Raw genomic sequence first — 57,671 nt, 5'->3', positions numbered from 1 at the left:
GCCTGGACGGCGTTGATCAGCAGGTTGCTCAGCACCTGGTCCACCTGCCCCCGATTGACTTCCACCAGGGGCAGAGCGGGGTCCACCTCGACCTCGCCCCGCACCCTCGACCCCGACAGGGCCAGGGGCATGATTTCGCGGACCAACGCGTCGAGACGAACCGGCTCCCTGAGGGGCTGCCCCCCCTTGGAGAAGGTCAGCAGCTGATCCGTCAACTCGCGAGCGACGCGGCAAGCACGCTCCGCGTCGGCAATCCCCTCGGCCAGCCGGGCATCTCCCACCTCTTGCCGGAGAACGCTGAGATTCCCGAGGATCACCGTCAGCAGGTTGTTGAAGTCGTGAGCGATGCCTCCCGCCAAAAGGCCGAGGCTCTCGAGTTTCTGGGTCCGGATCAACTCCTGTTCGGTACGCGCCCGCTCGGTCACGTCCCGGAAGGCGACCACCCGGGCCGACAGCCCCGACCCCGATCCGAGCCTCAGCGGCGTGATGGAACGTTCCACCAGGCGACGCTTGCCGTCAGGGCCGACGAACTCCACCGGACTCGCCTCCCCTTCCACCAACCAGCGCGGCGCCGGCCGGCCCACCAGTTCGGCCGCGGGACAGTCGAGGGTGTGTCCCGCCGCGGGATTGGCCAGGGCGATCAGACCTTCCGTATTGACCACGAGCACCCCGTCGGTGATCGCCGTCAGGGTCGCTGCCAGACGCTCTTTTTCCCGCTTGAGCGCCTCCCGCGAAGTCGCCAGGTCTTCCGTCCTGCGCTGCACCTCCCGCTCCATCTGCAGGTTGTAGCGGCGCTGTTGTACGAGGCTGACGAGTCCGACGAGAAAGAGCGCCCCGAAAACGATCCCGCCGACGATGAACAACGGCCGGCTCCAGAACGGCGGGCGGATGACGATCAACGGTGAAACCCGCTCTTCACTGGGAGTCCCGTCCGCGGCGATGGCCTGCACGTGGAGGCGATAACTCCCCGGTGGCAGGAAGGTATAGATCAGTTCCTGACGTGGAATCGAACGGGCCGGCAGCCAGTCCGGATCGAAGCCCTCGAGCCAGGTACGAAACCTGACCTTGCGCTCGTCGAGAAAGGACACCGCGCGAAAGCGGAAGACCAGTGCTCGCGCCGCCTGCTCGAGGCGGATCGTCCGATCTGCCGGCAGGGACCAGCTCCGGCCGCCGGCCTCGGCCTGGAGAAGATCCAGCAGCGGCGGAGTCCGCCGCGTCGAATCCAATTCGGGGCGGTAGATCGAAAGGCCGCGATCCGTCCCGATCCAGACCCGCCCGCCCGAATCGGCCCAACCCGCCGTGCGATTCGCCTCGCCTCCGATCACGCCGTCGTTGTTGCCGAAACGCTGGAGGCGGCCGTGGTGGAACCGGAAACAGCCGCTGTCGGTACCGATCCACAAACCGGAGTTCGTGTCTTCCAGCAACAGGTACACCGGTCGCTCGATCGTCCGACCGGCAAGAGGAGCCGCTTCGAGTTCCGCGGCCCCGGTCCGGTACAGCCCGCCCGCCGTGCCCACCAGCGCGTCACCGCCTCCCTGGTCCAGCACACAGAAGACGGAGTTCCCGCCGCTGTCCGCGGGATCCGCCCAGTGCCGCCGGGGAGCCCCCTGGCGGACCAGGTAGAGCCCTTTTCCCGTGGTCATCACCCACAAGCCGCTGGGACCCCGGTGCAGGGCGCGCACCCGCAGGTCAGCCCCCCCCAACTCGATACGCTGGAGATTCCGGCCACGCTTCCACCGGGCCAGCCCCCGTGACGTGGCGACCCAGAACCACCCATCGCCCGCCGACTCGACAGCGACCACCGCCTCGTCGCCCTTCCCCAGTTCCAGCCGCCGAAAATCCTCACCCGCGATCCGCACCAGGCCGAACCAGTTCGCGGCAGCCAGCACCGCCCCGTCATCCGCGAGGGCCAGGTCGAGCACGCGGCCATCGATCCCGAACCGTCCCAGAACGACCTTTCGTCCCGACGGCCAGTAGGTCAGGCCACCCATGTGCCCGAGGAGCACTTCCCCGCCGGGAAGCGGGAGGATCGACGTCACCTCGTCGGCCAGCAGCCCTTCGGAACTGTTGAAGTTGGCGAAACGCCGCGAGACGAGCTTGCTCACGCCTCGCAGGCTTCCGACCCAGAGCAGGCCCTCCCGGTCGATCAGCAGGCTCGACGCCCCGCCGGTGGTCAGCCCGGAGGATTCGCTGAATGTCTCCACCTCTCCATCCGCCGAGACATAGTGCAGGCGATGGAGATCGGCGACGTAGATCCCTCCCCGGTCGTCGGCGACGGCGGCCACCTGCGCACGGGCTTCCCGGGTTCCCAGTTCCAGGCCGCGGACCTTGATCTCGAAACGGCCTTCATCGAGTCGCCCGACCCAATCCTGGCCGACCAGCCACAGCCCTCCCGCCGGATCCGCCTCCACCGCGAGCAGAACTTCCCTCGGCGCGCCGGCCACGGGCCGCGCGGCCTCCACCCCTGCGAAGACCGCCTGCTGGAGGAGGCCGTTGGAGGTGGCATAGAACGCTCGGCCCCGGCGAAAGAGCACGTCGTGGATCCGGGTTTCGCCTTCTCCCAACCCGCCTCGCTCCCAGCGACGACCATTCCAGCGCAACAGGAGCCCGTTGCCCAGGGCCAACAGGACCTGTGCCCCATCGACGCCGTGCCGGACCCGCAGACCCACCACGCGCCCCCCTCCTCTCGCGTGGGAGCCGGCGGCGGGCAGCGCATGCCAGCGCTCACCGTCGAAAAAGGCGACTCTCCACGGCAGTGTTCCCCCCGCCGACCAGACGCCACCCCGCCCGTCGAGGGCCAGCTTGCCCTGCGCGGTCGAGGCGAGGCCCTCGGCCACGCCGTAGGCCCGCCACTCGGTACCGTCGAAGCTGGCTACGCCGCCCCGGGTGGCGAACCAGATGCGCCCCGCCGGATCCTGGAGCAGGTCGTAGACGATGGGGCTGGGCAACCCGTCCTCGACGGAGTAGGTCCGCACCTGGTAATGCTGGGCCCACGCCGGCTGAACACCGGCACCGATTCCCGGCAGGGCGAGCAGACAGAGCCGCACGGCCCAGACCCGAACGGGACCGACCCCGCCCCCCGACCGGCGCGCAAGACTCGAGAACGCAAGAACGCTCACCTGACCCTCGAATGGCAAATGCCCCCGATCTCACCGATATTATTATACGGAGACCTTCCGGGGCCGACGGCAGCCCCCCACCCCCCAAGGAACCCCGATCTCCGACCGGCCGCAGGAGCCATGATCGACGGCCGCCGCCGGCTGATATACTTCCGCGCTGGTCATCCGCCGACCGCCGGGAGGCATCGTGACACGACTGAGCCGTGAGGAAGCCTGGGAACTGCTCTGCGCCTGGACGCCGGGAGAAGCTCTTCGCCGCCACGCCCGCTCCGTGGAGATCGTCATGCGCGCCGCGGCGCAAACCTACGGACCGGGACCGGAGGTCGCCGACACCTGGGGGCTGGCGGGACTGCTCCACGACGCCGACTACGAGCAATGGCCCGACGAGCACCCGCGGCGCATCGTGGCCTGGCTCCGCGAGCGGGGCGAGGAAGAGATGGCCCACGCCATCAGCGCCCACTACACCCAGTGGGGCGTCTCCTACGACACGCTGCTGGACAAGGCCCTGCTGGCCTGCGACGAGCTGACAGGATTCGTCGGCGCCTGCTGCCTGGTCCGGCCGGGAGGCATCGACCGGATCCCCGTCAAGAGCGTGATGAAGAAACTCAAGGACAAGGCCTTCGCCGCGAAGGTGGACCGCGCCGAAATCCGGGCCGGTGCCGAGATGCTCGGCGTCGACCTGCGCGAACACGTGGGCTTCGTGATCGAGGCCCTCAAACCCCATGGTGAGGAACTGGGCCTGACCGGCCCCGGCTCCCGATGACCCACCCGGCGGAGACGATCATGCGTACGCCCCTGCTTGCCCTGTTGGCCGCACTGGTCGCGGTGCCGGCGCTCGCCGCCGGGCCTGCCCCCGGGCTTCCCCCTTTCGACCCCGACGCCGCCGGCGAGCGCAGCGCGATTCCCGATGTCTACAAGTGGGACCTCACGGCGCTCTACCCTTCCGAACAGGCCCTGACCGCCGCCATGGCGGCCCTGGACGAAAAAATCCCCAGCTTGGAATCCTGCCGGGGCCAACTGGGCGACCCCGTCACCCTGGAAAGCTGTCTGAAGCTCTACTTCGAACTGCATGACGGCATCAACCACGCCACGCTCTACGCCAACCTGGCCTTGGCCACGGCCCAGTCCGACGACCATCTGCGGGGGCTGCGGCAGCAGACCCTGGCCCTGCTCGACCGGCTGAACTCGAAGGCCGGCTTTCTGAGGGCGGAAATACTCGAGCTCGACGAGGCGAGCCTCGAGCGGGCCTGCGCCGCCCGCCCGGGGCTGGCGACCTTCCGTCCCTACCTCGACAATCTCCGGCGCCGGCGCAACCGTCGGCTCTCCGGGGAAGGCGAGCGCTTGCTGGCCCTGGCGGGGGACAACCTCTGGGCCGAGATCGACCTCAACGAGATCCCGTCAGCCCATGAGAAGACCTTCGGCGCCCTGCTGGCCGACATTCCCTGGCCGACAGTCCACGACGAACAGGGCCGACCGGTGCAACTCACCCTGGCCAACTACCCCCGCTATCGCGCCTCTTCCTCGCGCCAGGTCCGCCGGGAAGCCGTGACGGCCTTCCTCGGCACCCTGCGCCAGTACCAGCACGCCCTGGCGGGAACCCTGGCCGGACAGTACGCCTTCAGCGTCTTCCTCGCCCGGGCCCGGGGCTACGACACCGCTCTCGAAGCCTACCTGGACAAGGACGCGCTCGAGCCCCGGGTCTACAAAAACCTGATCGCCACGGTGGGCGCGCACCTGGCGCCCCTGCACCGTTACGTACGACTGCGGAAGAAGCTGCTGGGCCTGGACACGATCCACCTCTACGACCTCTACGTGCCCTTGCTCGCCGGCACCAGGACCCGGGTCCCCTTTCCCCAGGCCCGGGAAACCATCATCGAGGCCCTCGCGCCTCTCGGCGAAGCCTACCTGGACGTCCTCCGGGAAGGGACCGATCCGCGCAACGGCTGGATCGATCTCTACCCGAGCCGCGACAAGCAGTCCGGGGCTTTTTCGGCCAGCGCCTACGGCACCCATCCCTACGTGCTGATGAATGACCAGAACAGCGTGGACGACATGTTCACCCTGGCCCACGAATTCGGCCACGCCTTGCACAGCCACCTGGCCATGACCCACCAGCCCTATTCCAGCTTCCGCTATGCGCCCTTCCTGGCGGAGATCGCTTCGACCTGCAACGAGGCGCTGCTGGGGGACTACCTGATCGCCCACGCGAAGGACCGCCGGGAGAAGGCGGCGCTGCTGGTCGAGCGCCTGGAGGGCATCCGCACGACGATCTACCGCCAGGCCCTGTTCGCCGAATTCGAGTGGCGGGTCCATCGCCTGGTGGAACAGGGCGCACCGGTCACGGCCACACGGCTCGAGCAGGTCTACCGCGGCCTGGTCGAGCGCTACTACGGCCCGGACTACCGGCTCGACCCGGACGACGGCATGGAGTGGGCCTACATCCCCCACTTCTACTACAAGTACTACGTCTTCACCTACGCCACCGGGCTCTCCAGCGGCATCGCCCTGGCCCGCCACATCGTCGAGGGCGGCGAGAGCGCCGCTGACGATTACCTGGCCATGCTCAAGGGTGGCTCGTCGGCCCCGCCCCTCGATCTGCTGCGCCGAGCCGGCGTGGACCTGACCACTCCAGCCCCGGTGGTAGCCGCCCTCGAGTCCTTCGAAGACGCGATGGACGAGTTGGAGGCCTTGCTGGCCGCGGACGATTGAAGATCGAGGTGCCCGGTGGGTGAACTGCTTTCCCTGGGCGCGGCGGTCGTCTGGGCGCTGGCGGTGATTCTCTTCCGCCGCTCCGGGGAGAGCCTCTCGCCGTTCACCCTCAATGTCTTCCGGGTGACGGTCTCCAGCCTGCTCTTCCTGCTGACCCTGCTTCTGACCGGCCAAAGCCTGTTCGCTCCCCTGCCCCTGGTGGATTACGCCACCCTCGCCGCCAGCGGGATCATCGCCATCGCGATTTCCGACACCCTCTTCCACCACGCTCTGAACCGGATCGGGGCCGGACTGACCGCCATCGTCGACTGCCTCTACTCACCGATGGTGGTGGTACTGGCCTGGGCTCTGATCGACGAGCGGCTCTCCACCGCTCGCTACGCGGGCATGGGCCTGGTCGTGCTGGCGGTGTTCATCGCCGCCCGCCACGAGCCACCGCCCGGCCTCGACGGCCGCCGCCTGGCCCTGGGGGTGCTGTGGGGCGTGCTGGCCATGGGCACCCTGGCCTTCGGCATCGTCATCGCCAAACCCGTGCTCGAACGCAGCCCGGTGCTCTGGGCCACGACGGTGCGCCAGTTGGCCAGCCTGCTGGCCCTGGCCCCCCTCGCCCTGACCGGAAAAAGGCGCCACCAGGTGGCCGCCGCCTTCCGCCCCGGTCCGGGCTGGCGCTTCAGCCTCCCCGGTACTCTTCTCGGCTCCTACGCGGCCCTGCTGCTGTGGATCGGAGGCATGAAATACGCCCAGGCCGGCGCCGCGGCGGTGCTCAACCAGACCTCGACGATCTACACCCTTCTCTTCGCCGCCATCTTCCTGGGCGAAAAGCTCACGCCGCGCAAGGTCGCCGCCGGAGCGCTGGCCCTCGCCGGCATTCTGCTGGTCACCTTCGGATAGGCCGGCGGCGCGGCGATGGGCAGCGGGAGCGCTCCGGGGTCAGTGGTCCCAGCCGAGAGCTCGGGAGAGCGTCTCCAGCCAAAGGCTGGTGTCGGGGTGAATCGTGTCGCCGCCGACCTTCTCGAAAAAGAAGGGTTCGCGAGGCCGGGGATCCGGGTAGAGACGGTTCATCGTCTCGCTCTCCCAGACCCGGCCGCCCTGGATCACCCAGCGAACCTTCTCGCTCTGCCGGATGTCGGCCAGGACGTCTCCATCGATGATCGCCAGGTCCGCCAGCTTGCCCACCTCGATCGAGCCGATGGCGCCGTCGAGACCCAGGTAGCGGGCCCCGTCGATCGTGCCGGCACGCAGCGCCTGCCAGGGTGAAAAGCCCCCCTGGACCAGCATCCACAGCTCCCAGTGGGCCGCCAGGCCCTCCCTCTGCCCGTGGGCGCCGAGTTGGACCCGCACGCCCCTCTCCCGCAGCCGCAAGGCCTGGCGGGCGACGAGAATGTGGTTGTAGTGGTCGTCCGGCGCCCGGGTCCGACGCATGGAGCGGGGCTCGATCACCGAGCGGGGAGCCAGGCGCATCAGGTTCCGGTCCTTCCACACCTCGGTCCGGTCGTACCAGTAGTTCTCTCCGGAGATGCCGCCGTAGGCCACGCCGAGGGTCGGCGTGTAGCCCGTGGCCGAGGCCGCCCAGAGCTGGAGCACGTCGTCGTAGAGGCGGGCCAGGGGCAGCGCGTGCTCGATGCCCGTGTGACCGTCGACGATCTCGGTCAGATTGTGCTGGAACTTGGCGCCCCCCTCGGGAACCACCATCACCCCGAGGCGCGCCCCGGCTTCGATCACCTGCTGGCGCTGGTCGCGGCGGGGCTGCTGGTAGCTCTTGACGCTGATCGCCCCGGCCCGGGCCAACCGGCCCACGTGAAAAAGGGCGTCCTCGAGGGAATCGATCTTCGCGTGATAGGCCGGCGCGTGGGCACCGTAGAGAATCGTCCCCGTCGAAAAGACGCGGGGCCCGGTGATCCGCCCGGCCCGCTGCAGTTCGGCCGCCGCGAAGATGCTGCTGGTGTCGTTGGAGGGATCGTGGATCGTGGTCACTCCCAGCGAGAGGTTCGAGAACTGCTGCCAGTTCTGCAGGGGCGTGATCCCCGACCGGCTCATCGCTCCGTGGGCGTGCACGTCCACCAGGCCCGGGATCACGGTCATGCCGCGGGCGTCGAGCACCCAGGCATCTCCGGGCACCCTCACCGCGGCACGGGGTCCGACCGCTGCGATCCGCCCCTCTTCGATCACCACGACACCGTCTTCGATCACCTCTTCCCGCCTGTCCGCGTCGCGGAAAGTCACGATCCTGGCTCCCACCACCGCCACCGGCTTCCGGCCGCGGGCGGTTTCCACCTCGAAGCCCAACTCGCGACCCTCGGCCACCGGCTCGGGCAGCTCCCGGCCCCCGGCCAGGAAGGCGAAGGCGTCGGCCAGGCGACGGGTGAACAGGCGGGAGTCGTGGGACCAGTGCAGGGCGCGGCTGTCCGCCGACCAGTGGAGGAACTCCCCGGCCGTCTGCGACACCCGCCGCACGGGCAGCGCCTTCGACCGGGGCCCCAGCTCGACCGGCTTGCCGGTCAGCACGAAGGGCGCCACGTGCACCCGGTTCTGCTCGGTGAAGGCCACGTAGCGGCCGTCGGGGGAAACACGCCACGAAGTCACCGTCTTGCCGACGAGATGGATCCGTTCGTCATGGCCCAGCCGGTCGACACTGGCCAGGGCCAGGCGGGTCGTCTCCACGACCTTGGAAAAGAGGATCCGCTCCCCATCGGCGGAGAATTGCGCGTCGAATCCGTGGTCGACCAGGCGCCGGGGCGGACCGCCCCCCAGCTCGGCCACGTAGATTCCCGGCTCCAGCGACCCCACCGGCGAGAGCAGGTGCCCGCCGGTGATGCGGCGGAAGACCACCCGGCCGCCGTCGGGGGAGAAACGGGGTTCGATGTAGTGCCCGGCCCGGGGCGTGAGCACCCGCTCCCGGCCCGAATCCAGCTCTCGCACCACCACGGCGCCCAGTTCGGCGTCGTTCCAGGTGGTGAACACCACCCGCCTGGAGTCGGGAGCGAAGGAGGGATAGAACTCGAAACGGTTCTCCTTGCCGGGACACAGCGGTCGTCTTTCACCGCTGTCGAGATCCACGATCCACAGCCGGCCGAGAGCCTGGAAGAGGGCACGGCGGCCGTCGGGAGAGTATTGGGCCCAGCGCAGCATCCGGGTCGTGAAGCGTTCCGGCGCCACCTCCACGGGGAAACGCAGGGCCTGGCGGATCTTGCGCTGGTCACGCACGTGGATGGGCACCACCGTCGCCCGCCCCGAGGCCAGCTCCAGGTGCCGGATCCGGCCACCGGCCCAGAACACCAGGCCGGCACTGTCCGGGGTCCAGGCGAAGGCGGGCGTGTTGCCCTGGCTCCCGTTGGCCTCCTGGAGATCCCGGTCCATGGGCTGGTAGATCGGGCGCTGGAGGCCGGTCTGCAGGTCGAGCAGGTAGAGGGCGCTGACCAGCCCGGGAAGACGCTTGACGAAGGCCAGGTAACGGCCGTCGGGTGAAGGCGTGGGCCGGATCGCGCCACCGGGTCCGCCCGCCACCACCTCGCTCTTGCCCGTGGCGGGGTCGAGACGCTTGATGACGAAGATCTGGCCGGTGGAGTCCTTGTTGTACTGCCACACCCGGCCCGGCGTGACGTCCTGGGAGTAGTAGACATACCGCCCGTCGGGCGAGAAGGCCGGCTCGGCGATGTTCTTCTGGCTCTGGGGCCCGTCGGGACGTTCGACCAGTGGCAGGCCTTCGCCGCCATCCACGTGGAAGAGCCAGATCTCACCGGCGGGGATCGAGCGGGTGGAGGTGAAACCCTTGCGGGCGACGATGGACTCGCCGTCCGGACTCCAGGAGGGGTTGTGGACCAGGTGCTCCTTCTCCCGGCTCACCGCCCGCGGATCGCTGCCGTCCGCCTGCATGATCCAAACGTTGTCGGCGCCGTCACGGTCGCTGATGAAGGCGATGCGGGAGCCGTCGGGGGAGAAACGCGGCTGAAAGTTCCAGGGGATGCCGGAGGTCAACGGCCGGGCCTCGCCGCCGGCCAGGGGCACGGTGTAGATGTCACCGAGCATGTCGAAGACCAGGGTGCGGCCGTCGGGACTGACGTCCACGTTGGACCAGGTGGTCTCACGCGTGTCGATGGTCACGCTCGTCCACGATCCCGGAGGATCGGACACATCCCACTTGGATGCCGGGACATCCGGCTCGTCCACCGCGAGAGCCGGGAACAGAACGCACACCAGCAACACGAAGAGCGCCAACACGAAGAGCGCCGGGACCCGGCCGCGAGTCGAGGACATCATGAATCGTCACCTTTCCCGCGACGACCCCCTTCCCGCCGCCGCGACGGCCGACCATGCTAGCAGCCCGCGGGCGCCGCCGGTGAATCACGGTATCTTGGAGCCGACCCCCATGGCGGCCGGAAGCGGTCGCGGAGGCTACCCATGCGTTCGCTGCTGACGGCCGTCGCTCTGCTCGGCGTGCTCTCCCCTGCCCCCTGTTTCGCCACCGACGACGGTATCACCCTGCGCAGCGGCCACCTGGCCGGTCCCGACGACAGCGGAGGCCTGGACGCGGGCCTGCGCCGGGAACCGGCGGCGTTGACCGCCGGCGGGGGCGTGTTGTTGCGGCTGGCGGCGCCGCCCTCCCCGGCGGCGCGGACTCGTCTCGAAAACGCGGGAGCCCGGGTGGCCGCCTGGCTCGGCCCCCGCTCCCTGATCGCCACCCTGGCACCGGGACGCCTGGAGGCCGTGCGGGCCTTGCCGGAGGTGGCCTGGCTGGCGCCCTTCCACCCCGGCTTGCGCCTGGCCCCGGAGCTTGCCGCAGTGCAGGCGGACGATCCCCGGCGACGGATTCCGGTGGTGATCGAAATGTTCCCCGATCTCGACCCCGCCCCTCTCCTCCGGCGCCTCCGACGCCAGGGCATCGACGTGCCGGGGCTGGCGCCGCCCCGGTCGGGCAGCGCCCCCCGCGGGGCCCGGCTGGTCTTCCTCGCGACACCGGCACGTATCGCCGCACTGCGCTCCGAGTGGGCGAAATGGGAGGAGGTGCTGTGGATCGGTCGCCGGCCGAGCTACCGCCTGCTCAACGACGCCTCGGCGTGGGTCGGCCAGTCCGGTCTCGACGGCGGACAGGCGACGCCGATCCACGACGCGGGCCTGCTGGGCCAGGGCCAGGTGGTGGCCGTCTTCGACACGGGCCTCGACGCCGACATGTGCTTTTTTCGAGACGACCTGCTGGGCCTGCCTCCGGTGGCCCTGGGCACGGACCCCGGCGCCCCCGACCCGGCCCAGCGCAAAGTCCGCATCGTGGATTTCCTCTGGAACCAGGACGACCCGGCCAACCCCGCCGACTGGGACAGCCAGGGCCACGGCACCCACGTGGCCGGATCGGTGGCCGCCGACGACCTGGCCACGGTGGGCCTGCGGGACCCCGGGGACGGCATGGCGCCCCGGGCCAGCCTGGTGATCCAGGACGGGGGCTACCAGGTGGACGACTGCGCCGACCTTCCCGCCATCGGCTGCCCGGCCGCCGACCTGCAACCCTTCTTCCTCCAGGCCTACCGGCAGGGGGCGCGAATCCACACCAACTCCTGGGGCGACCGGGAGAACTTCTCGCCGCCGAACATCTATTCCGAAGGTTCCGCCGACGCCGACGCCTTCATGTGGGAACACCCCGACTTCCTGCTGCTCTTCGCCGCGGGCAACTCGGGCCCCGGACCGAACACCGTGGGGAGCCCCGCCACGGCCAAGAACGTGGTGGCGGTGGGGGCCACCGCTCACGGCGCGTCGGCCGGCGCCATGGCTTCGTTCTCTTCCCGGGGCCGGACCGAGGACGGACGCATCAAACCCGACGTGACGGCTCCCGGGGCCGGAGTGATCTCCGCCGACGCGGACGGCAGCGTCGAGACCGACAACTGCTCGACGATCTCCATGAGTGGCACATCGATGGCCACCCCGACCGCGGCGGGCCTCGCCGCCCTGGTACGCGAGTACTTCGAAAAGGGCTTCTACCCCACGGGCCGGGAGAGCCTGTCCGACGCCCTGTCGGCCAGCGCCGCTCTGCTCAAGGCGGCCCTGATCGCCTCGGCCAGGCCGATGGAAGAACTCAGCCCCCCCCCTCCCTCCGACGACCAGGGCTGGGGCAGGATCCTGCTCGACGACGTGCTCTACCTGGCCGACGACCCCCTCCGTCTGCACGTGACCGATGCGATCGACCGATTCAGCACGTCGGGGGAGAGCCCCGACGAGGCGGTGATCGAGGTGCTCGACGACCGCCGACCACTGAAGGTCGTGCTGAGCTGGACCGACTTCCCCTCCACTCCCGCCGCGGCCCTCAACCTGGTCAACGACCTCGACCTGGAGGTGCAGGCGCCTGACGGCACCCTCTACCGGGGCAACAACTTCAGCGGTGGTTTCTCGGTTCCCGGCGGAGTCGCCGACGCGCGGAACAACGTGGAAGTGGTGCGCATCGAAACGCCCCGGGCGGGAAACTGGATCCTGCGGGTCGTCCCGCGGGTGATCGCCGAAGCCGGCCAGGGCTACGCAATGGTGGTCACCGGGCGACTGCCCGCCTCCGGTGTGGTCCTCGAGCGGATGGAGCTGATCATCGATGACGCCGTTGGCGGAAACGGAGACGGCGTGCTGGAGCCCGGCGAATGGGCGGACCTCCCGTTGACCCTGCTCAACAGCGGCGACAGCCCGGCCACAGGCGTGACGGCCGAGTTGACCAGCCTGACCGCCACCGTGGACGTACCCCGGGCGACGACGGTTTTTCCGGACCTGGCCGGTGGCCGGCAGGCCCTCTCGAGCCCCCCTCACCTGAGAATCCACCTGGCCCTGGACCATCCCTGCACCGAACCGGTGACACTGCGCCTGACCTACCGCGCCGAGGGTTACCAGCGCCGGGAAGACCTGACCCTGCCGACGGGCCGCCGGGAGGTCTTCGCCACCGACGACTTCGAGGGGACCACGGGCTGGCGGCACGTGCCGGAAGAGAGCGACGCGGTGAGCGGCGACTGGGTGGTGGGCGATCCGGTGGGCACCGACTACCAACCGGAAGACGACGCCAGCCCGGACCCGGGGCTGCGCTGCCTGTACACCGCACCCAACCCCGGCGGCCAGGCGGGGGTCGATGACGTGGACGACGGCGTGGTCGTCGCCCGCTCGGCGCCTGTCGACCTGTCGGCCCACCCCGAAGCGCGGCTGACACTCGAGCGATGGTTCGCCAACCGGGACACGGGCGAGGACGCGGGAGATTACTTCGAGTTGTCGATTCGCAAGTCCTCCACGGCACCCGAGGTCCTCCTCGAGCGGCTCGGCACGAACGACTCGGCTCCCCGCTGGACCGAGGTGAGCTTCCGCGTGGCGGAGTTCATCGCGCCCAGCGCGGAAACCCAGCTCCGCGTCGCGGCCGCCGACGGGCCGGCCACGGGTAACATCATCGAGGCGGCCATCGACGCGTTGAGCTGGTGGGACCCCCTGTGCGAGACGTGGAATCCTCCGCCGGCACCGATCCGGACCCTCCGCCTCCAACGCCAGGCCGGCGACGTGGAACTGACCTGGCAACGCCCGGCGGCCGACCCCGGCCACGGGGAGGCGGAGAGTTACACGATCCACCGGTCCGAAACTCCCAGCGGCGGCTGGCAGCCCCGGGACGAGGTGGTCGACCCGGCCCCCGTGTTGTCCTGGATCGACGCCGGCGCCGCCGACCCGCAGCCACCGTTCCATGCCTGGCTGGTGCTGGCGACCAACGCCGCCGGCACCTCCGACACCCTGCCGTAGGAAATGGCCCCTGGGCGGCGGGCTACTCCGTGACCTGCAGGGCGATCACCGCGTCGTCCGTGAACAGCGGCACCAGCACGGCGCTGCGTGAGGCATCCCAGCCGATGTCGGCTGGCGCGGCCAGGCCCGAGACGAGGACTTCGCTGCGGCCGTTCGCGTCGATCCGGTAGAGCGCCCGCCCTTTCCAGCTCGAGACGATCAGGCTCCCGTCCCCCGCCGCCACCACGCCATCGAGACCCGCCGCGGGCAGGGAGGCCCACGGCACCAGCTCACCCCCGGCCGTCAGGCGGAAAGCCTGCTCTCCACCAAAGCTCAGCACCACCAGGCCCCCGGCCGTGTCGAGCAATCCATTGGGCTGGTTCAGGCGCGGATCCTCCACCACCAGCCGTACGGCGCCGTCGGCGTCCACCTGGTAGACGCGCCCGGTACCGCTGTCGCTGACATAGACCCCGCCTCGCCCATCGGGGCAGAGATCGTTGAGGAAGACGGAGTCCGCGATGGGAACGCTGCCTTGTGGAGCGCCGCTGACCCGGTCGAAACGCCGCACGGAATGGATGTCCGCCACCCACAGGCTGTCGCCCACCAGGGCCATCCCCTTGGGGGCGTCGAGTCGCACGCCCGCGCCGCGGGAGTCGATCCACCTGAGTGCGGCCACCTTGCCGTCGGGGGAGACCCGGGCGATGAAGGCGTCACCGTCCTCGTCCGAGGGCGAGCCGACGATGTTGCTCACCAGGTAGACGTCGGCCCGGGGATCCCAGAGCACCGATTCGGGAGTCGACAGGCCGGCATCGTCGAGCCGCCAGAGCTGCCGGACCTCACCCGCCGGCCGGCCGGCGCAAGCGGTGATCCCCCCCCAGGACAGACCCAGAAAAAGCGCACCCGCGATGATCCGCCGCACCGACATGCCTCCTCCCGCCACCGGCCGAGGGCCGACCGGGGAGCATTCTACCCTCTTCCCCGACCCTCCCGGCCGGCCGCGCCGGCGTCTCGATCGCCCTTCCCGGCGCGCCCCCCCTCCCCCCGCGCCCCCAGCGGGTCCGGGGGCTTTTCCTTGAACGGAGCCCGGAAAAGCCGTATAGCAGGGAGCAGAATCGGGGCGAAGAGGGTCCGTGGAGGCGCATCGCGAAAACTAGAAAGCGGGGGTCGCCCAGGACCTTCGCCGGGGCATCGAGGCATGCTGCGGCGGGAGGCGAGGGTTCGGCCTGCCTCGTTTTTGTTCGTTTTCGTCCGCGCCTTTTCGGCCATCGTAATTCGCCCGCAGTTCCGCTACGCCACACGCACCTTGGCCGGGATGCCGGCCGCCAAGGAGATCCGGTCGTGAGCAAGCCCCCCGTTCGCCGTGCCTCGTTCTGTGTTCCCCTCCTGCTGGCCTTGCTGCTGGGCCTCTCTTACGCGGCGGCAGCGACCGTGCGTCCGGAGGCCAGCGTCTTCGACGACCTGGCCCAACCGGATCCGGGAGCGGTGCTCTCGACCCGCACCCACCCGATCGGCACCCTGGGCGAGGCCGATCCCCTCCGACGCGCCTGGGAGGCCTTCCGCGCCCACGAAGGCGCCGGCTGGAGCCTGCGCTTCGACCCGCGTTCCGGCCTGCCGGCCCTGGCCCAGGGCCGGACGCCCTGGATCCCCGGACCGGGCAACGACCTGACCGGTGCCCCGGCCGCCGGGCTCGGCGATCTCGAAGCCCTGGCCCGCCGCCTGATCGAACGCTACCCCGACCTCCTCGGCCCCCTCGGCGACCAGCTCGTCCTCGACCCGGCAGCCAGCCGCTTCGATCCCCAGGGCGCCAGCCGCGTCACCTTCCGCCAGCGTGTCGGCGATCTGCAGGTGGATGGCGCCCACTACGACTTCCAGGTGGTACGGGGCAACCTGGTCAGTTTCGGAGCCAGCCGCCTGGCCCCGGTGCGGATCTCCCTGACCCCCACCCTCAGCGCCGACGAGGCCCGCGCGGTGCTCGAGGCCTACGTGGGCCCCGACCGGATGGGCCTGGCACACATGGTGGGAGGCGCACGCCTGGGCCTGATGCCCGTCAGCCCCGATCTCGCCGGCGCACAGGAGTGGACGGGAAACCGCGGTACGGGCATCACCCATCGCCTGTACTGGAGCTTCGTCCTCCAGGCGCCCGGTGAGCCCGCCCGCTGGGTGGCCAAGATCGACGCCCACAGCGGCGAGATGCTGGCCTTCTTCGACTCGACCCACTACGAAGCGGTGCGCGGCGCGATCTACCCGATCTCTCCCGACGGCGACTGCGCCAACGACGGCTGCGAGGTGGCCGGCTACCCGATGCCCTTCGTCGACGTGGCCGAAGACGGCGGCGCGGATGTCTACACCGGCGATTTCGGCGTCTACACCTGCGCCACCCTGGGCTCGGAGGTGCGGACCAACCTCAGCGGGCAGTACTACTACATCACCGATACCTGCGGCGCGATCGACGAGCCCGGCGTCTGCGACGACGACGTGGACCTCGGCCTGAGCGCGGGTCCCAACTGCACGGTGGCCCCCGGCGCCTCGGCGGGGAATACCGAAGCCTCCCGCACCATGTATCACTCGGTGAACCGGGTCGGCCAGAAGGCGCGCTTCTACCTGCCCGACAACTCCTGGCTCAACGGCCGCGTCAACTGCCGATCCAACGTCAGCGGTACCTGCAACGCCTTCTGGAACGGCACCATCAACATGTACAGGGAAGGTGGCGGCTGCAACAACACCAGCCTGATCAACGGCGTGGTGACCCACGAATGGGGTCACGGCTTCGACCAGAACGACGGGGGCGGTTACGACAACCCGTCGGAGGCCTACGCCGACGTGGTGGCGATCTTCGAGAGCCGCGAGTCCTGCGTCGGCCGCGGCTTCTACGCCGACGGCCGGACCTGCAGCGGCTACGGTGACAACTGCCTGACCTGCACCGGCATTCGCGACATGGACTGGGCGGCCCGCGAGGCGAACACCCCGGCGACTCCCACCAACTTCACCGGTGACCGCTGCGGCGGCGGCGGCGGCCCGTGCGGCAAGGAAGTCCACTGCGAGAGCTACGTCATCTCGGAGGCGATCTACGACCTGGCCACCCGCGACCTGCCCGCCGCCGGCTGGGACGAGGCCAGCGCCTGGCAGATCGCCGAATACCTGTGGTACTCCTCCCGGGACGGCTCCACCGGCGACGTGTACAACTGCTCGCTGCCCGACGCCGACAGTTGCGGCACCGGCACGTGGTACCACCGGATGCGGGTCGCCGACGACGACGACGGCGACCTGTCCAACGGCACTCCCAACGCGGCGGCCATCTTCGCCGCCTTCGACCGCCACGACATCGCCTGCGGCCTGGCCTCGGATCCCGAGAACCAGAGCCAATCCGCCTGCCCCACCCTGGCGCCCCCCGTGGTGACGGCCAACCCCACGACCAACGCGGTCGAGCTGACCTGGGACCCGGTACCCGACGCGGGCAGCTACGTGATCCACCGCACCGACATCGGCTGCAACCGCGGCCACACTCCGCTGGCGCGGATCGAAGCCCCCGCGACCACTTACACCGATGACGAAGTGATCAACGACTTCACGGTCTACTACCGGGTACAGGCCTTCGGCACCAATCCCCAGTGCGCCGGTCCCGTCTCCGCCTGCATCGAGACCGCGCCCCAGCCCTTCGCCGGCAAGGTGCGCTTCGACCAGGCCACCTACGGCTGCAGCAACCTGATCACCCTGCGCGTAACGGACGCCAACGTGGGCGCGGCGACGGTCTCGGTGACGGTCTGGTCCGACACGGAGCCCACTCCCGAGACGGTGATCCTCAACGAGACCGCCGCCGGCTCGGGCAAGTACGAGGGCACCATCACCACGACCTCTTCCGGTCCGGTCAACGGTGACGGCCTGCTCAGCACCACCGACGGCGATCTGCTGACCGCCGAGTACATCGACGCGGACGACGGCGCCGGCGGCACCAACGTCACCCGCCAGGACACCGCCGCCTCCGACTGCATCTTCCCCGTCATCAGCAACGTGGGCGAGTCGGGGATCACCGGCTCCCAGGCCACGGTGAGCTGGAACACCGACGAGATCTCCGACACGGTGCTGATCTGGGGTGAGGTCAAGCCGCCGAGCCAGACGGCCACCGGAGCCAACGGGGTGACCCAGCACGACGTGACCCTCACCGGCCTGGCGGAGTGCACGGTGTACTACTACGAAGTGCAGTCCACCGACCCGGCGGGCAACCTGGCCGCCGACGACAATTCCGGCGCCTACTACCACTTCGAAACCCTGGGGGACTTCGGCGACGGGCTCCAGCCCTGCCACGCCGGCCAGGCCCGCATCGACAACGCCGTCTACTCCTGCTCCGATTCGGTGACCTTCCGGGTCACCGACCTGGACCTCAACGCGGATCCCGAGGTGGTGGAGACCGCCGTCCTGAAGGTGACCTCCTCGACGGATACCACCGGTGAGCTGGTCACCGTCACCGAGACCGGCGTCAACACTTCCAAGTTCACCGGGAGCATCAGCACGGTCTCCGGCGCGGCGACACCGGGCGACGGCCTGCTGCAACTCTCCGACGGCGACGTGATCACGGTGACTTACGAGGATGCCGACGACGGCAGCGGCAGCCCGGCGATCAACTTCGACGTGGCCGATGCCGACTGTGGTGGTCCCCCGGTCAAGGACTTGCAGGTCGACACCATCACCGACCAGCGGGCGACGATTCGCTGGAACACCGACGAGCCGGGGGACACGGTGGTGGAGTGGGGCACGACCCCGTCGCTGGGCCAGACATCTTCTTCCAGCTCGCTGACCGGCGGGCACTCGGTGACCCTCAACCAGTTCAGCGACTGCCAGGAGGTCTACTTCCGGGTCTCGAGCACCGACGCCTACGGCAATACCACCACCATCGACGACAGTGGCCAGCCCTTGCGCTTCGCCCTGGGTAACATCCCCGGTCTGTACTACCGCGAGACCTTCGAGAACGGCACCAACGGCTGGACCCTCCAGGGCGAGTGGGAGGTCGACAGCCCCCAGGGCCTGGGCGGTGATCCCGCCGACGCCTACAACAACCAGGGCGTGCTGGGCGACGACCTCAGCGGCCTGGGCAGTGACGCCGGTCGCTACGAGCCCGGCGCGGCCACGGTGGCCTCCTCGCCGGTGCTCGACGCGACGAACTGGACCCACACCGAACTGCTCTACCGCAGACGCCTGCGGGTACACGGCTCCGACGACGCCTCCCTGTGGGTCTTCGCCGGACCGGGCTATCCCCTCTACCGCAACGACGGTGCGACCCTGCGGGAGTCCACCTACAGCCTGCAGCGCAACGACCTGACCAGCCTGGTGGACGGCAGGCCCCAAGTCCACCTGGAGTTCCGTCAGAGCGCCGACGGATCGGTCCAGGAAGGTGGCTGGACCATCGACGACGTGATCCTCAAGGACGGCAGCCTGCCGGACTTCGGAAGCTGCTCGGACTGCTCGTCGATCCCCTCCTTCCGCGGAGCCACCAGCGCCAAGGACAACGACGCCTGCGGCGCCAGCGGCGTGACGGTTTCCTGGGACAAGGCGGTTTCCTGGGGCACCGGCGGCGGCGGCAGCTACAACGTCTACCGCAGCACCGACCCCGCTTTCGTTCCCTCCGCTTCCACCCTGGTGGCCAGCGGTGTGACGACCCTTTCCTACGACGACACCGCAGCCCCCACCGACAGCACCCTCTACTACGTGGTCCGCGCGGAGACCGACGAGACCTGCGGCAGCGGCCCGGCCAACTCCGGCAACGAGGACGCCAACGACGTCCACGTGACCGTCTCGGAGACCACGAGCTGGCCCACGCCGCCGGCGGTGCAACAGGTGCGGGTAGACCTGGTGGGCAAGGCCCACGTGCGGCTGTCGTGGGACGCGGCTCCCGACGCGACGGTCTACAATGTCTACCGCTCCAGCACTCCGGACGGAAACTTCACCCTGCTGGGCACGACGACGACCCTGCACTACGAGGACCGCAACCAGGGTGACGTGGCAGACACCTGGTTCTACCTGGTGAAAGGATCCAACCCCTGCGACAACGAAGGTCCCTGATCACTCTCGACGCCGCCGGCAGCGCCCGCCTCGTGCTGGCCCTGCTGGCGGCTTGTTTGTTCCTGGCAGCCGCACCGGCGAGCGCTCCCTCCGGGCGTCCCGCGGGGATCGTACTGATCACCCTGGACACCACCCGGGCCGATCACCTGGGCTGCTACGGCCGCAGCCCCTCTCCCACCCCGAACCTCGACGTCCTGGCCGCCGCCGGAGTGCGCTTCGACCAGGCCCTCTCCCCCGCGCCCCTGACCCTGCCGGCCCACGCGAGCGTGATGACCGGCCTGCCGCCGCGCCTTCACGGCGCCCGGGACAACGGCGAGCGACTGCCCCCCGGGGTCAAGACCCTGGCAGAAGCTCTCGCCGATGCCGGCTGGCAGACCGCCGCCGTGGTGGGCTCGGCGGTGCTCGACCGGGCGACCGGCATCGACCGCGGATTCGCCGTCTTCGACGATCAGGTGCGGCAGGGCCCCCGGCGCTGGTTCGACTGGCGGGAGCGGGCCGCCAGCCAGGTGGTCGATCGGGCCCTCGAAGAAGTCGCAAGGCTCGAGTCCCCGTTCCTGCTCTGGGTCCACCTCTACGACCCCCACCTGCCCTGGGTCGCCCCCGAACCCTGGCGCAGCCGTTTCGAGGGCCACCCCTACCAGGCCGAGATCGCCTTCGCCGACGACCAGCTCGGGCGGCTGCTGGCGGCCGTGCGTCGCCGCTGGCCGGCGGTGCTGGTGGCGGTGGCGGGGGACCACGGCGAGAGCCTGGGCGAGCACGGGGAGAAGGACCACGGAGTGCTGCTCTTCCAGACCACCCAGCGAGTACCGTTGATCCTCGCCGGCCCCTCCGTCCCGGCCGGCCGGGTGGTCCGCACGCCGGTGGGCCTGGTGGACCTGGCGCCCACCCTGTTGCGCCTGGCCGGCGTGAAAGTGCCGAAGACGATGGAGGGGCGGCCCCTGATCGACGACGGCCGGGTCAGCGCACCTGCCGACCGCGCCTTCGAGATGGAAGCCCTGCACGGGGCCCGGGCCTACGGCTGGCGCCCCCTGGCCGGAGTGGTCAAGGGTCGATTCAAGCTCCTGAGTGCGGGCCGTCCCCACCTCTACGACCTGGCCGCCGACCCGGCCGAGCGGCGTGACCTGGCCACCACGCACCCTCGCGTCGTCGCCGCCCTCGTCGATCGGCTCCCCGCCCTGGACGGGGCGGCGGCCCCGGGAGAGGAGACGGCGGCCGATACCGAGCGGCTGGCCACCCTGCGCTCACTGGGCTACGCCGCCGGCGCCCCCCCCCTGCCCGGCGACCGGCGACCGGATCCCCTCGAAGCGGTGGCTTCCCTCCAGGTGCTGCATCACGCCCGGGAGGTCCTCGCCGCTCCCGACGCCGACCCCCGGGCCCTGGCCCAGGCCACCACCCGGCTCGAACACATGCTCGCCGACAACCCCGCCAACCTCCCCGCCCGACTCACCCTGGGCAACCTGTGGCTGGCCCGCGGGCAGGTCGCCCGGGCGATCACCGTCTACGAGCAGGCGCTCCGCCGCGCCGCCGACGACGACCGGGTCCATCAGCTCCTCGGCCGGGCCTGGCGCGCCCGGCGCCCGGTCACCGAGGAGTCCCTGGCCACCGCCGCGGCCGCCTTCCGCCGGGCCCTGGAACTGCGTCCCCGCAACCCCGAGGCCACCGGCGGCCTGGCCGAGACCCTGATCGATCTCGGCCGCGCCGATCAGGCTCTGGCCGTCCTCGACCAGGCAGCGGCCCGAGACGTGGAAGACCCGCGCCTGCTGCTGCTTCGCGGCTCGCTGCTCGCGGCGGCGGGCCGGGGCGAACCGGCCCTGCAGGCCTTCCGCCGGGCCCTCGAACTCGATCCCACGGACGCCGCGGTCCTCGAAGCGATGGGCAAGCTGTCCTGGACCCGGGGCCGGCCCGGGCAGGCCGCCGACTACTACCGGCAGGCCCTGGCCGCCGCGCCCCGCCCGGAACTGGCCCGGACCCTGGGCTCGATCTACCTGGCTCTCGAGAACATTCCCGCCGCCCGCCAGGCCTTCGAAACCGCCCTGCGCCTCGATCCCGACGGGCGGGAGGCCGGACGCATCCGCGAGATCCTTCGGGAACTGCCCCGCTGACCCGCCCCCTGGACGCAGCTCAGGCTGGAACGAGATCCATCCCCGGAAACAGGTAGCCGATCTCGAAAGCCGCCGTTTCGGGCGCGTCGGAACCGTGGAAACCGTTGCACTGGATGTTCGTCCCGAAACGCTGCCGCAGAGTGCCCTCGGCGGCTTCCGCCGGATTGGTGGCACCCAGCAGCTCCCGCCAGCGGCGGATGGCGTCTTCTCCCTCGAGAACCATCAACAGCGCCGGACCGCTGCTCATGAAGTCGGTCAGTTCACCGAAGAAGGGCCGCTGACGGTGGACCGCGTAAAAGCCCTCGGCCTGGCTCTTGCTCAGTTGGGCCCTCCGCAGGGCCACAGGCTGCAAGCCGGCCTCCTCGATCGCGGTGAAAACAGCTCCCAGTACGTTCTTCTTCACGACATCCGGCTTGATCATCGCCAGGGTTCGTTCACGAGCCATGAGGATTCCTCTCCCCGGCGCCGCAGCCGGTTGGCCGCGGCGCTCTCTCCAATTCGATACCTACGCCTTCGACGGGCTCAGCGGCCCAGGGCCTCGAGCACCCTCTTGCCGATTTCCGCCGGCGAGTCCGCCACGAGGATGCCCGCGTCCCGCAGGGCCTGCTTTTTCTCCGCCGCCGTACCCTTGCCGCCACTGATGATGGCGCCGGCATGCCCCATGCGCCGTCCGGGAGGCGCCGTGGCCCCAGCGATGAACGAGACCACCGGTTTGCTCATGTTGTCGCGGATCCAGGCCGCGGCCTCTTCCTCGGCGGTGCCGCCGATCTCTCCGATCAGCACGACGGCCTCCGTCTGGGGGTCCGCCTCGAACTCGGGCAGCAGCGAGGTGAACGGCGAGCCGATGATCGGATCACCACCGATGCCGATACAGGTGCTCTGGCCCAGGCCCGCCCGGCTGAGTTGGTCGACAGCCTCGTAAGTCAGCGTACCGGAGCGCGACAGCACGCCCACGGTCCCCGGCTGGTGAATCTGGGCCGGCATGATGCCGATCTTGCAGCGGCCCGGCGTGATGATGCCCGGGCAGTTGGGGCCGATCATCCGGGTCCGCGAGCCGGAGAGAGCCTGCGCCACCTTGACCATGTCCCTGACGGGAATCCCCTCGGTGATCGTCACCAGCAGCGGGATACCCGCGTCGATGGCTTCGAGGGCCGCGTCGGCGGCGAAGGCCGCGGGAACGAAGACCGCCGAGGCGTTGGCCCCGGTGGCCGCCATGGCTTCGGCGACGGTGTTGAACACCGGGATCCCCTCGTGGATCTGCCCGCCCTTGCCCGGCGTGACGCCCGCCACGACCCGGGTTCCCGATTCGACCATCTTCCTGGTGTGGAAGGAGCCTTCCGCACCCGTCATCCCCTGGACGACGACCTTGGTGCCCGCATCGATCAGAATACTCATGCCGCACCTCCACGGGTGGCTGCCACGACCTTCCGCGCGGCCTCGTCGAGGCCCTCGGCCACCTGGAGTTCGAGTCCCGAATCGGCCAGCATCTCGCGCGCCTGCTCCGCATGGGTTCCCTGCAGGCGGACGACCAGCGGTACCCCGATCTTCACCTCGCGGGCCGCGGCGATGATGCCGTCGGCCACCCGGTCACAGCGCACGATGCCGCCGAAGATGTTGACCAGCACGGCCCGCACGTCTGGGTCGGAAAGAAGGATCCGGAAAGCGTTGGTCACGGACTCCTTGTTCGCCGAGCCCCCCACATCGAGGAAGTTCGCCGGCCGCGCCCCCGCCATGTCGATGATGTCCATCGTCGCCATCGCCAGGCCGGCGCCGTTGACCATGCAGCCCACCGTGCCGTCCAGCTTGATGTAGTTCAGGTCGTAGCGCGAAGCCTCCACCTCGAGGGGATCCTCCTCGTCCAGGTCCCGCAGCTCGGCGATCTCCCGGTGACGGAAGAGAGCGTTGTCGTCGAAGTTGAGCTTGGCATCGAGAGCGTAGAGATCGCCCGCGGGCGTGGTCACCAGCGGATTGATCTCCACCAGCGAGGCATCACACTCGTCGAAGCAGCGGATCATCGCGCCGAGCATCCCGGTGAAGGCCTTGACCTGGGCCGGCGCAAACCCCAGGCCGAAACCGATCTTCCGGCCCACGAAGGGCAGATAGCCCACGGCGGGATCCACGTCCTGGCGCAAGATCTTCTCGGGCGTCTGTGCGGCGACCTTCTCGATCTCCACACCCCCCTCGGCCGAAGCCATGACCGTCAGGCGGGCCCTGGCGCGATCGATCAATACGCTCAGGTAGTACTCGTGCTCGATGTCGAGGGCCTCGGTGACGTACACCTTGCGCACCAGCTTGCCCTGGGGGCCGGTCTGGGGCGTGACCAGGGTCATACCGAGGATCCGGCCTCCCTGCTCGACGGCCTCGTCGATGGTCTTGCAGAACTTGATGCCCCCACCCTTGCCTCGCCCACCGGCATGGACCTGGGCTTTGACCATCACCGGCGCGCCGATCTCCGTGGCGGCGGCCCGGACGTCTTCGACGCTCTCGGCGATCTTGCCTCGGGGCACTTTCACCCCGAAACGGGCGAGGATGTCCTTCGCCTGGTACTCGTGCACGTTCAAGGCTGTTCCTCCTGGCCCTTTCGAGGCGAGCGGGCCCACCGGCTCGAGCGGCGGGGGTGGGATGCGGCCCGGCTCCGAAAAGGGAGAATGCAGAGCGAAGGGCATCCTAGTCGCCTGCAGCCCCGGGGGCAACAGATCCACCCCCCCGCGCCCCGCGATTCGGCCTAAAATCCCCCCGTGCCTGTCCTGCTGCCCCTGCTCCTCCTCGCCCCGGGCCCCGGCGTGCCGGTCCCGGCGCCCCCCGTGCCCATACGGCGGGTGATGGAACGCTGGCAGCTGGAGCCGGGCGAGCTGGGCCTCCTGGCGGTGGACGCCGACACCTTCCGCCCGGTCCTGGCCCACCGCCCCGACCAGCCCCTGCGCCCGGCCTCCACCATGAAACTCCTGACCACCGCCTGCGCCCTCGAGCGCCTGGGCCCGACCCGTCGCTTCGAGACCGTTTTCCGCGCCGACCGCCGGCCCGACGCCGAAGGCCGGATCGAGGGCTCCCTCTACGTGGTGGGGGGAGGCGATCCCCTCCTGCGGGGCGAGGACATGTGGGTCGCGCTGCGGGAGCTGGCCGCCCTCGGCACCCGCGAGATCTCCGGCGACCTGGTGGTCGACGGCCATCTCTTCGGCCCCCCCGCGCGACCGGCGTCCTGGCCGCCGGCCCGGCGCAGCCAGCCCTACGAAGCCGACCAGCAGGCCCTGGCCCTGGCCTGGAACAGCATCGAGGTGATCGTGCTCCCCGGCCCCGCGCCGGGAACCCCCGCCAGGATCGCCACCTTTCCCCTCGCCGCCGGCGTGGAACTCGCAGGCCGACCGCGGACGGGCACCTCCACCTCCATCACCGCCGGCTACCAGCCAGGCGAAAAGGGGCGGGCAGGCCGCATCCTGGTGCAGGGCACGGTGGCGGCGGGAGGCCCGCCCTACCGGCGCTGGCTTCACCTGGGCCAGCCCCTGATGGTGGCCGGGCGCGCCCTGTCCGAACTCCTGCCGGCGGCGGGCATTCACCTCCACGGCGGCCTGCGCCGGGGGCGGGCCCCCGACACGGCTCCCGTTCTGCTCCGCCGGACCTCCCCACCCCTGGCCGAGATCGTGGCGGCGACGAACAAGTTCTCGAGCAATTTCGCCGCCGAGATCCTGCTCCGCCTGCTCGCGGTTCGCCCCGGGGACCCCCCGGCCACCACCCGTGCCGGCCTGAAGGTTCTCGAAGGCTGCCTCGACCGCTGGGGCATCGACCGCAGCCGGCTGATCCTGGCCGACGGCTCCGGCCTGGCTCCCGTCGACCGCCTGACTCCGCGCAGCCTGGTCGCCGTACTCCAGCGTGCCGAACGGGCCGCCGACTGGGGCCCCGAACTGCTGACATCCCTGCCCCGGGCGGCCGAAGACGGCACCCTGCGCCGGCGCCTGGCCTCCTACCGGGGCCGGCTGCGCGCCAAGACCGGTTCCCTCACCGGTGTGTCGACGCTGGCAGGAAAGCTCGTGCTCGAAGACGGCCGACGGCTGCTCTTCGCCATCCTCGTCCAGCGCAAGCCGCCCCGACCGGCCCCGGCGGCCCTGGTCGACGAGTTGCTCGCCGCCGTCGAAGAGGCGCTCCCGGCGCCCGGTCCGGAGAACTCGCAGGCCGTCGACGATGCCTTGCCGGCGCCGGGGGACGCGCATCCGGCGGCGAGCCGCCCGGCGCCCGGAGGGCCGAGGCGTAGGGTGGGCTAGAAAGGCAGGCCGATGGAAAACTGGAAACTGTTGGTGCGGTCACCGGGCTGCTCACGCACGGGCCAGCCGTAGATCAGGCGGATCGGCGCCTGGAAGACCGGCAGGAAGACCCGGAATTCGAACCCGGCGGCCATGCGGGCGGTCGACAGGCTCCAGCTCTCGCCGTTGTCGTACACACCACCGGCGTCGAAGAAGGCCGCCATCGTCGCCGTGCGACCGATGGGGATGCCGAACTCGAGTTGCAGCAGGCCGAACTTGCTCCCCCCGACCAGCACCGGCCGCGGCACCGCGATGCCGGTGATCGGATCGGGGATCGGGTTGCCGCTCTGATCGACGGGCAGGATGAAGCGCACCGGCGAGAGCGAGCGGGTTTCGAAAACCCGCGGCCCGATGGTGTCACCCCCCATGAAAAAGCGGGTGAAGCGCGGCACGCCGGAGACGAAGCCCGCCTCCCGGTGGACGCCGCCGAAGGGCCGGACCCAGCCCACTTCGCCGTGGATCGCCAGGAAAAAGCGCCGGAAGACCGGCTTGTACCAACTGCTCTCGATCCGCGGTTTGAAGTAACTCGCCTCCGAGCCCAGCAGATCCGAGGTGATCTGCGGAAGGATCAGCAACTCGAAGCCCCGGGTCGGACGAAGGAAGTTATTGACGTTGCGGTAATTGAAAAGCGGCGTGATGGAGGCGATGCGGGTTTCGGTCTGGGCGAAGTCCTGGGAGAGGTCGAGGGTGTCGGCGCTGATGTTCTCGTAGCTGTAGCGCACCTGGAACGAACTGTAGTTGCCCAGTCGCTTGCCCACCATGATCGACCCGCCCGTGGAGGTCTGGGACAACCGCTGCAAGGCGCCGGCCGCGTCCCGGGCCCGCCCGAAGTCCAGCGAACGGCGGGAGATGGTGAAGCCGAAAGTATAGGGCTTGCCCATGAACCACGGTTCGACGAAGGAGATCGCCGCGCGGCTCGCACGGCCGCCCACCGAGGCATAGAAACTCAGTGATTCGCCCCGCCCCAGGAAATTCCGGGTCTGGTAGCTGGCGAGGAAGAAGCCGCCCTCCAGCTCACTGTAACCGCCGCCGACCTGGATCTCGTTACGGGATTGCTCTTCGCCGTCGATGATGACGTCGACTTCCGCGGCGTCCGGATCGGGCTCGAGGGTCGGTTCTTCTCCCGGCACCCAGAAGGCGAGCTGCCGCAACTTCTGCATCGAGACATCGAGGGCCTGGCGGTCGAGGACGCCGCCCTCGACCACGTTCAGCTCGCGGCGAAGAACCTCGTCGCGGGTGGTGGTGTTGCCGCGAAACTCGATGGTGTCGATGGTGTAGGCCTGGTCCTCGTCGATCTGCACCACCACGTCCGCGACGAACTCCCCCTCGTGACGCTCGAAGCGCCGCGAGGCCACCGCGTAGACGTAGCCCCGCCGGCCGTAGAACTGCTTGATCCTCTCCAGTCCCGCCTCGATGGCCCCGTCGGCCAGCACCGATCCTTCGCGCAGCGGGAACAGGGCGCGCAAGAACCGGTCGTCGAAAAGCTGGTTGCCCTCGAAGGTGATTTCGCCCAGCCGATAGACCTCCCCTTCCTCGACGGGAATGGTGAGGTAGACCCATTTCTTTTCCTTGACTTCGAGTTCAAGATCTGCGTCGGCTTCCGCCCCGGCGCGGTCGCCCCGGGCCAGCGGCAGGGGGGGAAGCTCGTCCTCGAGGTCAGCCGTCTTCGCCTGCTTCCGGCGCTCACGCTCAGCCTTCCGCCTCTTTTTGCGGGCCTCCCTCTCGGCGCGCCTGCGGGCCTTGTCCTCGGCCCGGCGACTGCGCACGGTCTTGATTTCGACGATCGGCGGCCGGACGTCCACGTCCAGGTACCCGTGATCGCGGTAGTATTGCAGGACGTGGGTCACGTCCTGCTGGTATTTCAAGGGGTGATAGAGCGCCTTGCGGGAGAACGGCCACCACCAGCGCCACTCGCGGGTCAGTTCCAGGCGATCCTTCAGCTTGCCGTCCTTGAAGGCCTTGTTGCCGACGAAATCCAGCTTGCGGATCTTCGTCTTGCCACCGGGCACGATGCGGAAGAACACCGAACGAGTGGAGGGTGAGCGCTCCTCCACCACCGCCTTCACCTTGGCGTCGAGATATCCCTTCTGGCCGAGCAGATCCCGGATCAGGGCCTCCGCCCGCCAGAGCTTCTTGCGGTCCAGCGGAGAACCCACGCCGAGGGTGAAATCCCGTTCCTCGTAGTAGTCCTCGATTTGCTGCTGGCTGACCGCCTTGACCTTCTGGTAGTCGACCTCGAGGATCGTGGGTCGCTCCTCGAGCTCCACGATCAGGACCGCCCCCTCGGGGTCGCAGCGCTTGAAAAAGCGCAGGTCGGAGAAGTAACCCCTCTCCCAGAACCGCCGGTACTCGCGCCGGATCTGCGCCTCGTTCCACGGATCGCCGGGTTTGATACCCAGATCGAAGCGCACGGCGTCGGCGCTCATCCGCCGGTTGCCCCGGACCTCGATGGCGTAGATCGTCGAGCAGTCCTGCCCCTCCCCTGTGCCTTGGGCGACGGCCCCGACAAGGGTCCCCAAAAGGACCCCCAGCATGGCCCATGCCCGCAGCGGGGCCCTCTGTTTTCCGGTCTCCAAGCTCATGTCCGCCACAGACTAGCCTGCATCGCAGGGGCTCGCTATCGCCTGGCCAGCCAGTCGCCCAGCATGTCCGAGATCTGTCGACGCAGGCGTTCCTGGCGGCCTCGGAACGACAGGACCTCGCGCTCCACCCCCTCGATGATGTAGAAGCGTTCGCTGCCGTCGGGATGGCGCACCAGCTTCCAGGGGCCGAAACGCACGGCGTAGAGCCGGTCCCCGCTCACGGGACCGGGCAGGGACTCGCTGAAAACGGGGCCGGACTGGGGATCGCGGGGAATCGAACGAGGATCGACGAGATAACGGGAGAGATCCTCCCCCTCGCAGCGGCGCCCGCTGGCCAGGCCGATCAGTCCCAGCACGGTGGGCGCCACGTCCACCAGGGAGGCCGGCCCCTGCACGCTGCCCCCGGGATCGACCCCCGGACCGGCGACGATCCAGGGGACGTGGAGCACCCCTTCGGGGAGGGCGGACCCCGCCTCGAACCACACCCCGCCCTCTCCCAGGCAAATACCGTGCTCGGCGACCAGCACCACGATCGTGCGGTGCAATTCCCCCCGCGCGCGCAGCAATTCCCACATTTCCCCCACGGCCCGGTCGGCCTCGAGCACCTGCTCCTGGTAGCCCCTCAGCCAGGCGTTGAGAGGCTGGCTCCGCTGGTCCGGGTCGGCCCAGCGGGGCGGCAGGGGAATCGGATCCACCTCGCCGGCCCGCCTCCCGCTCGCCGAAGGCCGGGGCGTCGGGCGGGCCGGACCCGCCAGTTCGACCCAGGCGCACCAGGGCCCCCCGCTCGATCGGCCGAGCCAGTGCCGAAAGCGCTCGACAGTCTCTCCCGCGGGCCGGATGCTCCGCCCGGGGACCCGGGAGAAGGACCGCCAGAAGCGGCCCAGCGTGGCCCGGGCCAGCCAGTCCTGCAGGCCGGTCAGGTCATCGTAGACATGGAAATAGTCGGCCAGTCCCGTGCGCTGCCCGTCCAGGCGCCGCCAGGAGACGAAGGCCGCGGTGGCGTAGCCGTGGGAGGCCAGCGCTCCGGGCAGGCTCGGCGGGCGCCAGCCGCGCACCGGCCCCTCCTGCCGGTGGGAGGAAGGGTAGAGCCCGGTGAGCAGGGAGGCGGCGGAGGAGACCACCGAGGTCGAAGGGGCCTGGGCCGCGCGGAAGTGCACGCCCCGATAGGCCAGGGCGTCGAAGTTCGGGGTGGGTTCGGCCCGGGACCGGTAGAGGCTGAGGACGTCCGCCCGCAAGCCGCTGACACTGACCAGCAACAGGTTGGGATGGGTGCCGGCGGGCCGGTTTCCGTCGCGCAGCGCAGGGCCCACCGCGCCGGTCGCCAGCAACCCGACGGCCAGGGCCAGGGCCCCACCGCTGGTGATCGCCAGCCCCCAGCTTCCCCGCCGCGCCCGCAGGACCACCGCCGGCAGGAGCAGGAAGACGGTCGCCGTCACCACCAGCGCCAGGGCGGCGAGAAAGAGCAGTCGGCCGGGGGGCGCGGTGCCGGATCCCCAGCGCAGGGGCAAGGGCGAGACGGCCAGCAGGAAGGCGACCGTCCAGCGACCCAGGGCATAGCGCCCGGGCCGAGCGCCGAACAGGCGGCCGACGCCCAGGGCGGTCATGGAGAAGGCCGCGCCCAGGCCGGCGCCCAGCAGCCACCCCGCCAGCACGGAGAGCAGCAGCAACGCGATGGCGTCGAGCCAGCGCGGTCCCGGGTGAAAACCCGCCGTCAGCACCCGCAGGGCGTCGACCAGGCCCAGTACGGTGCCGAACCCCGCCCCCAGCCAGACCCCGGAACGCAGCGCGGACGGCGGCCCGGCGGGCGCGTGGCGCGGCGCCATACCCTGGCGGGCGTAGAAACGAATCAGCCACCCCTCGAGGCCCGCGCCCCGGCGCGCGGTGAGCACCCTCAGCGCGGCGAAGAGGAACAGGCCCTGCAGCGGGTTGGTCAGGCGGAAGAGGCTGATGCCCAGGGTCCCCAGGTGCACGCGGGTCCCACCGGTGCCCAGCAGCACCACCACCGCCAGCCCGAAGACCACCAGCCCCAGGTTCGCAACCCGGGCACTCCAACGGCGCGGGTCGATCATCGGGGAGCGCGGGCCAAGGGTCGGGGCTCTCGATGGCGGGCCCGTTCTACGGGCGGTCGTGGAAACATGCGGGCTATTCTATCCTTGCCCCGGCGGCGGACGCCCGCCCACAAACCCCGGGGAGAGGCGAGACCATGGACAGCCAGCAGTCCCTGCAGGCCAGGCTCATCACCCTGAGCGAGGAACTGGTCGCCCAGCAGGAAGCCAAACTGCGTCGCATCGGCGAGGCGATCTGCCCGGATCTCAGCCTGGACGATCTCTACTGCCCCGACGACATCCCCCGCCTCCGAAGTGACCCCCATTTTCTCTACGAGCACGGGGTGCTGGCGGGTCTCTCCGCCGCGGCGGCCGCCGTTCGTGCGCTGCTGCGGGAGATCGAACTGGCCGAGGCCGATCGCCGGGCTGGGCAAGAGCCCTGACGGTCCGTATCATGGCGCGGACCCCCACCATCCCGTGTTTCCGATAAAGGCGAATAGCTGTGGCTGAATTCAAGGAAGTGAAGATCCCCGAAGGTGACCGGGTCCGGATCCAGGCGGGCCGCGTCGAAAGCGGCGACCGCCCCATCATCGGCTGCCTCCGGGGCGACGGTATCGGCCTGGACATCACTCCGGTCATGCAGACGGTGGTCGACGCCGCCGTCGAGCGGGCCTACGGCGGCCGCCGGTCCATCGCCTGGTGCCCCCTCTACGCGGGCCTCGAGGGGCTGCAGCGCTATGGCAGCGAGTTCCCGGAGGAAACCGTCGAGGCGATCCGGTACCTGAAGGTGGCGATCAAGGGCCCCTTCACCACGCCCATCGGCGAGGAGACCCACGTCTGCCTGCACTGCGCCCACCAGCAGTACCACGCCGGAACCTGCGACAAGTGCGGCAAGAACGACGGCGTCACCGAACGTTTCCGCTCGATCAACGTCCGTTTCCGCCAGCACCTCGATCTCTTCGCCTGCGTCCGACCGATCCGCTACTTCGAAGGCGTGCCTTCGCCCAACAAGTACGCCGACCGGGTCAACTTCGTCATCTTCCGTGAGAACACGGAGGACGTCTACGCCGGCTACGATTTCGAGCGGGGCAGTGACATGGCCGAGGCCATCATCGCCCTGATCAAGGAAAAGACGGGACGGGAAATCCGCTCCGACTCGGGCATCGGCGTCAAGCCCATTTCCGTCTTCGGCACCGAACGCCTGGTGCGCAAGGCCATCGAGTGGGCGATCCGTCAGGGCCTGCCCTCGGTCACCCTGGTGCACAAGGGCAACATCATGAAGTTCACCGAGGGCAGCTTCTGCAAGTGGGGCTACGAAGTGGCCGAACGCGAATTCGGCGACAAGCTGGTCAGCGAGAAGAAGCTCTGGGACGAACTCGACGGCAAGATGCCCGCGGGCAAGGTGCTGATCAAGGACCGCATCGCCGACTCGATCTTCCAGCAGATCCAGACCCGACCCGACGAGTACAGCGTGATGGCCCTGCCCAACCTGAACGGCGACTACCTCTCCGACGCGGCGATCGCCCTGGTCGGCGGCCTGGGACTCGGTCCCGGCGCCAACATGTCCGACGACATCGCCCTCTTCGAGGCGACCCATGGCACGGCCCCCAAGTACACGGGACAGGACAAGGTCAATCCGGGCTCACTGATCCTCTCCGCGGTGATGATGCTCGAGCACCTGGGCTGGAAGGAAGCCGCCGAGCTGATCAACGACGGCATGGCCCAGTCGATCCGCCAGGGCGTGGTGACCTATGACCTGGCGCGGCTGATGCGGCGCGAAGGCCGCGAGGACGTGACCGAAGTCTCCTGCTCGGGCTTCGGCAAGGCGATCGTCGAACGGATGTAGCTGACCTCCGGCAGCCGCCCTCCACCGGGGAGGACGGCTGCCTTCTCCGCGGCCCCCCGGCCGCCACCGGATCGTGGCCATGATCGTCTGGCTCGAGAAAGGTGCCGACGCCTCATACGTCCAGCGGGTGCTGGCGGACCTCGGACTCTGGGCGCTCCGCCTCGACGGCCCGGAAGGGACGGTGGGATTCTCGGTGCAACCCTGGTCCCGCAAGGTTCCCCTCGAGACCCTTCGGGGCATCGAGGGGGTCGCCTCGGTCGCCGCCCCCGCCTCGAGCCACAGGCTGGTGGACGCCGCCACCCTGCCCGTGGAGGTCGCCGGGGTGAGGATCGGCGGCTCCCGGCCGGTGCTGATGGCGGGCCCCTGCAGCGTGGAGACCCCCGGGCAGATCGAACAGGTCGCCGGTCGGCTGGCGGCCCGCGGGGTGACCTTCCTCCGCGGCGGCGCGTTCAAGCCCCGCTCCTCGCCCTACGCCTTCCAGGGTCACGGGGAGCAGGCCCTGGCCTGGCTCCGCCGGGCCGCCGACGCCCACGGCCTGAAAGTCGTGACCGAAGCCCTGAGCGAGGCCTCCGTTCCCGCCGTGGCGGAAGTCGCCGACCTGATCCAGGTCGGCTCGCGCAACATGCACAACAGCGCGCTGCTGCAGGCCATCGCCCGTCGCGGCAAGGCGGTGTTGCTCAAGCGCGGCATGGCCGCCACGGTGGAAGAATGGCTTCAAGCGGGGGAGTACCTGCTCTTCCACGGCGCGAGCGCGGTGGTCTTCTGTGAACGGGGCATCCGCTCCTTCGACGCCTCGACCCGCAACCTGCTCGACCTGGGCGCCGTCGCCCTGCTGCGCCACGTCCACCAGCTTCCCGTGGTGGTCGACCCTTCCCATGCCCTCGGCCGCCGCGACCTGATGCCCCCCCTGGCCCGGGCCGCCCTGGCCGCCGGCGCGGCGGGCCTGCTGGTCGAGATCCACCCCTCCCCCGGCCAGGCCCTGAGCGACGGCCCCCAGGCCCTGCGCCTGGACGATTTCGACGCCCTGGTCGACAGCCTCGAGACCGCCACCCCCGCGATCCGCACCCCACCGGCGCCCCCCGCCGGCCGGGCCGACCGCGCGGGCCGATGACCGTCCCTTCGCCACGACCGAGCCAGCCCCCCGCCGACGCGGTCCGCGGCGGTAGCGGCCGGATGTTCGACGGCATCGCCCGGCGTTACGATCTGCTCAATCGCCTGACATCCTTCGGCCTCGACCTGCGCTGGCGGCGCGAGACGGTGCGGGCGCTGGGAACCGACCTGGGCGAGGGCCCCGTGCTGGACCTGGCGACGGGCACCGGCGACCTGGCCCTGGCCATCGCGCGGGCCCATCGGCGGGTCAAGGTGATCGGCCTCGACCCCTCGCGGGCCATGCTCGAGCGGGGGCGCGCCAAGATCCACCGCGCCGGCCTGGGCCGACGCATCGCCATGCAGCGGGGCGCCGCCGAAAACCTTCCCCTGGCTTCCGCGTCGATGGCCGCGGTGACCATCGCCTTCGGCATCCGCAACGTGCCCCGGCGCCACCAGGCCCTGCAGGAAATGAAGCGGGTCACCCGCCCCGGGGGCCGGATCGCCGTGCTCGAGTTGACCGAGCCCCACCGCGGCCCCCTCGCCCCCCTCGCCCGCCTGCACGTGCGACACGTGGTGCCCCTGCTCGGCGCCCTGCTCTCCGGCGCCCGGGAGTACAGCTACCTGCGGGACTCCATCGGCGCCTTCCCGCCACCGGAGAGCTTCGCCGGCGAGATGGAAGCGGCGGGACTCCGGGTGCTGACCCTCGAGCCGATGACCTTCGGGGCCTGCTGCCTGTTCGTGGCCACTCCCGGGACGGGAAGCCACCGATGAACGCCGGGCACCCCCTCCCCGCCCGTGACACGAGCTGGGCGGCGCCGCTGGCGCAGGCCCTGGCCGCACCGCCCGCGGGCCCCGCCTGGTGGACCGTTTCCGCACCCGCCGTCGCCCCCGCGGCCCTCGGTGGCGCCTTCCCGGAGCACACGGGAGTGGTCTGGGCCCCGCCGAACGGCTCGGGCTGGGTCGCCTGCGACCTGCTGCGGGCCCTGCCCCGAACGGAAGACGACGGGGGCGCCTGGGCCGTGGGGGTCCAGCGTCGCCTGGCCGAGTTCACCGTCACCGGCGCGGGTCCCCTGGCCGTGGCGGTGCTGGCCTTCGATCCCCGGCACCCTCCCGGCGCCGAGAGTTCACGTTTCGGCCGTGACCTGGTCTTCATCCCCCGCTGGCTCTACCGCCGGCAGGGCGGTCGGGGCAGCCTGGCGCTGGGCCTCGACGGCCGTGAGAGCCCCGCCACGCTCGAAGCCCTGAGGGAGGCACTCGAGCGCTGGAAGCGCCTGCTGGACGCCCCCCGGTCACGGACCGGGCTGCCGGCCGTGCTCGAGCGGGAAGAACTTCCCGGCCCCCGGCAATGGGAGGCGATGGTGAACACGGCCCTCGAAGCCCTGGAAGCGGGAGCGATCGAAAAGGTGGTCCTGTCCCGCCGCCTGCGACTGCGCCTGGCCCAGGCTCCCGACCCGGCGGAAGTCCTCGCCCGCCTGGCCGAATCCTCGCCCCACGCGACGGCCTTCGCGGCCCGCTGCCAGGGCGCCGTCTTTCTCGGCGCCAGTCCCGAACTCCTGGTCGCCCGCATGGGCGGGCAGGTCCGCAGCGAGGCCCTGGCGGGCTCCGCGACGGAGGACGACCGGCTCGCGACCACCAAGAACCTGGCCGAGCACGCCCTGACCATCGCAGGCATCCAGCGCACGCTGCAGACCTTCTGCCAAGCGTGCCACGTCGCGCCCGAACCGCGGGTGCTCTCCCTGCGTCATGTCAGGCACCTGAAAACGCCCATCGAGGGGCGACTGCGCGACCCCACGACCAACGCGCTGCAGCTCGCCCTCGCCCTGCACCCCACGCCCGCCGTCGGCGGCACCCCCACCACCCGGGCGCGGGAGATGATCCACCGGCTCGAAGGCACGAGCCGGGGCTGGTACGCCGGAGCGTTGGGCTGGATCGACGCCCGGGGCGACGGCGCGTTCCGCGTCGCCCTGCGCTGCGGAAGGCTCGAGGGCTCCACCGCCTGGCTCCACGCCGGCGCGGGCATCGTGCCCGGCTCGCGGCCCGCTGCAGAGTTCCGGGAGACGGAGATCAAGTTCCGCCCCCTGCTGGCCGCCCTCGGGGCGCTGGAGCGATGAGCGCGGCGGCCCAGACCACCTGGGTCCGGCAGATCGCCGACGCCCTGGCGCGATCCGGCGTGGAAACCGTCGCCATCAGTCCCGGCTCCCGCTCGGCCCCCCTGGCGCTGGCCCTCACCGAACACCCGCGCCTGCGCACCGAGGTGATCGTCGACGAGCGCGTCGCCGCCTTCTTCGCCCTCGGTGTCGCCCGGACCACGGGCAAGCCCGCCGCGGCCCTCTGCACTTCGGGCAGCGCCGGTGCGCACTACCACCCGGCGGTGGTGGAGGCCGGTCGCGCGGGCCTCCCCCTGCTGCTGCTCACCGCCGACCGCCCTCCCGAACGGCATCACCGTCTCGCCCCCCAAACCATCGAACAGGTGGCGTTCTACGGCGCCCACTGCCGGGGCTGTTTCGACCTGGGCCCCGCCGAAGCGGCTCCCGCCCTGCTGGGGGCCACCGCCCGCACGGTGGCCCAGGCCGTGGCGCGCGCCCGGGGCGCGGCGGGCGCGCCGGCAGGTCCGGTGCAGCTCAACCTGCGGCTGCGCAAGCCCCTCGAGCCCGCGCCCGACGCGCCGCCCATCGTCGACGTGTCGCTGCCCCGGGTCCACCCACCCCAACCCGCCCCGTCGGCGACGAGTCTCGACACCCTGGCCGAACTCTGCCGGGTCAAGCGCCGCGGACTGATCGTCGCCGGGCCGGCCCACCCCTGGTCGGCGCCGGATCACGCCCTCTTCACGCAGTTCTCCCGCTCCACGGGCATGCCCCTGGTGGCCGAGGCGGCCAGCCAGCAGCGATGGGCCCGTTCTTCCGGGCACCCCTCCTGTGCGAGCTGGGAATGGCTGTTGCGATGCGGGTGCCTGGCGGACCAAGGTCCCCCGGACCTGCTGATCCACTTCGGCCCCCCCGCGACCCCCAGCGGCGCGGGCACCCTGGCCGAAGCCTTTCCCGAAGCGACCCTCGTCGTGGTGCATCCCACCGCGGAAGGCGACCCGGCCGATGGCGCGCACCTTCTCCTACAGGCCGACCCCGCACGGGTCCTCGAAGGGTTGATCCAGCGGGCCGGCCGGGGGCCGGGGTCCCACCAGCGCTGGGGCGCACGCATCGACCGCTTCGACAGGGAGGTCTGGCGCTTTTTCGAGCAAACCCTCGACGCGGACGCCGCCTTCGGCGAGGCCATCGCGGTGCGGACCGTGGTGCGGCACCTGCCGGACGACGCTCTGCTGGCCCTGGCCAACAGCCTGCCGATACGGGAGGTGGATCTTTTCTGCCCCCCCTCCATGGCACAGGCACCGGTTCTGCACCAGCGGGGGGCCCATGGCATCGACGGCCTGGTGGCCGCCGCCGCCGGCGCCGGCTGGGCCGGCGGACGCCCGGTGGTCCTGCTCTGCGGCGACCTGGCCCTGCTCCATGACCTGGGAGGCCTGGCAGCGGCCCGCCGCTCACGCGCCCCGCTGGCGATCGTGGTGCTGGCCAACGGGGGCGGACGCCTCTTCGATCTTCTGCCCGCCTCCCGCCACGCGGGCCTGGCCGAGCACTTCGACGCCCTCTTCACCGCCGGGCAGACCCTGGATCTCGAGTCCCTGGCCCGGGGCTTCGGCATTCCCTACCGGTCCTGCAGCGACGCCCCCGGGCTGGCCCGCAGCCTGCAGGAGGCGGGGGCCCGGGCGGGCTGCACCCTGATCGAGGCGCAGGTGGGCGACGCCGCCGCCCGGACCATCGCGGAGGTCACCGGGGCCCTCCGCCGCCGGCTCGACCGCCTGGCGCCATGACCGCCCCGACGATCCATCGCCTCCGCCACGAGGGGCTGCTGGTCCTGCGCTGGGGCCGCGGCGGGCCGGATCCCGTCGTCGCCCTCCACGGCTTCACCGGCCACGGGCTGTCCTTCGAGAACCTCGGCCGGGCCGTCGCCCACGGTGGCGGAAGCCTGTGGGCGCCCGTCCTGCCCGGACACGACCCCCTCTCGCCGCCCCTGGAGGGTGAAGGCTTCGTGGATGCCGCACGGCGCCTGGGCCGGATCCTCGAGGCCATGCTCGACGAACCCTGCCGGCTGGTGGGCTACTCCATGGGGGCTCGCGTGGCCCTGGTGCTGGCCCTCGAGCGACCGGAACTGGTGCGGGCGTTGCTCCTGGTGGGAGTCCATCCGGGACTCGAGCCTGCGGCGCGGGAACGAAGGCGGGCGGAGGAGCGCCGCTGGCAGAGCCGTCTCCGGGATCAAGGTTTGCTGGCCTTTCTCTCCTGGTGGGAAAGCCGCCCCCTGTTCGCGTCCCAGGCGCGCCTCGACCCCGGGGTGCGAGGCCGGCAGAATCGGCTTCGCCGGCGCCACCGGGCGGCGGCGTTGGCCGGGGCCCTCGACACCCTCGGGCTCGGCGTGATGCCGGCCTGCCTCGGGCGCATCGGAACGATGAACTTGCCGATGCACCTGGCGGTCGGAGAAGATGACCGCAAGTTCGTCGACCTGGGCCGACAGATCGCCCGGGCGACGGACGGCCGGGCCACCCTGGAGGTGGTTCCGGGAGCCGGCCACAACCTTGTACTCGAACATCCGGAGCTGCTGCTCCGCTGGATGGAGAGCCGTCCATGACCAAGCGCCAGTGGTCCATCATCGAGGGCTACGAAGACATTCGTTACGAGAAGTCCGGCGGGATCGCCCGGGTGACGATCAATCGCCCCCAGGTGCGCAACGCCTTCCGGCCCCTGACCGTCGAGGAGATGCTCCGCGCCTTCAGCGACGCCCGGGACGACCGGAAGATCGGAGTGGTGATCCTCACCGGCGAAGGCGACAAGGCTTTCTGCTCCGGGGGCGACCAGTCCGTGCGGGGCGACGGCGGCTACGTGGGAAGCGACGGCGTCCCGCGGCTGAACGTACTCGACCTGCAGCGCCTGATCCGCACGCTGCCCAAGCCGGTGATCGCCCAGGTGGCCGGTTACGCCATCGGCGGCGGTCACGTCCTGCACCTGATCTGTGATCTGACCATCGCCGCCGACAACGCCCGTTTCGGCCAGACCGGCCCCCGCGTGGGCAGTTTCGACGGGGGGTACGGGGCGTCCTACCTGGCCCGGGTGGTGGGCCAGAAGAAGGCCCGCGAGATCTGGTTCCTCTGCCGCCAGTACGACGCGCAACAGGCTCTGGCCATGGGCCTGGTCAACACCGTCGTCCCCCTCGAACGACTCGAGGAGGAGACCCTGCGCTGGTGCGACGAGATCCTGCAAAACTCGCCCACCGCCCTGCGCCTGCTCAAGGCCGGACTCAACGCAGACTGCGACGGGCAGGCGGGCCTCCAGCAACTCGCCGGCGACGCCACCCTGCTGTTCTACCTCACCGAAGAAGCCAAGGAAGGCAAACGGGCCTTCCTCGAGAAACGGCGGCCCGATTTCGACAAGTTCCCACGCTTTCCCTGAAGGTGAACCGGAAGCCGATGGATCCTCGACCGCCGCTGGGCCGTGTGGGCGTCTGGCTGCTGGCCAGCCGCCCACGCACGCTCCCCGCCGCCGCCACCCCGGTGATCGTGGGCAGCGCCGTGGCCGGGGCCATGGGAGGTTTCCGTCTCGGCCCCGCGCTGGCGGCGCTGGCGGGCGCCCTGCTGATCCAGGTCGGCACCAACTTCGCCAACGATCTCTTCGACTACCAGAAGGGCGCGGACACCCCCGACCGGCAGGGCCCCCTGCGCGCCGTACAGGCGGGATGGCTCAGCCCTTCCCAGGTCTGGGGCGGCATCGCCCTGAGCTTCGGCGCCGCCACCGCCTGCGGGGCCTACCTCGCCGCGGTCAGCGGCTGGCCGGTGATCGCCATCGGCCTGGCCTCCCTGCTCGCCGGACTGGCCTACACCGGCGGCCCCTTCCCCCTGGCCTACAACGGGCTGGGGGATCTCTTCGTGCTGATCTTCTTCGGCTTCGTGGCGGTCTGCGGCACGGTCTGGGTGCAGGCCCTGCGCCTGAGTCCCCTGGCCTGGGTGGCAGGGGCCACCGTGGGAGTCCTCGCCACCGCGATCCTGGTGGTCAACAACGTGCGGGACGTGGACGACGACCGTCGCGCCGGCAAGCGCACCCTGCCGGTACTGCTGGGCCGCGGCCTGGGGAGGGTCGAGTACGCCGGCCTGCTGGGTCTGAGCTACCTGCTGCCGGCGCTGGCCTTCCGCACCGGGATCGCCCCCGTCGGCGTGCTGGCCACGGCGCTGACCCTGCCCCTGGCCTTCCGCCTGGTGCGGGTGGTGGGGCGCTCTTCGGATCCGCTGCGGCTCAACCGGGCCCTGGCGGCCACCGCCACCCTGCTCCTGCTTCACGGCCTGCTTTTTTCGGGCGGCCTGCTGGCCACCGCCGCGGGACCATGATGACCATCGGCGGGGGCCGCCTGGTGGAGCTGACGCTCGAAGGCAGTCCATGGCGAAGCGCCGCGGGGCGGTTCACCCACAGGAAGGTCCTGCTGCTCGAATTGGAGGACGACCGCGGCGAGAAGGGCTGGGGCGAGGCCTGTCCGCTCCCCGGCTACTCTCCCGACACCCTCGAGCAAGCGCGAAAGGCGCTGGAGGCCTGGCTCGCGGAGATGCCGCGAGCCGTCACGCTCTCCGCCGCCCCGGGCCTCCGCCTCGAAGGCGCACGCACCGCAAGTCTCCCCACTTCCGCCCGCTGCGCGGTGGAGGGCGCCCTGCTGGATCTGGCCGCCCGGAGGGCGCACCGGCCGTTGCACCGCTGGCTGGCGACCGACGCCGCCGAGGTGGTGTCCTGCCAGGGGCTGGTCCCGCTGCTGGCCCCGGACGCGGCCCTGAGCCGGGCCCGGAGGCTCTGGGCCAGCGGCTTCCGCACCTTGAAGGTCAAGGGGGGAGAAGACTTCACCCGGGAGAAAGCCCTGCTGCAGCGCCTCCGCCGGACCTTCGGCGAGCCATTGACCCTGCGCCTGGACGTGGGCGGAAGATGGCCCCCCGATCGAGCGCCAGGGCGCCTCGAAGCCCTGGCGGCGCTCGGACTGGACTACGTCGAGGAGCCCGTGGCCCCTCCCGGCCTGCTCACCCTGCCCGACGTCCCCGTCCCCCTGGCCGCGGACGAAAGCCTGCAGGATCCGGTCCTCGCCGCGGAGATCCTCGACGCGGGGGTATGCGCGGCACTGGTGCTCAAACCCCCATGTGTCGGCGGTCCACTCCGGGCCCTGGCCCTGGCCGAAGCCGCCCGTCGACGGGGGATGCGCTGGGCCTTGAGCCACACCCTCGGCAGCGGTGTCGAACGGGCCCTGGCCGTGGCACTGGCGCTGGCCTCGGGGGCCTCGTGCAGCGGCCTGGCCGAGCATCCTTTCCTGCCCGACGGTCACCGTCCGCCGGCCTGGTCCGGTCCGGAGCTGCGCTCGCTGGGCACCCCGGGCCTCGGACTCGCCGGCGAGGGGTTTCGATGAGCGCGTTCAGTGTGCGCCGGGCCGCCGCCGAAGCACCGGACGCCCCCGCCCTGGACCTGGCCGGAGAGATCCTTTCCTACCGGGAGCTGGCCGGGCGGGTGGAGCGGGAGGCACGCCGCCTGGCCCCCCTGCTGGCCGGCCGCGCGGGGGCGCTGCTCACCCCGCGTCCGACAGCGCCATCCCTCTCGCGCCTGCTGGCCCTCTTCGAACTGGGCCTTCCCGTCCGGCTGATGCACCCGCGCCTCCCCCCCGGCGAGCGCGAGGCGCTCGCCGGGCACCTGCCCGACTTCGAGAACCTCGATCGAGACGGGGCGGACGACCTTCCCGCCCCGGGCCCGACGCCACTGCCCGCGACACCGGCCGACGACCACAGGCCGCTGGTCATCGTCTCCACCTCCGGGAGCGGCGGCCGCCCGCGGGGAGTGGTGCTCTCCCGCGGCGGCCTGCGCTTCGCCGTGGCGGCCAGCGGCAGGCGGCTGGGCTGGCAGCCGGCGGATCGCTGGCTGCTCGCCCTGCCCCTGGCCCACGTGGGGGGCCTGTCGGTGCTGCTGCGCTGCCTGGCGGCCCGCCGCTGCATGGTGGTGCCCGCCGATCTCTCACCGACGACCCTGGCCGGTCTGCTGGGAGGCGGAAGGGTTTCCCTGGCCTCCCTGGTCCCGACCCAGCTCCGGCAGATCCTCGCCGCGGACCCCGCGCTGGAGGGCCGACCGCCCCTGAGGGCGATTCTCCTGGGCGGGGCCGCGGCGGACCCGGCCCTGCTCACCCAGGCGGCCCTCCGACGCCTGCCGGTGCTGGTGACCTACGGCTTGAGCGAAGCGGGCTCCCAGGTCGCCACCCGGCTCCCGGGCACCCCTCCCGACGCCGACGAGGGCGCCGGCCCGCCCCTCCCCGGCTACGAGTTGCGCATCGGCGGCGACGGGCGGATCCAGGTGCGCAGCCCCAGCCTGCTCACCGGCTACCAACCACCGGACCCGGAGGCCCCGCTGCCCGACGCGGAAGGCTGGTTGACCACCTCCGACCTGGGCCGCATCGACGAACGGGGCCGCCTGCATCCCCTGGGCCGGGCGGACGCGGTGCTCATCTCCGGCGGCGAGAACGTCTGCCCCGAGCAGGTGGAGGCCACTCTCCTGGCCCACCCCGCGGTGGCCGAATGCCTGGTCTTCGGTGTGGAGGACTCCACCTGGGGCCAACGGGTCGCGGCCCTGCTGGTGGCCCGGGCCGATCCTCCCCCCCCGGCCCTCTTCGAACAGTGGCTCACCGAACATCTGCCCGCCTACGCCCGGCCGAGACTGCTGCGCTGGGTGGAAGCCCTGCCCCGCACTGCCGGCGGCAAACTATCCCGGCACCGCGCCCGCGCCTCCTTCCAGCGCCGCGACTGAGCGGCGGACGGAGCCCGGGATCCGGGCGGCGCCGGGGATCAGACGGCGCCCAGGGCCCGGGCGATGCCCTCAGGCAGGCCGGTGCGTTCGAAGGTGCGGGCGTCGACCGCCACGTGGACGCTCTGGCCCACCGCGGCGATCTCGCCGTCTTCCGTTTGCAGCCGATAGGCGACGGTGACCTGGGTCGGCTCCACCTTGGCGGTGAGCACTTCCACCACGAAGCGCTGACCGAAACGCAGGGGCCGCAGGTAGTCCACTTCGGCATGCTTGACCGGAGCGAGAACCCGGCCTTCCTCGAGCAGCCGCGGAAGGTCGAAACCCTTTGCGGCGAGAAAGGCCATCAACGCGTCGTGGAAGTACTCCAGGTAGCGGACGAAGAACACCACGCCGGCGGCGTCCACGTCCTGCAGACGCACCTGCAGGGGCAGGCTCCAGGCCCCCGGGGGGGCGGCCAGCAGTTCGTCCCGACTGTAACGATGGATGGGCACGTGCTCCTCCCGCGGTCGTGCGACTCAGTATTGCACCAGCGTACCTTCGCGCTTGGCCCGCCGGATGGCCAGCCGGGCGCCGAAGAGCCCCGTGGGCACCAGAACTCCCGCGAACAGGGCCAGGGCCGCCAGGTCCGGCGCCAGTTCGCCGAGACCGGCACCCCGCAGCAGGGCCCCGCGCACCGCGTCGGAAGCATAGGAGAGGGGCACGAAGCGGGCGAGCCAGGCCAGGGACTCGGGCAGCATCTCGGCGGGGAAGAAGATGTTGCCGAACAGGGCGCTGGTGGCGGAGATCACGAAGTTCACCGGGTTGCCGCGTTTGAAATAGAGCACGAACGCCGCCGAGAGGATGCCGATGCCGGAAATCGCCGCCACGGTCAGCACCACCGCCAGCAGGGCGCCGAGAAGATTGCCGGGCACCAGGTCGACACCGAAGACGAACACGCCGAAGATCAGGTACATCGCCGACTGCAGCCCCGCCATCAGGTAACTCCAGCTCGACGCGGCGAGCATCAGGTGACCCAGGCGCGCGGGGGTGACCAGCATCGCCTCCAGGGTGCCGGTGGTCTGTTCCTGGCGGATCTGCGCCGCGTAGGCGTTGAGCGAGACTTCCTGGAAACGGTTGACCATCAGGCCGATCAGCACGAAGGGGAAATACTCCACGTTTCCCATGGCCGCGCTGAGGGCCGGGTTGCGGGCGCCCCCCAGCACTCCCGCGATGTAGTACCACAGGGTGGCCGAGACGAACAGCCCCAGCCCCTGGAGCAGGAAGGCCAGCCGGTAGGAGCTTTCCACCTGGAAGTCCCGCACGAGAAAAGCGCGGATGCATTGCAGCAGGGCTCTCATGACGCCGTTCCGCTCCCCCGGGCCACCAGTCGCTGAAAAACAGCCTCGAGTTCCGGGACTTCCGGTCCGCAGGAAAGCACCCGCACCCCGCCACCGACCAGGCGGCACAGCAGTCCATCGAGGCCGGCGGGCCCGAGTTGCACGACGATCTCCCGCCGCCCGTCATGCTCTTCCTGCTCGAGGACCCGGGCGTCGCCGAGGTCCGGCAGTTCCGCTCCCTCCAGCGTCAGCCGGTAGTGGTGGCCGCCGATGCCCTCCCGCCGTAGACGGTCGGGGCTGGCATCGGCCAGGATCCGCCCCCCGGAGAGGATGGCCACCCGGTGGCAGACCGTCTCCGCCTCGTGGAGGTTGTGGGTCGCCAGCAGAATCGATTTGCCGTCCCGGCCATGGAGTTCGTCGACCACCCAGCGGCGCAATTCGGCGGCGCTGACCGGATCGAGCGAGCGGGTCGGCTCGTCCATCAGCAAAACCGGCGGATCGGCCAACAGGGCCCGGGCGATGGCCAGGCGCTGGCGCATGCCCGAGGAGAAGTCGCCGAAGCGGCGGTTGGCGTCTTCGCTCAGCCGGACCCGCTCGAGCAGGCCGTCGATCAGCGCCCCGCGTCGGCGGGCTTCCACCCCATGCAGGCGGGCGTAGAAGTCCAGGTTCTCGCGTGCGGTCAGGCGCCAATAAAAAGACCGTTCCTCGCCGTGAACCAGGCCGAGCACCTCGGGCAGGCGCGGGCTGCCGACTCCCACGCCCATCACCTCGGCGCGTCCCGAATCGGGCAGCACCAGTCCGCAGAGGATCTTGAGCAGAGTGGTCTTGCCGGCGCCGTTGGGACCGAGCAGGCCGACGATCTCGCCGTGACCGACCTCCAGGCTGACTCCCCGCAGGGCTTCCACCCGCTCGCTCCGCCTCCAGGGGTGGGTCAGCAGTTCACGCACCGTGCGTCGCCGGGGAAAACGCTTCTGGACGGTCTCGAGGAGAATCGCCGGGCGAGCGGCTCTGGGGGCATGAGAGATCACAGCGGGAAAACTAGCACTCTTCCGGTTCGTTTTCGATGCCTTGACCGGCCTGCCGCGGTCGTCTACGATCCAGCCCGTTGCCAGCCGGAGGAGCATGCCACGTGGGCGATGCGGTCGTCGTGATCCCGGCCCGGTGGGCCTCCTCCCGGTTTCCGGGCAAGGTCCTGGCGAGTCTTGGCGGCAAGGCTCTCGTCCTGCACGCCTGCCAGCTCGCCCACTCTTCCCGATCGGTTGGACGGGTGATGGTGGCCACCGACGACCCGCGCGTGCAGCGCGTGGTCGAGGATGCCGGGTTCGAGGCGGTCATGACCGACACCGCCCACCCCAGCGGCACGGACCGGGTTGCCGAGGTGGCCCACGGGCTGGACACCGAGTGGATCGTCGGCCTGCAAGCCGACGAACCCTTTCTCGACCCCACCGACATCGACACCCTGGTCGAGGCCTTGCGCTCCGACCCGCGAACCGACCTGGCCACCCTGGCGGCCCCGATCCGCGATCGCCGGCAATGGCTCGACCCCAACGTGGTCAAGGTGGTCACCGACAACGACCAGCGGGCGCTCTACTTCTCCCGCTCGCCGATTCCCTACCGCCGCCCGGCCACCGGCTCCTTCCCCCGCCCCGAGCAGGCCGAGTTGCCCGACACGTGCCGGGTGCACCTGGGAGTCTACGGCTGGCGGCGACGGCGATTGCTCGATTTCGCCACCCTGCCCCCCTCCACCCTCGAGATCAGCGAGGGGCTCGAACAACTCCGGGCCCTCGAGGCCGGCTGGACCCTCCGGGTACGGCCCGTCGCGGGCCAGCCCTTCGGCATCGACACACCTGAAGACCTTCGCCGGGCCGAGGCCCGCTGCTGCAGGGCCCCGAACGGCCCACAGGAAAACTAGATGATCGACCGCAACGCGACCCGCTACATCTTCATCACCGGCGGCGTGACGTCTTCCCTGGGCAAGGGGCTGGCCGCGGCCTCCATTGCTCGTTTGCTCGAATCCCGCGGTTTTTCCGTCACGATCCAGAAGCTCGACCCCTATATCAACGTGGACCCGGGCACGATGAGCCCCTTCCAGCACGGCGAGGTCTTCGTCACGGACGACGGCGCCGAAACCGACCTCGACCTGGGCCACTACGAGCGCTTCGCCTCGATCACCACCAGCCAGGCCAACAATTTCACCACGGGTCGGATCTACAGCCGGGTCATCGAGCGTGAACGCCGGGGCGACTACCTGGGCGCGACGGTGCAGGTGATCCCGCACATCACCAACGAGATCAAGGACGCCGTGCGCTCCCTCAGCGACGGCGTGGACATTCAACTGGTGGAGATCGGCGGCACGGTGGGCGACATCGAGTCCCTTCCCTTCCTCGAGGCGATCCGCCAGTTCCGCCTCGAAGTCGGCGCCCAGCGGGCGATCTTCATCCACCTGACCCTGGTACCCTGGCTGCCGGCGGCCGGCGAACTGAAGACCAAGCCGACCCAGCACTCGGTCCGCGAGTTGCGGGCCATCGGCATCCAGCCCGACATCCTGCTCTGCCGTTGCGACCGTCCCCTCCCCACGGAGATCAAGCGCAAGATCGCCCTGTTCTGCAACGTCAGCGAAGACCAGGTGATCTCGGCCCAGGACGTGAAGAACATCTACGAGGTGCCCCTGCACTTCAGCTCTGAAGGCATCGACGAGATCATCACCAAGCTCCTCGACCTGCCCTACCGCAAGCGGAAGATGGCCGACTGGGAAAAGCTGGTGGAGATCTGCTCGCATCCCAAGGGCGAAGTGACCATCGGGATGGTGGGCAAATACGTCAGCTACGAGGACTCCTACAAATCCCTCAACGAGGCCCTGCGCCACGGTGGCTTCGCCCACCGGATCGCCGTCGACCTGGAGTTCGTCGAATCCGAAGGCATGCAGCCGGGACAGATCGACGCGGTGCTCGACCGACTCGACGGCGTGCTGATTCCCGGCGGCTTCGGAGACCGGGGTGTGGAGGGCATGATCCGCACGATTCAGCGCGCCCGGGAGCGGGGCATTCCCTTCTTCGGCATCTGCCTGGGCATGCAGTGCGCCGTGATCGAGTCGGCCCGCAACCTGGCGGGACTCGGGCGGGCCAACTCCACCGAGTTCGACGCGCACACGCCCCACAACGTGATCGACCTGCTGCCCGACCAGCGGGGCCTCGAGGCGAAGGGCGGCACCATGCGCCTGGGAGCCTACGCCTGCCGGCTCACCAGTGGTTCGCTGGCCCACAAGCTCTACGAAAAGAGTGACATCTCCGAGCGGCATCGACACCGCTGGGAGGTCAACAACGACTACCTCGAGGCCCTCGAGGAATCCGGCCTGAAGGTCTCGGGAGTCAACCCCGAAACCAACCTGGTGGAGATCGTCGAACGGCACGACCACCCGTGGTTCCTCGCCTGCCAGTTCCACCCCGAGTTCAAGAGTCGGCCGCTCGATCCACACCCCCTGTTCCGCGGCTTCATCGGGGCCGCTCTGCGCTACCGCAGGGAGCGCGGCTAGATGCCCGCCCCGGTCACGCCGGTAAGCCTCGGCAGGGGGCTACGCTGCGGCGGCGATGCCCCGCTGCTGGTGATCGCCGGCACCTGCGTGATCGAGAGCCGGGACAGCGCCCTCGATCATGCGCGCGCCCTGGCCGAGATCGCGGCGCGTACAGGACTCCCCCTGGTCTTCAAGGCCTCCTTCGACAAGGCCAACCGCACCTCCCTCGACTCCTTCCGCGGCCCCGGGCTGGCTCGCGGCCTGGAGATCCTCGCCGAGGTGCGGGAGGTCACCGGCCTGCCCCTGCTCTCGGACATCCACCTCCCCGGGCAGGCGGCGCCCGCGGCCGAAGTGCTGGACATCCTGCAGATTCCCGCCTTCCTCTGCCGGCAGACCGACCTGCTGACCGCCGCCGCGGCCACATCCCGCCCGGTCAACGTCAAGAAGGGCCAGTTCCTCGCTCCCGGGCAAGTGGGCCCGCTGCTGGACAAGCTGCGTCGCGCGGGCGCCGCGGGCGTGATGCTGACCGAGCGGGGCTCGAGCTTCGGCTACGGCGATCTGGTGGTGGACATGCGCTCGATCCCGGCCCTGCGCGGACACGACGTTCCCGTGGTCTTCGACGCCACCCATTCGGTGCAGCGCCCGGGGGCCGGCGGTAGCGTTTCCGGCGGAGATCCGGCCTACATTCCCACCCTGGCCCGGGCCGCGGTTGCCGCCGGTGCCGACGCGGTCTTCTTCGAGGTCCACCGCGATCCTCCCAGCGCCCTCTCCGACGGGGCCAACGCCCTGCCCCTCGACCGCCTCGAACCCCTGCTCGTCCAACTGGCGGCCCTGCACGCCCTGGTGCGCGGGCATTCCGGAGAGCCCTCGTGAGTCTCGAGACCGGCAGGCGGGTGTTGCGCATCGAAGCCCGGGCCATCGAGAGCCTGGCCGGGCGCCTCGGCGAGAGCTTCGAAGCCGCCGTGGCGCTGATCCGGGGCGCCCGGGGCCGCGTGGTGCTCTCCGGCATGGGCAAAAGCGGCCTGGTGGCCCGCAAGATCGCCGCGACCCTCGCCTCCACCGGCACGCCCGCGCTCTTTCTGCATCCCGCCGAGGCGATTCACGGGGACCTGGGCATGATCGTCGAAGGCGACGTCGTCCTCGCCCTGAGCCACAGCGGCGAGACCGCCGAGTTGCTCGCGCTGCTCGAGACGATCCGCCGGCTGGGCGCGAAGATCATCGCCATGACCGGGGCGGCCGAATCGACCCTGGCCCGGGAAGCCGACCTGCTGCTCGACACCTCGGTGGAAGAGGAAGGCTGCCCCTTGGGCCTGGCGCCGATGGCCAGCACCTCCTCGGCCCTCGCCCTGGGCGACGCCCTGGCGGCGGCACTGATGGTGGCCAAGGGTTTCAGCGAGGAAGACTTCGCCCGACTGCATCCCGGGGGCCGGCTGGGCAAGAAGCTGGCCCGGGTCGAACAGATGATGCATCACGGCGACGCGGTGCCGCGGGTCCTGCCGGCCACACCGATGAAGCAGGTCGTACTCGAAATCTCCCGCAAGCGCCTGGGATGCACCACGGTGTGCACGGACGAAGGGCTCCTGGTGGGACTGATCACCGACGGCGACCTGCGGCGCCTGCTGGAACGGGATCCCGCCCCCCTCGAGCATGTGGCCGAAGAAGTGATGACTCCCAACCCGCAGACCATCGCCTCCCGGGAACTGGCTTCGGTGGCCCTGCACCTGATGGAGAGCCGAAAGATCACCATGCTGCCCGTCGTGGACGATCGGGGCCGTCTCGAGGGACTGATCCAGATCCACGACCTGTGGCGCACGAACCTCTTTTGATGCCCATGACGACGCTGAAACCCTTTCCCGACCTCTCCCGCATCCGCCTGCTGCTGCTGGATGTCGACGGCGTTCTCACCGACGGCGGCCTGTATTACTTCGCCGGGCAGGGCTTCGCCCTGCGCTTCCACGTCCGCGACGGCCTGGGCCTGCGACGCGCGGTGGCCGCGGGCATCGTCGGCGGCCTGGTTTCCGGGAGATCATCGCCCCAGGTGCGGCGGCGGGCGGAAGAGCTGGGCCTGGAAGAAATCCACCTCGGCGTCGAGGACAAGGGCGCGGTGGTGCGGGAGATTCTCCAGCGTCGCAAGATTTCGAGCGAGGAAGCCTGCTTCATCGGTGATGACCTGGTCGACCTGCCGGCCATGGCGCTGGTCGGCCTGCCGGTGGCCGTCGCCGATGCGGTGACCGAGGTGCGCCGGGCGGCTCGACTGGTCACCCGTGCCGCGGGCGGCCAGGGAGCGGTACGGGAAGTGATCGACCGGCTCCTCGCCGAGCGCTCCACCGCGGAACACGAAAGGGAGAATCATTCATGAGGGTAGTCCTGTTCGTCCTCCTCGCCGTCTTCGTCGTCGTCGTGCTCTGGGTCGCTCTGGCCAATGCCGGGTCCCCCGCCGAGCTGCGGCTGGGCATCGGCGAAGTGCGGGAGGTGAGCCTGGCCGAGGTGATCGTCTGCAGCGTGATCGCCGGAGCCCTGTTCACCGGCCTGCTGGCGGTCATCGAGGGGCTCTCTCTGCGCCTCGAGAACCTCCGCCTGCGCCGCCGCCTGAGGAAGATCGAGGAAGAACTCCACGACCTGCGCAACATGGCCCTCGAAGGGGCGACGGCCCCACCGGCGCGCACCCCCCCCTCCTCCGGGCCCACGGCGACCGACGAAACATGAGTTTCTTCTGGCTGCTTCTGGGGCTGATCGCGGGCCTGGTCATCGGGACCCTGGCGGCCTCGGGCACCCTCCGCTGGCAACGAGGCCGGCGGCGCTCGGGACCCTACCGCCAGCGGGTGGACGCCGCCCTGGCCCACGTGGCGGCGGGCGACCACGCGGCGGCGCGGGAGGCCCTGCGAGAAGCCACTCAACTCGAATCCGGCGACGACGCCATCTTCCTCCTGCTGGGGGAAGAAATGCGGCAGACGGGAGACTACTCGCGGGCGGAGAAGATCTTCGACGTGGTCCTCGCCCGCCGCGAACTGGATCCCGGCATCCGCTCCACCTGCCTCCTTCTCCGCGGACGCCTGATGGAAGACCAGGGCCGCCATGACGAGGCCCTCGAGGCCTACCGCCAGGCGATCGAGGCGGCCCCCGACCGGGTGCCGCCCGTCGTCGCCCTGGGCCGGCTGCACTCACGCTTCCGCCGCTGGGAGGAGGCCATCGAGAGCGCCGACAAGCTCCAGCGACTGGCACCGGAACGGGGGCGGCTGGTGGCGGCCCGGCGGCGGGTGCTGCTGGCCCGCGAGAAGGTGGCCGAAGGAGACGCCAAGGGCGCCGTGGAACTGGCTCGCAAGGCGGCAGCCGACGTGCCGGACCTGGCGGCCGCCCAGGTCGCCCTGGGTGATGCCCTCTACCAGCTGGGCAAGGTGGCCCCCGCCCGCGAAGCCTGGATCCAGGCGGCGACCCTGGCTCCGTGGCTGGTGCCCGCCAGTCTCGATCGCCTGGAATCTCTGGCCTCGGCCACCGGGGACCGGGAATCCGTGCGGCACTTCGCCACCGCGGAAGCCGACAAGGGCCTCGACCCGGACGTGGGCTGGAGGGTACTGGCCTGGCTGACCGACGAAGCCTTGCGTCGAGACGCCCTGGGCGAGGCCCGGCGCTGGTGCCGGGAGCTGGAGGCCGCCGCCCCCCGCAGCGCCACCACCGCCCGGTTGTGGGCCCGGCTTGCCGCCGCCGAAGACGGCATGCAAGCCGGCTCGACGTTGCTGGAACTCCTTCACCGCTGGCAGGAAGAGCCGATCTGGATCGATCCCTGGGTCTGTCGCAGTTGTGGCCGCGAATCCGAGCAGCTCGAGTGGCGTTGCCCCCGCTGCCAGGCCTGGGAGTCCTTCCGCTGAGGGCCGAAGCCCGCGTCGTTACTCGTCGAGAGCCGCCAGCGCGCGTTCGATGTCCTTCAGCCGCGCCGGTGAGAGCAGTTCACGAACCATCGACAGCTCGGTGGTGATCAGCGCCTCGGGGTCGGCGCCATCACCGCCCCGGCGCAGATCCTCGATGCGGCGGGCCAGTTCCTCCACGGGAAAACAGCCTTCGGAGTCCGGTTCCAGATCACCGAAGACGGGCACCCCCAGGCGCCGCTGGCAAGTCCTGACGTAGTTGCGCACTCCGGCGCCGATCTCGGCCCGCAGCCGGGTGAAGACCGCCGCATGCCGCCGATTGAATCGCTTCACCTCCGCGAGCACCGCCTCGTCGGGAGTCACGGTCGCCTCCGGCTCGAGAGCCGGAACGTCGGCCTCGGTCTCGGCCTCCTCGGCCGGGACCGGCGGCCCGACGGGTGCTGCGGGAGGGCCTTCCGCGGCCGGTGCGGCCTCCGCCACGGACTCGGCCGACGCGGCCGCGTCAGGCTCCGCGAACGGTTCGGCGGACTCCGCGGCCGGTTCGGCCTCCGCGGCGGACTCGGCTTGCGAATCCCGTTCGGCCCTGGACGCGAACGCTTCGGACCACCCCGTGCCATCCTCCGCCGCTTCTTCGACCGGGGACGCTCCCTCGACTCCGCACTCCGGTTCCGCCGCGACATCCACGGGAGCTTCCACCGCCTCGCCCCCCCCCGTCCCTTCGGCGGCGGGCGACGCATCGAGATCGAGCAGGTGGCGGGGGATCTTGAGGGTCGCCTCCGGATCGAGGGGCGCGTCGACCGCCTCCGGCGGAGAGGCCGTTTGAGGGTCCCGCCGGGAATGGAACGGGCCGAAAGCGGTGATCGGCACCTCGATCACCACCGGGGCGCTCTCGCCGCCGGAGTCGGTCTCCATCGGCGCGCTCTCCACCGGGATCCGGCGATTTTCGATCTTTCGCGGCTCGGGCCCGCCCAGGGGCTCGTCCTCCTCCTCGGGCAGCACCGGGCGCCAGGCATTCGAGGCGCCGGCCGTCACGTCGGCAGGGAAGAGTTCGGGAGCCATCTCGGGGGCCGACAAATCCCGCCGCACTTCCACCTGGACCGTCTCCCGGGATGACGGCGCCGCCGGCTCGGCCGGCGTTTCGGCGAAAATCGGCGGCGCCGGAGCGGTCCGAGCCACCCGGACCCGGTCGGCGATTTCCTCCTCGGGCACCTTCTCCACCACGTGCACCCGGCACAGGCCATGGAGCCGACGGCAAATTTCGTAATCCGCCTCCTCCCGAGCGGCCAGCAACTCGCCGAGAGTCTTTTCCTCGCGCAACAGCGATACCAGTTCCCAGGCTCCCGGACGCAACTGCATCCGATCGAGACGGTCGAGGTATTCGGGCCGCAACCGGTAGACGGTCTCCAGCCCTCCGACGCCCCGGAGGATCATCTGCGAATACTCGCAATGCTCCATCGCCGCCATCACCACATCCTCGGCGGACCAACCGAGAACGATGGACTCTTCGCTGGGAAGCTCTTCTTCCACGCGGTACTCACCCCGCTCCCAGAGCACCAGCTGGCGGGCCACCTCGAGCACCTGCTCGCAGACGAAGCGCTCGATGTCGTCCTCGCCCAAGGCGCCCATTTCGGCCAGCAGCTGGCCCACGCGCTTGCCCGTGAGCAGGCGGCGGAGAGCCATCTCGTGATCCCGGTCGGAGATCACCCCACGGCGCAACAGGTGCACCAGGAGGCTTTGCTCGGGATCGTTGGTGGTGGCGAACTCGATGCGCCCCTCGCGGAAGAAGAGAGCCCCTTCCTCGGACCCGCGGAACAGGCGCAGTACACCGGTCAGCCCCTCGTCCCCCAGGCGCAGCACCAGGTCCGCCGCAGGCTCCTCCTCGAGCAGCCCCTCCCCGGCTCCGCTGCAAGGCTCCGCTCCCGCCTCGGGTCCGACCCGCTGCACCAGTCCCAGGATCGACAGTCCCCACAGGGCTCGATAGACGTCGTAGGAAGGCGCGTAGACCTCGCGGCAGAGCCGCTCCACCCGGCAGGGATGGACCAGCTGCTCGAGAAGCGACCTTTCGGTCAGGCCCAGCAGGACCTTCGTGTCCAGGTGACCACCACGCACCCGGTAGATCGCCCGGGGCCCACCCACGGCCTTACGGATGCGTGCCCAGTCCTCCACCCGCCGCAGTCCCTCGAGCACCAGTTCTTCCATCGGCCGGTCGAGGGTGATCGCCTCGTCCAGGGGCAGGCTGGCGCGAGACAGCCTCCAGGTGCCGGTGCGCCAGGAAAACACGGACAGGGCGATGTCCAGAACCTGGTCCAGAACGGCCTTGCAGATCTCTTCCTGGGTCATGGCCCCGAGTTCCACCAGCGCCTGCCCCAGGCGCCGGCCGCGCATGACCCGGCCTCCGGCATCCAGCAACACGGACAGGGCCACCTGCCCGCGGCGCAACAGGAAGGGACCGAGGCGGTCTTCCGCATCGGAGGAGGAGGCGAAGATCAGCCGGCCCTCGCGGAAGAACAGCACCTTCCGCTGCTCCTCGCAGGTCAGCACGAGGGAACCGGAGAAGCGCTCGAGGGCCAGGGACCACAGCACTTCCGGAACCGGTGTGCCGTCGATTCGCCCCGCACGGGGCAGACCCGCGTCGTTTCCCGGCAGGCGCTCGCCGCTCATCGCTCTCTCTTCCAGAACCTTTTCCACGGAGTCGAATCTGGAGCCCTGGCGGGGGAAGTGCCAGTTCCGGGGTGTTCAGCGACCATCTTGATCATCCTCTCCCAGAGCATCGAGTTCGCCGGCCGCCACCACCGCCGTGCCCAGCCGCCCGACGGCCAGGGCGGCGGCGGCGTTGGCCAGGCGGGCCGCCCGGGCCAACTCTTCCCCGGCGGCCAGGGCGATGCCCAGCACCGCGGCGACCGTATCCCCCGCCCCCGTAACATCGAAGACCTCCCGGGCCCGGGCGGGAATCGTGGTGGGCGCTCCCCGGCGCGGAACGAGCAGCATGCCGTGCTCGCCCCGGGTGACCAGCACCGCCTCCACGTCGAGGCGCTGGAGGATCCGCCCGGCGGCCGCCCGGGCATCCCCGTCGCCACGGATCTCGCAACCCGCGGCGGCGGCGGCCTCGGCCTGGTTGGGCGTCACCACGGTGGCGGGCTGGTAGGTGTCGAAGTTGCGGATCTTCGGGTCGACGACCACCGGCAAGGAGCGCTGCCGGGCCCGCCGGAGGATGCTGCCGAGGCTGTCGGCGCCGATCACACCCTTGGCGTAGTCCGAGACGATCACCCCGTCCGCCTTCTCGAGCCGGCGCTCGGCGGCGGCCCCGAGCCAGGCGCCGATCTCGCCGTCGAGGGGCCTGTCGTCCTCCTGGTCGAGGCGGATCATCTGCTGATGTCGGGAAAGGACCCGGGTTTTGACCGGGGTGGGCCGGCGGGGATCGATGCGCAATCCCGCCGGGTCGATGCCGCTGTCCGCACACCAGCGTCGCAGCCGCTGACCGGCGTCGTCATCACCGATCACCGACAGCAGATCCACCTGTCCCCCGAGGGCGAGAATGTTCGCCGCCACGTTGGCCGCTCCCCCGGGCCGTTCTTCCTCGCCTTCGAGGCGGACTACCGGGACGGGGGCCTCGGGAGAGATCCGTTCGACCCGGCCATGGAGGTAGCGATCGAGCAGCACGTCGCCGATCACCAGCAGCCGCCTGCCTGTCCAGGGTTCATGGGGCGCCATCGACACTCCTCGATCTCGTTCGCGGCGCCAAGAATACACCGTGGGCCGGGGCCCGGGGAGCCGGGATGACGCGGGGATTCGTGGCAGAATCGAACGCGGCTCCCCGCCCCGGGGACACCACGGAGGCGCGCATGGTGGGGCTCCGATGAAAAGTCCTCGAAGGGTGCTGGTGATCCGCCTCGGCGCGGTGGGCGACGTGGTGCGGACCCTGCCCGCCGTGGGGCTGCTGCGGCGAGCCTGGCCCCGGGCCCGGGTGGCCTGGGCGGTGGAGACCCTCTCCGCCCCCCTCCTCGAGGGCCACCCCCACATCGATCAGCTCGTGGTCCTCGACCGGCGCCGACTCCAGCACCTGCTGCGGCGCCTCGCCCCCGAAGCCGTCCGCCGGATACGCGATTACCGCCAGAGCCTGCGCGCCTTCGACGCCGAGGTGAGCCTGGACTTCCAGGGCAGCCTCAAATCGGGACTGGTCGCCGCCCTCGCGGGAGCCCCGAAGCGTTTCGGCTTCGGCGCCCGGTGGGCCCGGGAAGGCAGCCACCTCTTCGCCAACCACCGCGTTTCCCTGGATCCCGCCCGCCGCCACCGGGTCCTGCGGGCCGCGGCCCTCGTGGAAGCCGCAGGCGTTGCCCCCGGCGGTCCCCTGGAAGCCGACCTGGCCCTCCGGCCCGCCGAACTCGACCAGGGACGCCGACGTTGCCGGGCCCTCTGCCCGACCTGGCCGGTGGTGGCTCTCGCACCGTTCAGCAGCCGACGCCAGGCCTGGAAACGCTATCCCCTCGAGCGTTGGAGCGCCGTGGCCCGCGGCCTGACCGAACGGGGCGTGGGGGTGATCATCCTCGGCGGGCCGGGGGAACGGCAGGAGGCCGAATCCCTGGCCGAAGCGGCGGGGCATCTCGCCGCGGTCTCCACCGACCTGGATCTGCGGGGCCTGGCCGCCCTGATCGCCGCCTGCCCGGTGCTCGTCGGGGGGGATACCGGCCCGATGCACATGGCCTGGGCCACAGGCGCCCGCGTGGTGGCGCTCTACGGCCCCACAGATCCCGCCCTCAACGCCCCCTTCGGAAAAGGGCACCGGGTGCTGGCCCCCCCCCGGCCCACCTCGCGCCGGGACGCCGACCGTTTTCCCGGAATCTCGCCCCAGCGCGTCATCGACAGTATCTTCCAGGTTCTCGAGTCCTCGACCAAGGAGACGCAGCCGTGAACGCCACCCCCCTCGACCGCCTGGTGACCTCCAGCCTTCTGCTGGCTGCCTGCCTGTTCGCACCGCTCGCCGGCGCCACCCAGGGCGAGGCCCTGCCCGCCGAGACGATCCAGGAACTCACCCTGCTCGTCGAGCAGCAGCGCTGCGACGAGTTGCTGCTCCGCAGCTCGGAGCTGCGCCACCAGTACCCCGACGATGTCGACCTGCTGACCCTCGAGGGCAACTGCCGGTTGCGGGGCGCCCGGAGCGTCCAGCGCGACTTCGACAGCAGTCGTTACCGGCTGTTGCGGATCGCCAGCGGCAAGGACAAGCTTCCCCCCACGGTGGGCCAGCGCCTGTTCCGGGTGGACTATCGCTACAGCGACGAAGCCGCCCGGGACCAGGCCCTCGACCTGTTCAACCGCGCACTGAAACTCGCACCGACCCGGCGGGATATCGTCGTCGGGGCCGTCGCCGCCCACCTGGACACGGGACAACTCGACCGGGCGCTTCGGATCCTCGAGGACCATGCTCCCTCCCTCGAGACCTCCGCGCACCAGGACCTGGGCCAACTCGTCCAGGATCAACTGCGGATGGGCCAGATCGAGCGGGCACGCCGCGTGGCCGACGCGCTGGTTCGCATCCTGTCCCGATCGGCCCAGAGCCACGCCGCCCAGGCCCTGGTCCTCGAGCAACAGGGGCAGGCCCTCGAGGCCATGAAGGCCTACGCGCGTGCCGTGGAACGGGGCAACCGCCACCCCCAGGTGCGGCGCCAACTCGCCCTTCTGCAACTCGTCGCCGGTCGCCTGGACGAGGCGACCGCTACCCTGGTGCCGCTGGCACCCAGCAGCGGTGAGCTGGAACTCTGGCTGGCCCTGGCCCGCAGCGTCGCCGGCAATGCCTCGGCCCTGCCCATCTGGGAGAAGGTCGCCGCGCGCCTGGCCCGCCAGGAAAAACCCGATCCCCGGGCCACCGAACTGATCGAGCACTACCAGCGCTTGCTGGGATCCGCGGCCCGACCGGATGCCCCCATGCGCCTGCGTGGAGCCCGCCACTTCATCGGCCGGCGCCTGGAGATGCCCGCCCTCGTCGAGGCCATGGCCGCCATACGACAGGACCCCACACTGATCGAAGGCTGGCTGATGCTCACCCGTTTCCATCGCGGCGCCCTGCGCTTCGACATGGCCCTCGAGACCCTCGACGGCGCGTTGGCGGCGGCCGAAAAACTGGGGCCGGATTCTCCCTATGCGCCTGCTGAAATCGAGCTGCAGAAGGTCCAGGCGCTGCTCGGACTCGAGCGTTTCCAGCAAGCCTCCGAACTGGCGCGCAGCGTCGAGAAGGCGTCCATCGACACCCGCTTCGAGCAGGCCCTCGCCGCCCTGGGACTGGGGCGGGACAAGCGGGCCACCGAACTGCTCACGGCGGTGGCGGAGAGCGCCGGCGGGCACAAGGCCGAGGCCGCGGCCCTGCTGCAGGAACTAGGCCCCCCAATCCCCTGATCCCCCCCACCGTGGAGCGAAGAATGTACCCCGTGGCCCCGGGGGCCGGGGGGGCGCAAGCCGCCGGGGGTGTCCGGACCCTGTCCGCGGCACCTGTCCGCATGCGGACACCTCGTCCCCAAACTCCGCGCCCGAGCGCGGGTTCAAACTGGCCCCGCTCTTGCTCTCCCACGGGGCATGGACTGGCC

At 70.6% G+C, this 57,671-nt stretch carries 40 protein-coding genes (1 of these 40 running past the window's edge); 27 read left to right on the top strand and 13 right to left on the bottom strand.

Annotated elements, in window-relative coordinates; genetic code table 11:
* A protein-coding gene (locus Q9Q40_12325; GenBank protein ID MDQ7008009.1) for an ATP-binding protein crosses the window boundary here: on the bottom strand, positions 1 to 3,119 show its 5' portion. It extends 814 nt beyond the left edge of the window; the window shows 3,119 of its 3,933 coding nt (coding positions 1-3,119); it begins with the start codon at positions 3,117 to 3,119; the stop codon falls past the left edge of the window.
* Between the two features lie 196 nt (positions 3,120 to 3,315).
* Here Q9Q40_12325 and Q9Q40_12320 point away from each other — a divergent pair, with 196 nt between their 5' ends.
* From Q9Q40_12320 to Q9Q40_12310, 3 genes are read left to right on the top strand one after another with little or no spacing between them, the layout of a single operon-like run.
* Positions 3,316 to 3,882 carry a metal-dependent phosphohydrolase gene (locus Q9Q40_12320; GenBank protein MDQ7008008.1) on the top strand — a complete coding sequence of 189 codons (567 nt, stop codon included), beginning with the start codon at positions 3,316 to 3,318 and terminating at the stop codon, positions 3,880 to 3,882.
* Positions 3,883 to 3,902: 20 nt separating this feature from the next.
* Positions 3,903 to 5,828, top strand: coding sequence for an oligoendopeptidase F (gene pepF, locus Q9Q40_12315; GenBank protein ID MDQ7008007.1), 1,926 nt, complete (start codon positions 3,903 to 3,905; stop codon positions 5,826 to 5,828).
* Between the two features lie 15 nt (positions 5,829 to 5,843).
* On the top strand, positions 5,844 to 6,719 hold the full coding sequence (locus Q9Q40_12310) for a DMT family transporter (protein ID MDQ7008006.1): 876 nt from the start codon (positions 5,844 to 5,846) through the stop codon (positions 6,717 to 6,719).
* Positions 6,720 to 6,758: 39 nt separating this feature from the next.
* On the opposite strand, the gene Q9Q40_12305 is transcribed toward Q9Q40_12310, so the two are convergent.
* A complete protein-coding gene (locus Q9Q40_12305) occupies positions 6,759 to 10,085 on the bottom strand; it encodes an amidohydrolase family protein (GenBank protein MDQ7008005.1) in 3,327 nt (1,108 codons plus the stop codon).
* 141 nt (positions 10,086 to 10,226) lie between these two features.
* On the opposite strand from Q9Q40_12305, the gene Q9Q40_12300 reads away from it, so the two are divergent.
* Complete coding sequence (locus Q9Q40_12300; GenBank protein MDQ7008004.1) at positions 10,227 to 13,565, top strand: S8 family serine peptidase; 3,339 nt, start codon at positions 10,227 to 10,229, stop codon at positions 13,563 to 13,565.
* A 22-nt stretch (positions 13,566 to 13,587) separates the two neighbouring features.
* Here the strand turns inward: Q9Q40_12300 and Q9Q40_12295 are convergent, their stop codons facing one another.
* Entirely contained in the window at positions 13,588 to 14,469 is an 882-nt protein-coding gene (locus Q9Q40_12295; GenBank protein ID MDQ7008003.1) for a hypothetical protein, read from the bottom strand.
* A gap of 413 nt (positions 14,470 to 14,882) precedes the next feature.
* Here Q9Q40_12295 and Q9Q40_12290 point away from each other — a divergent pair, with 413 nt between their 5' ends.
* Both Q9Q40_12290 and Q9Q40_12285 read left to right on the top strand, forming a co-directional pair.
* On the top strand, positions 14,883 to 19,598 hold the full coding sequence (locus tag Q9Q40_12290) for a hypothetical protein (GenBank protein MDQ7008002.1): 4,716 nt from the start codon (positions 14,883 to 14,885) through the stop codon (positions 19,596 to 19,598).
* A 32-nt stretch (positions 19,599 to 19,630) separates the two neighbouring features.
* Complete coding sequence (locus tag Q9Q40_12285; GenBank protein ID MDQ7008001.1) at positions 19,631 to 21,700, top strand: sulfatase-like hydrolase/transferase; 2,070 nt, start codon at positions 19,631 to 19,633, stop codon at positions 21,698 to 21,700.
* A gap of 19 nt (positions 21,701 to 21,719) precedes the next feature.
* Here the strand turns inward: Q9Q40_12285 and ndk are convergent, their stop codons facing one another.
* The 3 genes from ndk to sucC form a co-directional block, all read right to left on the bottom strand.
* Entirely contained in the window at positions 21,720 to 22,145 is a 426-nt protein-coding gene (gene ndk / locus Q9Q40_12280) for a nucleoside-diphosphate kinase (protein ID MDQ7008000.1), read from the bottom strand.
* 77 nt (positions 22,146 to 22,222) lie between these two features.
* Positions 22,223 to 23,095, bottom strand: a complete 873-nt coding sequence (gene sucD / locus Q9Q40_12275; protein ID MDQ7007999.1) for a succinate--CoA ligase subunit alpha — start codon at positions 23,093 to 23,095, stop codon at positions 22,223 to 22,225.
* Positions 23,092 to 24,261: an ADP-forming succinate--CoA ligase subunit beta gene (gene sucC, locus Q9Q40_12270; GenBank protein MDQ7007998.1), complete on the bottom strand. Its 1,170-nt coding sequence runs from the start codon at positions 24,259 to 24,261 to the stop codon at positions 23,092 to 23,094. Before sucC ends, sucD begins: the two co-directional genes overlap by 4 nt.
* Before the next feature lie 261 nt (positions 24,262 to 24,522).
* Here sucC and dacB point away from each other — a divergent pair, with 261 nt between their 5' ends.
* Positions 24,523 to 25,956: a D-alanyl-D-alanine carboxypeptidase/D-alanyl-D-alanine-endopeptidase gene (gene dacB, locus Q9Q40_12265; protein ID MDQ7007997.1), complete on the top strand. Its 1,434-nt coding sequence runs from the start codon at positions 24,523 to 24,525 to the stop codon at positions 25,954 to 25,956.
* Here dacB and Q9Q40_12260 read toward each other — a convergent pair.
* Positions 25,953 to 28,529, bottom strand: coding sequence for a BamA/TamA family outer membrane protein (locus tag Q9Q40_12260; GenBank protein ID MDQ7007996.1), 2,577 nt, complete (start codon positions 28,527 to 28,529; stop codon positions 25,953 to 25,955). The two genes, dacB and Q9Q40_12260, sit on opposite strands and share 4 nt — an antisense overlap.
* Before the next feature lie 83 nt (positions 28,530 to 28,612).
* Positions 28,613 to 30,646, bottom strand: coding sequence for a sulfatase-like hydrolase/transferase (locus Q9Q40_12255; GenBank protein ID MDQ7007995.1), 2,034 nt, complete (start codon positions 30,644 to 30,646; stop codon positions 28,613 to 28,615).
* Positions 30,647 to 30,780: 134 nt separating this feature from the next.
* Between Q9Q40_12255 and Q9Q40_12250 the strand changes: the two genes are divergently transcribed.
* The 11 genes from Q9Q40_12250 to Q9Q40_12200 all read left to right on the top strand — a co-directional run bounded on the left by Q9Q40_12250 (position 30,781) and on the right by Q9Q40_12200 (position 42,409).
* Positions 30,781 to 31,065 carry a hypothetical protein gene (locus Q9Q40_12250; protein MDQ7007994.1) on the top strand — a complete coding sequence of 95 codons (285 nt, stop codon included), beginning with the start codon at positions 30,781 to 30,783 and terminating at the stop codon, positions 31,063 to 31,065.
* Positions 31,066 to 31,124: 59 nt separating this feature from the next.
* Positions 31,125 to 32,468: an isocitrate/isopropylmalate family dehydrogenase gene (locus Q9Q40_12245; GenBank protein MDQ7007993.1), complete on the top strand. Its 1,344-nt coding sequence runs from the start codon at positions 31,125 to 31,127 to the stop codon at positions 32,466 to 32,468.
* A gap of 79 nt (positions 32,469 to 32,547) precedes the next feature.
* Positions 32,548 to 33,579: a 3-deoxy-7-phosphoheptulonate synthase gene (gene aroF, locus Q9Q40_12240; GenBank protein ID MDQ7007992.1), complete on the top strand. Its 1,032-nt coding sequence runs from the start codon at positions 32,548 to 32,550 to the stop codon at positions 33,577 to 33,579.
* 62 nt (positions 33,580 to 33,641) lie between these two features.
* A complete protein-coding gene (locus Q9Q40_12235; protein ID MDQ7007991.1) occupies positions 33,642 to 34,328 on the top strand; it encodes a ubiquinone/menaquinone biosynthesis methyltransferase in 687 nt (228 codons plus the stop codon).
* Positions 34,325 to 35,668 carry an isochorismate synthase gene (locus Q9Q40_12230; protein ID MDQ7007990.1) on the top strand — a complete coding sequence of 448 codons (1,344 nt, stop codon included), beginning with the start codon at positions 34,325 to 34,327 and terminating at the stop codon, positions 35,666 to 35,668. Before Q9Q40_12235 ends, Q9Q40_12230 begins: the two co-directional genes overlap by 4 nt.
* Positions 35,665 to 37,419 carry a 2-succinyl-5-enolpyruvyl-6-hydroxy-3-cyclohexene-1-carboxylic-acid synthase gene (menD, locus tag Q9Q40_12225; protein MDQ7007989.1) on the top strand — a complete coding sequence of 585 codons (1,755 nt, stop codon included), beginning with the start codon at positions 35,665 to 35,667 and terminating at the stop codon, positions 37,417 to 37,419. Before Q9Q40_12230 ends, menD begins: the two co-directional genes overlap by 4 nt.
* Positions 37,416 to 38,231 carry an alpha/beta fold hydrolase gene (locus Q9Q40_12220; protein ID MDQ7007988.1) on the top strand — a complete coding sequence of 272 codons (816 nt, stop codon included), beginning with the start codon at positions 37,416 to 37,418 and terminating at the stop codon, positions 38,229 to 38,231. Before menD ends, Q9Q40_12220 begins: the two co-directional genes overlap by 4 nt.
* The gene (menB, locus tag Q9Q40_12215) at positions 38,228 to 39,049 is read left to right on the top strand and encodes a 1,4-dihydroxy-2-naphthoyl-CoA synthase (GenBank protein ID MDQ7007987.1); all 822 of its coding nucleotides are present in this window, start codon (positions 38,228 to 38,230) and stop codon (positions 39,047 to 39,049) included. The genes Q9Q40_12220 and menB overlap by 4 nt, the downstream gene beginning before the upstream one ends.
* 17 nt (positions 39,050 to 39,066) lie before the next feature.
* A complete protein-coding gene (locus tag Q9Q40_12210) occupies positions 39,067 to 39,978 on the top strand; it encodes a 1,4-dihydroxy-2-naphthoate polyprenyltransferase (protein MDQ7007986.1) in 912 nt (303 codons plus the stop codon).
* Entirely contained in the window at positions 39,975 to 41,030 is a 1,056-nt protein-coding gene (locus Q9Q40_12205) for an enolase C-terminal domain-like protein (GenBank protein MDQ7007985.1), read from the top strand. The genes Q9Q40_12210 and Q9Q40_12205 overlap by 4 nt, the downstream gene beginning before the upstream one ends.
* Positions 41,027 to 42,409 (top strand): AMP-binding protein, encoded by a 1,383-nt coding sequence (locus Q9Q40_12200; protein MDQ7007984.1) that lies wholly within the window; start codon positions 41,027 to 41,029, stop codon positions 42,407 to 42,409. Before Q9Q40_12205 ends, Q9Q40_12200 begins: the two co-directional genes overlap by 4 nt.
* Positions 42,410 to 42,447: 38 nt before the next feature.
* Here Q9Q40_12200 and Q9Q40_12195 read toward each other — a convergent pair whose 3' ends face one another.
* From Q9Q40_12195 to Q9Q40_12185, 3 genes are read right to left on the bottom strand one after another with little or no spacing between them, the layout of a single operon-like run.
* Positions 42,448 to 42,897 carry an acyl-CoA thioesterase gene (locus Q9Q40_12195; GenBank protein MDQ7007983.1) on the bottom strand — a complete coding sequence of 150 codons (450 nt, stop codon included), beginning with the start codon at positions 42,895 to 42,897 and terminating at the stop codon, positions 42,448 to 42,450.
* Between the two features lie 24 nt (positions 42,898 to 42,921).
* Positions 42,922 to 43,743: an ABC transporter permease gene (locus Q9Q40_12190; protein MDQ7007982.1), complete on the bottom strand. Its 822-nt coding sequence runs from the start codon at positions 43,741 to 43,743 to the stop codon at positions 42,922 to 42,924.
* Positions 43,740 to 44,669 carry an ABC transporter ATP-binding protein gene (locus Q9Q40_12185; protein ID MDQ7007981.1) on the bottom strand — a complete coding sequence of 310 codons (930 nt, stop codon included), beginning with the start codon at positions 44,667 to 44,669 and terminating at the stop codon, positions 43,740 to 43,742. Before Q9Q40_12185 ends, Q9Q40_12190 begins: the two co-directional genes overlap by 4 nt.
* A 182-nt stretch (positions 44,670 to 44,851) precedes the next feature.
* Here Q9Q40_12185 and kdsB point away from each other — a divergent pair, with 182 nt between their 5' ends.
* From kdsB to Q9Q40_12150, 7 genes are read left to right on the top strand one after another with little or no spacing between them, the layout of a single operon-like run.
* A complete protein-coding gene (gene kdsB / locus Q9Q40_12180) occupies positions 44,852 to 45,634 on the top strand; it encodes a 3-deoxy-manno-octulosonate cytidylyltransferase (protein ID MDQ7007980.1) in 783 nt (260 codons plus the stop codon).
* Complete coding sequence (locus tag Q9Q40_12175) at positions 45,635 to 47,254, top strand: CTP synthase (protein ID MDQ7007979.1); 1,620 nt, start codon at positions 45,635 to 45,637, stop codon at positions 47,252 to 47,254.
* The gene (gene kdsA / locus Q9Q40_12170) at positions 47,255 to 48,106 is read left to right on the top strand and encodes a 3-deoxy-8-phosphooctulonate synthase (GenBank protein ID MDQ7007978.1); all 852 of its coding nucleotides are present in this window, start codon (positions 47,255 to 47,257) and stop codon (positions 48,104 to 48,106) included.
* A complete protein-coding gene (locus Q9Q40_12165; GenBank protein ID MDQ7007977.1) occupies positions 48,103 to 49,059 on the top strand; it encodes a KpsF/GutQ family sugar-phosphate isomerase in 957 nt (318 codons plus the stop codon). The genes kdsA and Q9Q40_12165 overlap by 4 nt, the downstream gene beginning before the upstream one ends.
* Positions 49,060 to 49,064: 5 nt before the next feature.
* Entirely contained in the window at positions 49,065 to 49,592 is a 528-nt protein-coding gene (locus Q9Q40_12160; protein MDQ7007976.1) for an HAD hydrolase family protein, read from the top strand.
* Positions 49,589 to 49,939 (top strand): lipopolysaccharide assembly protein LapA domain-containing protein, encoded by a 351-nt coding sequence (locus Q9Q40_12155; GenBank protein ID MDQ7007975.1) that lies wholly within the window; start codon positions 49,589 to 49,591, stop codon positions 49,937 to 49,939. The genes Q9Q40_12160 and Q9Q40_12155 overlap by 4 nt, the downstream gene beginning before the upstream one ends.
* On the top strand, positions 49,936 to 51,099 hold the full coding sequence (locus Q9Q40_12150; GenBank protein ID MDQ7007974.1) for a tetratricopeptide repeat protein: 1,164 nt from the start codon (positions 49,936 to 49,938) through the stop codon (positions 51,097 to 51,099). Before Q9Q40_12155 ends, Q9Q40_12150 begins: the two co-directional genes overlap by 4 nt.
* An 18-nt stretch (positions 51,100 to 51,117) precedes the next feature.
* Here Q9Q40_12150 and Q9Q40_12145 read toward each other — a convergent pair whose 3' ends face one another.
* Entirely contained in the window at positions 51,118 to 53,757 is a 2,640-nt protein-coding gene (locus Q9Q40_12145) for a DUF4388 domain-containing protein (GenBank protein MDQ7007973.1), read from the bottom strand.
* Positions 53,758 to 53,832: 75 nt separating this feature from the next.
* The gene (rfaE1, locus tag Q9Q40_12140) at positions 53,833 to 54,807 is read right to left on the bottom strand and encodes a D-glycero-beta-D-manno-heptose-7-phosphate kinase (protein MDQ7007972.1); all 975 of its coding nucleotides are present in this window, start codon (positions 54,805 to 54,807) and stop codon (positions 53,833 to 53,835) included.
* Between the two features lie 145 nt (positions 54,808 to 54,952).
* On the opposite strand from rfaE1, the gene Q9Q40_12135 reads away from it, so the two are divergent.
* Both Q9Q40_12135 and Q9Q40_12130 read left to right on the top strand, forming a co-directional pair.
* A complete protein-coding gene (locus Q9Q40_12135) occupies positions 54,953 to 56,005 on the top strand; it encodes a glycosyltransferase family 9 protein (protein MDQ7007971.1) in 1,053 nt (350 codons plus the stop codon).
* The gene (locus Q9Q40_12130) at positions 56,002 to 57,483 is read left to right on the top strand and encodes a hypothetical protein (protein MDQ7007970.1); all 1,482 of its coding nucleotides are present in this window, start codon (positions 56,002 to 56,004) and stop codon (positions 57,481 to 57,483) included. Before Q9Q40_12135 ends, Q9Q40_12130 begins: the two co-directional genes overlap by 4 nt.
* Positions 57,484 to 57,671 lie beyond the last annotated feature (188 nt).

This window comes from Acidobacteriota bacterium (genome assembly GCA_030949985.1).
GTDB lineage: Bacteria > Acidobacteriota > Polarisedimenticolia > J045 > J045 > JALTMS01.
Note: the sequence above shows the minus strand (reverse complement) of the source record. Positions and strands in the feature narration are given on the sequence as shown.

Excerpts from the sequence above, each read along its gene's own strand:
- pepF (MDQ7008007.1), top strand. The coding sequence starts at position 3,903 with ATGCGTACGCCCCTGCTTGCCCTGTTGGCCGCACTGGTCGCGGTGCCG.
- Q9Q40_12305 (MDQ7008005.1), bottom strand. The coding sequence starts at position 10,085 with ATGATGTCCTCGACTCGCGGCCGGGTCCCGGCGCTCTTCGTGTTGGCG.
- Q9Q40_12300 (MDQ7008004.1), top strand. The coding sequence starts at position 10,227 with ATGCGTTCGCTGCTGACGGCCGTCGCTCTGCTCGGCGTGCTCTCCCCT.
- Q9Q40_12295 (MDQ7008003.1), bottom strand. The coding sequence starts at position 14,469 with ATGTCGGTGCGGCGGATCATCGCGGGTGCGCTTTTTCTGGGTCTGTCC.
- ndk (MDQ7008000.1), bottom strand. The coding sequence starts at position 22,145 with ATGGCTCGTGAACGAACCCTGGCGATGATCAAGCCGGATGTCGTGAAG.
- sucD (MDQ7007999.1), bottom strand. The coding sequence starts at position 23,095 with ATGAGTATTCTGATCGATGCGGGCACCAAGGTCGTCGTCCAGGGGATG.
- dacB (MDQ7007997.1), top strand. The coding sequence starts at position 24,523 with ATGGAACGCTGGCAGCTGGAGCCGGGCGAGCTGGGCCTCCTGGCGGTG.
- Q9Q40_12260 (MDQ7007996.1), bottom strand. The coding sequence starts at position 28,529 with ATGCTGGGGGTCCTTTTGGGGACCCTTGTCGGGGCCGTCGCCCAAGGC.
- Q9Q40_12255 (MDQ7007995.1), bottom strand. The coding sequence starts at position 30,646 with ATGATCGACCCGCGCCGTTGGAGTGCCCGGGTTGCGAACCTGGGGCTG.
- Q9Q40_12250 (MDQ7007994.1), top strand. The coding sequence starts at position 30,781 with ATGGACAGCCAGCAGTCCCTGCAGGCCAGGCTCATCACCCTGAGCGAG.
- aroF (MDQ7007992.1), top strand. The coding sequence starts at position 32,548 with ATGATCGTCTGGCTCGAGAAAGGTGCCGACGCCTCATACGTCCAGCGG.
- Q9Q40_12235 (MDQ7007991.1), top strand. The coding sequence starts at position 33,642 with ATGTTCGACGGCATCGCCCGGCGTTACGATCTGCTCAATCGCCTGACA.
- Q9Q40_12230 (MDQ7007990.1), top strand. The coding sequence starts at position 34,325 with ATGAACGCCGGGCACCCCCTCCCCGCCCGTGACACGAGCTGGGCGGCG.
- menD (MDQ7007989.1), top strand. The coding sequence starts at position 35,665 with ATGAGCGCGGCGGCCCAGACCACCTGGGTCCGGCAGATCGCCGACGCC.
- Q9Q40_12220 (MDQ7007988.1), top strand. The coding sequence starts at position 37,416 with ATGACCGCCCCGACGATCCATCGCCTCCGCCACGAGGGGCTGCTGGTC.
- menB (MDQ7007987.1), top strand. The coding sequence starts at position 38,228 with ATGACCAAGCGCCAGTGGTCCATCATCGAGGGCTACGAAGACATTCGT.
- Q9Q40_12210 (MDQ7007986.1), top strand. The coding sequence starts at position 39,067 with ATGGATCCTCGACCGCCGCTGGGCCGTGTGGGCGTCTGGCTGCTGGCC.
- Q9Q40_12205 (MDQ7007985.1), top strand. The coding sequence starts at position 39,975 with ATGATGACCATCGGCGGGGGCCGCCTGGTGGAGCTGACGCTCGAAGGC.
- Q9Q40_12200 (MDQ7007984.1), top strand. The coding sequence starts at position 41,027 with ATGAGCGCGTTCAGTGTGCGCCGGGCCGCCGCCGAAGCACCGGACGCC.
- Q9Q40_12190 (MDQ7007982.1), bottom strand. The coding sequence starts at position 43,743 with ATGAGAGCCCTGCTGCAATGCATCCGCGCTTTTCTCGTGCGGGACTTC.
- Q9Q40_12175 (MDQ7007979.1), top strand. The coding sequence starts at position 45,635 with ATGATCGACCGCAACGCGACCCGCTACATCTTCATCACCGGCGGCGTG.
- kdsA (MDQ7007978.1), top strand. The coding sequence starts at position 47,255 with ATGCCCGCCCCGGTCACGCCGGTAAGCCTCGGCAGGGGGCTACGCTGC.
- Q9Q40_12160 (MDQ7007976.1), top strand. The coding sequence starts at position 49,065 with ATGACGACGCTGAAACCCTTTCCCGACCTCTCCCGCATCCGCCTGCTG.
- Q9Q40_12155 (MDQ7007975.1), top strand. The coding sequence starts at position 49,589 with ATGAGGGTAGTCCTGTTCGTCCTCCTCGCCGTCTTCGTCGTCGTCGTG.
- Q9Q40_12150 (MDQ7007974.1), top strand. The coding sequence starts at position 49,936 with ATGAGTTTCTTCTGGCTGCTTCTGGGGCTGATCGCGGGCCTGGTCATC.
- Q9Q40_12145 (MDQ7007973.1), bottom strand. The coding sequence starts at position 53,757 with ATGAGCGGCGAGCGCCTGCCGGGAAACGACGCGGGTCTGCCCCGTGCG.
- rfaE1 (MDQ7007972.1), bottom strand. The coding sequence starts at position 54,807 with ATGGCGCCCCATGAACCCTGGACAGGCAGGCGGCTGCTGGTGATCGGC.
- Q9Q40_12135 (MDQ7007971.1), top strand. The coding sequence starts at position 54,953 with ATGAAAAGTCCTCGAAGGGTGCTGGTGATCCGCCTCGGCGCGGTGGGC.